45 protein-coding genes, 1 tRNA gene and 15 pseudogenes (2 of these 61 running past the window's edge) are annotated in these 57,671 nt (G+C 58.1%); 24 read left to right on the forward strand and 37 right to left on the reverse strand.

What is annotated here, in order from left to right:
- The 4 genes from SS05631_RS27030 to SS05631_RS27045 form a co-directional block, all read right to left on the reverse strand.
- A protein-coding gene (locus SS05631_RS27030) for a carbohydrate ABC transporter permease (RefSeq protein WP_037426067.1) crosses the window boundary here: on the reverse strand, positions 1–638 show its 5' portion. The gene continues 202 nt to the left of window position 1, outside the view; 638 of the gene's 840 nt are visible here — the first part of the coding sequence; it begins with the start codon at positions 636–638; the stop codon falls past the left edge of the window.
- Positions 638–1,570 (reverse strand): sugar ABC transporter permease, encoded by a 933-nt coding sequence (locus SS05631_RS27035; RefSeq protein WP_037426098.1) that lies wholly within the window; start codon positions 1,568–1,570, stop codon positions 638–640. The genes SS05631_RS27030 and SS05631_RS27035 overlap by 1 nt, the downstream gene beginning before the upstream one ends.
- 95 nt (positions 1,571–1,665) lie before the next feature.
- Positions 1,666–2,916, reverse strand: a complete 1,251-nt coding sequence (locus SS05631_RS27040) for an ABC transporter substrate-binding protein (RefSeq protein ID WP_037426070.1) — start codon at positions 2,914–2,916, stop codon at positions 1,666–1,668.
- A 96-nt stretch (positions 2,917–3,012) separates the two neighbouring features.
- On the reverse strand, positions 3,013–3,870 hold the full coding sequence (locus tag SS05631_RS27045; RefSeq protein WP_037426073.1) for a DeoR/GlpR family DNA-binding transcription regulator: 858 nt from the start codon (positions 3,868–3,870) through the stop codon (positions 3,013–3,015).
- A 3-nt stretch (positions 3,871–3,873) separates the two neighbouring features.
- Between SS05631_RS27045 and SS05631_RS27050 the strand changes: the two genes are divergently transcribed.
- From SS05631_RS27050 to SS05631_RS27070, 5 genes are all read left to right on the forward strand, one after another.
- Positions 3,874–4,890 (forward strand): sugar phosphate isomerase/epimerase, encoded by a 1,017-nt coding sequence (locus tag SS05631_RS27050; RefSeq protein ID WP_244412382.1) that lies wholly within the window; start codon positions 3,874–3,876, stop codon positions 4,888–4,890.
- A complete protein-coding gene (locus tag SS05631_RS27055; protein ID WP_037426079.1) occupies positions 4,890–5,693 on the forward strand; it encodes a PIG-L family deacetylase in 804 nt (267 codons plus the stop codon). Before SS05631_RS27050 ends, SS05631_RS27055 begins: the two co-directional genes overlap by 1 nt.
- Before the next feature lie 11 nt (positions 5,694–5,704).
- Entirely contained in the window at positions 5,705–6,817 is a 1,113-nt protein-coding gene (locus SS05631_RS27060) for a Gfo/Idh/MocA family oxidoreductase (protein ID WP_037426100.1), read from the forward strand.
- A gap of 11 nt (positions 6,818–6,828) precedes the next feature.
- Positions 6,829–7,704 (forward strand): alpha/beta hydrolase, encoded by an 876-nt coding sequence (locus SS05631_RS27065; protein WP_240533504.1) that lies wholly within the window; start codon positions 6,829–6,831, stop codon positions 7,702–7,704.
- Between the two features lie 157 nt (positions 7,705–7,861).
- The gene (locus SS05631_RS27070) at positions 7,862–8,683 is read left to right on the forward strand and encodes a BtpA/SgcQ family protein (RefSeq protein ID WP_037426082.1); all 822 of its coding nucleotides are present in this window, start codon (positions 7,862–7,864) and stop codon (positions 8,681–8,683) included.
- A gap of 179 nt (positions 8,684–8,862) precedes the next feature.
- Here SS05631_RS27070 and SS05631_RS27075 read toward each other — a convergent pair.
- The 6 genes from SS05631_RS27075 to SS05631_RS27100 form a co-directional block, all read right to left on the reverse strand.
- A protein-coding gene (locus SS05631_RS27075) for an IS3 family transposase (RefSeq protein ID WP_095678167.1) occupies positions 8,863–9,950 on the reverse strand; the annotation gives its coding sequence in 2 pieces (ribosomal slippage) (positions 8,863–9,689 and positions 9,689–9,950; 1,089 coding nt in all).
- Positions 9,951–10,193: 243 nt separating this feature from the next.
- Positions 10,194–10,937, reverse strand: a complete 744-nt coding sequence (locus SS05631_RS27080) for a DeoR/GlpR family DNA-binding transcription regulator (RefSeq protein WP_240533547.1) — start codon at positions 10,935–10,937, stop codon at positions 10,194–10,196.
- A gap of 291 nt (positions 10,938–11,228) precedes the next feature.
- Positions 11,229–11,915 carry an HAD-IA family hydrolase gene (locus SS05631_RS27085; protein WP_078070510.1) on the reverse strand — a complete coding sequence of 229 codons (687 nt, stop codon included), beginning with the start codon at positions 11,913–11,915 and terminating at the stop codon, positions 11,229–11,231.
- 106 nt (positions 11,916–12,021) lie between these two features.
- Positions 12,022–13,131, reverse strand: a complete 1,110-nt coding sequence (locus tag SS05631_RS27090; RefSeq protein WP_037427532.1) for a DegT/DnrJ/EryC1/StrS family aminotransferase — start codon at positions 13,129–13,131, stop codon at positions 12,022–12,024.
- 4 nt (positions 13,132–13,135) lie between these two features.
- Positions 13,136–13,615: a cupin domain-containing protein gene (locus tag SS05631_RS27095; protein ID WP_240533546.1), complete on the reverse strand. Its 480-nt coding sequence runs from the start codon at positions 13,613–13,615 to the stop codon at positions 13,136–13,138.
- Positions 13,616–13,634: 19 nt separating this feature from the next.
- The gene (locus tag SS05631_RS27100) at positions 13,635–14,705 is read right to left on the reverse strand and encodes a tagatose-6-phosphate kinase (protein ID WP_240533545.1); all 1,071 of its coding nucleotides are present in this window, start codon (positions 14,703–14,705) and stop codon (positions 13,635–13,637) included.
- On the opposite strand from SS05631_RS27100, the gene SS05631_RS31505 reads away from it, so the two are divergent.
- From SS05631_RS31505 to SS05631_RS27115, 4 genes and pseudogenes are all read left to right on the forward strand, one after another.
- Positions 14,692–15,066: a hypothetical protein gene (locus tag SS05631_RS31505; protein ID WP_162109203.1), complete on the forward strand. Its 375-nt coding sequence runs from the start codon at positions 14,692–14,694 to the stop codon at positions 15,064–15,066. The genes SS05631_RS27100 and SS05631_RS31505 overlap by 14 nt on opposite strands.
- A gap of 3 nt (positions 15,067–15,069) precedes the next feature.
- Positions 15,070–16,160: pseudogene (locus SS05631_RS27105) on the forward strand (IS5 family transposase).
- Complete coding sequence (locus tag SS05631_RS27110) at positions 16,157–16,501, forward strand: hypothetical protein (protein ID WP_037427534.1); 345 nt, start codon at positions 16,157–16,159, stop codon at positions 16,499–16,501. Before SS05631_RS27105 ends, SS05631_RS27110 begins: the two are co-directional and overlap by 4 nt.
- 198 nt (positions 16,502–16,699) lie before the next feature.
- The gene (locus SS05631_RS27115) at positions 16,700–17,416 is read left to right on the forward strand and encodes an IS6 family transposase (RefSeq protein WP_109023434.1); all 717 of its coding nucleotides are present in this window, start codon (positions 16,700–16,702) and stop codon (positions 17,414–17,416) included.
- Positions 17,417–17,735: 319 nt separating this feature from the next.
- On the opposite strand, the gene SS05631_RS27120 is transcribed toward SS05631_RS27115, so the two are convergent.
- Complete coding sequence (locus SS05631_RS27120; protein WP_095677963.1) at positions 17,736–18,770, reverse strand: IS110 family transposase; 1,035 nt, start codon at positions 18,768–18,770, stop codon at positions 17,736–17,738.
- Between the two features lie 185 nt (positions 18,771–18,955).
- Between SS05631_RS27120 and SS05631_RS27125 the strand changes: the two genes are divergently transcribed.
- Entirely contained in the window at positions 18,956–20,470 is a 1,515-nt protein-coding gene (locus SS05631_RS27125) for an ISNCY family transposase (protein ID WP_095678114.1), read from the forward strand.
- 248 nt (positions 20,471–20,718) lie between these two features.
- A pseudogene (locus SS05631_RS27130) lies at positions 20,719–21,066 on the forward strand (ISNCY family transposase); the annotation flags it as partial.
- 170 nt (positions 21,067–21,236) lie between these two features.
- Here the strand turns inward: SS05631_RS27130 and SS05631_RS27135 are convergent.
- A pseudogene (locus tag SS05631_RS27135) lies at positions 21,237–21,698 on the reverse strand (IS6 family transposase); the annotation flags it as partial.
- 349 nt (positions 21,699–22,047) lie between these two features.
- On the opposite strand from SS05631_RS27135, the gene SS05631_RS27140 reads away from it, so the two are divergent.
- Positions 22,048–23,793 (forward strand): NEL-type E3 ubiquitin ligase domain-containing protein, encoded by a 1,746-nt coding sequence (locus tag SS05631_RS27140; protein WP_014330979.1) that lies wholly within the window; start codon positions 22,048–22,050, stop codon positions 23,791–23,793.
- Positions 23,794–24,077: 284 nt separating this feature from the next.
- Here SS05631_RS27140 and SS05631_RS27145 read toward each other — a convergent pair whose 3' ends face one another.
- Positions 24,078–24,794, reverse strand: coding sequence for an IS6 family transposase (locus SS05631_RS27145; RefSeq protein WP_109023434.1), 717 nt, complete (start codon positions 24,792–24,794; stop codon positions 24,078–24,080).
- A 58-nt stretch (positions 24,795–24,852) separates the two neighbouring features.
- A pseudogene (locus SS05631_RS27150) lies at positions 24,853–25,449 on the reverse strand (IS6 family transposase); the annotation flags it as partial.
- Between the two features lie 50 nt (positions 25,450–25,499).
- On the opposite strand from SS05631_RS27150, the pseudogene SS05631_RS27155 reads away from it, so the two are divergent.
- Positions 25,500–25,661, forward strand: a pseudogene (locus SS05631_RS27155) (Tn3 family transposase); the annotation flags it as partial.
- 247 nt (positions 25,662–25,908) lie between these two features.
- Here SS05631_RS27155 and SS05631_RS27160 read toward each other — a convergent pair.
- Positions 25,909–26,766, reverse strand: a complete 858-nt coding sequence (locus SS05631_RS27160) for a hypothetical protein (RefSeq protein WP_034859666.1) — start codon at positions 26,764–26,766, stop codon at positions 25,909–25,911.
- A 171-nt stretch (positions 26,767–26,937) separates the two neighbouring features.
- Here SS05631_RS27160 and SS05631_RS27165 point away from each other — a divergent pair, with 171 nt between their 5' ends.
- Positions 26,938–27,654 (forward strand): IS6 family transposase, encoded by a 717-nt coding sequence (locus SS05631_RS27165; protein ID WP_109023434.1) that lies wholly within the window; start codon positions 26,938–26,940, stop codon positions 27,652–27,654.
- A gap of 356 nt (positions 27,655–28,010) precedes the next feature.
- Here SS05631_RS27165 and noeI read toward each other — a convergent pair whose 3' ends face one another.
- The 9 genes and pseudogenes from noeI to SS05631_RS31510 all read right to left on the reverse strand — a co-directional run bounded on the left by noeI (position 28,011) and on the right by SS05631_RS31510 (position 36,810).
- Positions 28,011–28,736 carry a 2-O-methyltransferase NoeI gene (gene noeI / locus SS05631_RS27170; RefSeq protein ID WP_080579360.1) on the reverse strand — a complete coding sequence of 242 codons (726 nt, stop codon included), beginning with the start codon at positions 28,734–28,736 and terminating at the stop codon, positions 28,011–28,013.
- 166 nt (positions 28,737–28,902) lie between these two features.
- Positions 28,903–30,961, reverse strand: a pseudogene (gene nolO, locus SS05631_RS27175) (nodulation protein NolO).
- A 99-nt stretch (positions 30,962–31,060) separates the two neighbouring features.
- Positions 31,061–31,849, reverse strand: a complete 789-nt coding sequence (gene nodJ, locus SS05631_RS27185; protein ID WP_015633485.1) for a nodulation protein NodJ — start codon at positions 31,847–31,849, stop codon at positions 31,061–31,063.
- 3 nt (positions 31,850–31,852) lie between these two features.
- The gene (gene nodI / locus SS05631_RS27190) at positions 31,853–32,884 is read right to left on the reverse strand and encodes a nodulation factor ABC transporter ATP-binding protein NodI (RefSeq protein WP_078070629.1); all 1,032 of its coding nucleotides are present in this window, start codon (positions 32,882–32,884) and stop codon (positions 31,853–31,855) included.
- A gap of 151 nt (positions 32,885–33,035) precedes the next feature.
- A complete protein-coding gene (gene nodC, locus SS05631_RS27195) occupies positions 33,036–34,277 on the reverse strand; it encodes a chitooligosaccharide synthase NodC (RefSeq protein ID WP_010875357.1) in 1,242 nt (413 codons plus the stop codon).
- Positions 34,278–34,291: 14 nt separating this feature from the next.
- The gene (gene nodB, locus SS05631_RS27200) at positions 34,292–34,939 is read right to left on the reverse strand and encodes a chitooligosaccharide deacetylase NodB (RefSeq protein WP_010875356.1); all 648 of its coding nucleotides are present in this window, start codon (positions 34,937–34,939) and stop codon (positions 34,292–34,294) included.
- The gene (gene nodA, locus SS05631_RS27205; protein ID WP_015633488.1) at positions 34,936–35,526 is read right to left on the reverse strand and encodes a nodulation N-acyltransferase NodA; all 591 of its coding nucleotides are present in this window, start codon (positions 35,524–35,526) and stop codon (positions 34,936–34,938) included. Before nodA ends, nodB begins: the two co-directional genes overlap by 4 nt.
- A gap of 479 nt (positions 35,527–36,005) precedes the next feature.
- A pseudogene (locus SS05631_RS27210) lies at positions 36,006–36,584 on the reverse strand (radical SAM protein); the annotation flags it as partial.
- 79 nt (positions 36,585–36,663) lie between these two features.
- Positions 36,664–36,810 carry a hypothetical protein gene (locus SS05631_RS31510; RefSeq protein WP_014858052.1) on the reverse strand — a complete coding sequence of 49 codons (147 nt, stop codon included), beginning with the start codon at positions 36,808–36,810 and terminating at the stop codon, positions 36,664–36,666.
- A gap of 787 nt (positions 36,811–37,597) precedes the next feature.
- Between SS05631_RS31510 and SS05631_RS27215 the strand changes: the two genes are divergently transcribed.
- Entirely contained in the window at positions 37,598–38,341 is a 744-nt protein-coding gene (locus SS05631_RS27215; RefSeq protein ID WP_037427415.1) for a sulfite exporter TauE/SafE family protein, read from the forward strand.
- Between the two features lie 207 nt (positions 38,342–38,548).
- On the opposite strand, the gene SS05631_RS32570 is transcribed toward SS05631_RS27215, so the two are convergent.
- Positions 38,549–38,680 carry a hypothetical protein gene (locus SS05631_RS32570; RefSeq protein ID WP_280106988.1) on the reverse strand — a complete coding sequence of 44 codons (132 nt, stop codon included), beginning with the start codon at positions 38,678–38,680 and terminating at the stop codon, positions 38,549–38,551.
- 1,247 nt (positions 38,681–39,927) lie between these two features.
- Between SS05631_RS32570 and SS05631_RS27230 the strand changes: the two genes are divergently transcribed.
- The 3 genes from SS05631_RS27230 (at position 39,928) to SS05631_RS32195 (ending at position 42,435) form a co-directional block, all read left to right on the forward strand.
- Positions 39,928–40,425 carry a Gfo/Idh/MocA family oxidoreductase gene (locus tag SS05631_RS27230; protein WP_244412461.1) on the forward strand — a complete coding sequence of 166 codons (498 nt, stop codon included), beginning with the start codon at positions 39,928–39,930 and terminating at the stop codon, positions 40,423–40,425.
- A gap of 56 nt (positions 40,426–40,481) precedes the next feature.
- Complete coding sequence (locus SS05631_RS27235; RefSeq protein WP_037427413.1) at positions 40,482–41,777, forward strand: IS701 family transposase; 1,296 nt, start codon at positions 40,482–40,484, stop codon at positions 41,775–41,777.
- Between the two features lie 301 nt (positions 41,778–42,078).
- Positions 42,079–42,435 carry a Gfo/Idh/MocA family oxidoreductase gene (locus SS05631_RS32195; protein WP_245369185.1) on the forward strand — a complete coding sequence of 119 codons (357 nt, stop codon included), beginning with the start codon at positions 42,079–42,081 and terminating at the stop codon, positions 42,433–42,435.
- 363 nt (positions 42,436–42,798) lie between these two features.
- Here SS05631_RS32195 and SS05631_RS27245 read toward each other — a convergent pair.
- From SS05631_RS27245 to SS05631_RS27265, 5 genes and pseudogenes are all read right to left on the reverse strand, one after another.
- Positions 42,799–43,023 (reverse strand): annotated as a pseudogene (locus SS05631_RS27245) (transposase); the annotation flags it as partial.
- 83 nt (positions 43,024–43,106) lie between these two features.
- Entirely contained in the window at positions 43,107–44,930 is a 1,824-nt protein-coding gene (ltrA, locus tag SS05631_RS27250; protein WP_080579355.1) for a group II intron reverse transcriptase/maturase, read from the reverse strand.
- 104 nt (positions 44,931–45,034) lie between these two features.
- Positions 45,035–46,634, reverse strand: a pseudogene (locus SS05631_RS27255) (IS66 family transposase).
- A 52-nt stretch (positions 46,635–46,686) separates the two neighbouring features.
- Positions 46,687–47,040, reverse strand: a complete 354-nt coding sequence (tnpB, locus tag SS05631_RS27260) for an IS66 family insertion sequence element accessory protein TnpB (protein WP_037427633.1) — start codon at positions 47,038–47,040, stop codon at positions 46,687–46,689.
- The gene (locus SS05631_RS27265; protein ID WP_080579353.1) at positions 47,021–47,470 is read right to left on the reverse strand and encodes a transposase; all 450 of its coding nucleotides are present in this window, start codon (positions 47,468–47,470) and stop codon (positions 47,021–47,023) included. The genes tnpB and SS05631_RS27265 overlap by 20 nt, the downstream gene beginning before the upstream one ends.
- 110 nt (positions 47,471–47,580) lie before the next feature.
- Between SS05631_RS27265 and ltrA (SS05631_RS27270) the strand changes: the two are divergent.
- A pseudogene (gene ltrA, locus SS05631_RS27270) lies at positions 47,581–49,403 on the forward strand (group II intron reverse transcriptase/maturase).
- Positions 49,404–49,462: 59 nt separating this feature from the next.
- Here the strand turns inward: ltrA (SS05631_RS27270) and SS05631_RS27275 are convergent.
- Positions 49,463–50,119, reverse strand: a pseudogene (locus SS05631_RS27275) (IS630 family transposase); the annotation flags it as partial.
- Positions 50,120–50,422: 303 nt separating this feature from the next.
- Between SS05631_RS27275 and SS05631_RS27280 the strand changes: the two are divergent.
- Positions 50,423–50,866, forward strand: a pseudogene (locus SS05631_RS27280) (IS110 family transposase); the annotation flags it as partial.
- 187 nt (positions 50,867–51,053) lie between these two features.
- On the opposite strand, the gene SS05631_RS27285 reads toward SS05631_RS27280, so the two are convergent.
- Together SS05631_RS27285 and SS05631_RS31515 are read right to left on the reverse strand one after the other, a co-directional pair.
- Complete coding sequence (locus tag SS05631_RS27285; protein ID WP_244412479.1) at positions 51,054–51,623, reverse strand: hypothetical protein; 570 nt, start codon at positions 51,621–51,623, stop codon at positions 51,054–51,056.
- 134 nt (positions 51,624–51,757) lie between these two features.
- Positions 51,758–52,138: a hypothetical protein gene (locus SS05631_RS31515; RefSeq protein ID WP_014858081.1), complete on the reverse strand. Its 381-nt coding sequence runs from the start codon at positions 52,136–52,138 to the stop codon at positions 51,758–51,760.
- 127 nt (positions 52,139–52,265) lie between these two features.
- On the opposite strand from SS05631_RS31515, the pseudogene SS05631_RS32200 reads away from it, so the two are divergent.
- Positions 52,266–52,397 (forward strand): annotated as a pseudogene (locus tag SS05631_RS32200) (IS110 family transposase); the annotation flags it as partial.
- Here the strand turns inward: SS05631_RS32200 and SS05631_RS27300 are convergent.
- Together SS05631_RS27300 and istA are read right to left on the reverse strand one after the other, a co-directional pair.
- A complete protein-coding gene (locus tag SS05631_RS27300; RefSeq protein ID WP_080579349.1) occupies positions 52,347–52,532 on the reverse strand; it encodes a hypothetical protein in 186 nt (61 codons plus the stop codon). The pseudogene SS05631_RS32200 and the gene SS05631_RS27300 sit on opposite strands and share 51 nt — an antisense overlap.
- Positions 52,533–52,695: 163 nt before the next feature.
- A pseudogene (istA, locus tag SS05631_RS27310) lies at positions 52,696–53,760 on the reverse strand (IS21 family transposase); the annotation flags it as partial.
- Between the two features lie 280 nt (positions 53,761–54,040).
- Here istA and SS05631_RS27315 point away from each other — a divergent pair.
- Positions 54,041–55,078 (forward strand): IS110 family transposase, encoded by a 1,038-nt coding sequence (locus SS05631_RS27315; RefSeq protein WP_095678116.1) that lies wholly within the window; start codon positions 54,041–54,043, stop codon positions 55,076–55,078.
- 375 nt (positions 55,079–55,453) lie between these two features.
- Positions 55,454–55,529, forward strand: a tRNA-Ile gene (locus SS05631_RS27320).
- Between the two features lie 162 nt (positions 55,530–55,691).
- Here the strand turns inward: SS05631_RS27320 and SS05631_RS27325 are convergent.
- Positions 55,692–55,949 (reverse strand): hypothetical protein, encoded by a 258-nt coding sequence (locus SS05631_RS27325; RefSeq protein ID WP_014857619.1) that lies wholly within the window; start codon positions 55,947–55,949, stop codon positions 55,692–55,694.
- 427 nt (positions 55,950–56,376) lie between these two features.
- On the opposite strand from SS05631_RS27325, the pseudogene SS05631_RS32205 reads away from it, so the two are divergent.
- A pseudogene (locus SS05631_RS32205) lies at positions 56,377–56,551 on the forward strand (plasmid stability protein stbC); the annotation flags it as partial.
- A 117-nt stretch (positions 56,552–56,668) separates the two neighbouring features.
- Here the strand turns inward: SS05631_RS32205 and SS05631_RS27335 are convergent.
- Positions 56,669–57,671 carry the 3' portion of an E2 ligase fold family C protein gene (locus tag SS05631_RS27335; protein ID WP_037427469.1) on the reverse strand. 557 nt of this gene lie beyond the right edge of the window, so only the last 1,003 of its 1,560 coding nucleotides appear in the window; its start codon lies off the right edge, out of view; the stop codon is at positions 56,669–56,671.

The raw sequence follows: 57,671 nt of genomic DNA on the forward strand, positions 1-57,671 counted from the left end.
TCATTCCAGATCGGTATCATCGTGAACACCGCGACCGTCGCGATCGCTGGCCGCACCAGGGGCAGGACGAGCGTGAAGAAGATCTTGTACTCCGACAGGCCGTCGATCCGCCCGGCGTCCTTCAGATCCGCAGAGATCTGTCGCATGAACTCGGTGAGGATAAAGACCGACAGCGGCAATCCCTGTGCCGTGTACACGAGGATCAGCGCGAGGAGATTGTTGACGAGCCCCCCATTCACCATCATCTGCAGAATAGCCACGGTTCCGAGTCGGATCGGAATCATGATCCCGAGCGCGACGTAAAGAGCGATAAGCGCATTGCCGCGGAACCGGTATTCGGAAAGAGCGAAAGCCGCCATCGCGCCGAACAACAGGATCAATGCGAGCGAAACCCCGGTGACAGTTGCCGAATTGACGAAGTAGGAAAGAAAATCTCCACGCGATGAGATCGTCTCGAAGCCAATCAGAGAAAAACTCTTTGCCGTCGGCGGCATGAGCGGCTCACTGAAAATCGCAGCCCGGCTCTTGAAAGCGTTGATGACGATGACCGCCACCGGAAAGAGCGCAATGGCGGTATAGCCGGCGAGCGCGATATGAGCGCCGATCCCACGGATGAGGCTTGATGGGGGTCGCGACATCAGAACTGGTACCTTTGCAGACGGCGCTGCACGAAGAAGAGATAGGTGCAGACACCGAACAGGATGAGCAGGAACATCATCGATGCGATCGTCGCCCCCATGTAGGTGTCTCCGAGTTGGAGCTGGAAACCGAAGAAGGTGCGATAGAGGAACGTTCCGAGAAGATCGGTGGAATAGTTCGGGCCCGCCTGCGCGCCCTGGCTTACATAGACCAGGTCGAATGCGTTGAAGTTGCCGACGAAGGTCAGGATGGAGGCGATACCGATGGTTGGCAGGATCAAGGGCAGCTTGATCTTGAAGAACTGGCTCCACCCAACAATGCCGTCGCACTCCGCGGCCTCCAGCACCTCGTCGGGGATCGACAGCAGAGCGGCATAGATGAGAATCATCGGCATGCCCACGAACTGCCAAACCGAGATGAGCGACAATGCGATAAGCGCGCTGTCTTCCCGTCCAAGCCACGGGGCAAAGAGCCAGCCAAGGCCGATGGCCTTCAACATCGAGGGCGCGACGCCCCACAGGGGAGATAGAATAAGCTTCCAGACAAAACCGACGATGACAAAGGACAGAATAGTCGGCACGAAGATTGCGGTGCGATAGAAGCGGGCCAGCCTGAGCTTCGGATTGGCCAGCAACGCCGCCAAGGCGATGCCGATCGGGTTCTGCAGCGCCATGTGGATGACGAAGAATACGAGATTGTTCGACAGTGCATTCCAGAAACCGGTGGCCCAGATCGGGTCAAACAGAAGCTTGCTGAAATTGCTGAACCCGACAAAGGTGAGCGTGTCGTCTACCCGGTTGTAGAGGGACTGCTTGAGCGTCGACGCCAATGGGATAACCATCAGGGCGGTGTAGATTAAAAGCGCTGGCGTGAGAAATACCAGGATGTGCCATCTGGTCGATGGCGGACGATTGAACTTTGCAGAGGACATTATGCGCACAAGCTCCGTTTTGGTGAGCATCACACGGATGGGCCGAAGCGCCGCGCGTCTTCATGCGCAGCGCCCAGTCTCTTGCGGCGAACCATTTACTTGGCGGGCTTGTACCAGCTGTCGAGACCATCCTGCAGGCGCTTGGCTGCCGCTTCCGGGGTCTCCACGCCATTCATGACGTTGGCGGACGCGTTCCAGGTTTCATTTTCGAGGTTCGGCGTGCCGCGCGAGAGGATTGCGTAGGTCGAGCGAATGGTCGAATGGCAGGCAGCCCGCCATGAGAGGAATGTCTTGGCAAGCGCGTTATCGAGTTTGACCGGATGGTTGGAGAGCGCGAAGAAGCCCGGCAGTGCATTGGAATAGAGGGTCGCGAACTCCTCTGACGCTACCCAGCTCAGGAAGGTTCGCGCGGCTTCGGCGTTTTTCGAGGCGGCGTTCAGGCCAAGACCAATGTCTGGATGATCGGAAATGTAGCAGGTGTCGCCGGCGGACGCGACCGGCGGCGGGAAGGCGCCGAGCTTGAACTGCGCCTGTTGCGAGAACAGGCCGATTTCCCAGGACCCAGCCGGAAAGATTGCCGCACGACCAAGTGTGAACAGGTTTTGGCTGTCCGGGTAAGTCTGCGCCTTGTAGCCATCACCAAGATAGTCGTTCCAGCGCTTAAGAACACGATACGGCTCGGCCCAACCCTCGTCGGTCAGTTTCTGCTTGCCGCCGACAAGCGCGAGCCGGCCCTCTTCGCCCTTCCAGTATGTCGGGCCGATGTTCTGGTAGCCCATCGTCGCGGCCTCCCTTTGATCGACGGTGCCCAGCGCCATCGGCACAAATCGGCCATCATCCTTGATGGCCTCGAGAAGCTTGAAGAACTCATCGTTCGTCTTGGGCGCTCTCAGGCCGAGCTCGGAGAAGATGTCCGCGTTGTAGATGAACCCGTGAATAACGGAAGCCATCGGGACGCAGAATGTGGTCTTGCCGTCGTCGGTGGTCCAGGCGGCCTTCGCGACAGGCGAAAAGTCGCCAATTCCGGGAAGATCGTTTAGGGACACAAGCCGTTGCTTGTCGTAGAGCGCAAGTGAAGCATCGAACGGACGGCAGGTTATGAGGTCGCCTGCGGAGCCCGCATCCAGCTTTGCATTCAGTGCCGCATTGTATTCTGTCGGTGCGGTCGGCGAAAAGCGGACCGTGATCCCGGGATGCGCCTTCTCGAACGCCGGAATGATTTTGTCCTGCCAGATCGCAATATCGTCCGTGCGCCAGCTTTCGATGGTCAGCGTCGTGATTTCCGCGCGCGCCATGCTGGAGCAAAAGGCCGTTGCAGCAAGGCATGCCAAGAACAGGTTTCTCATTGTCGTTCCCTCTTTTGTGATTGCTTTTCGAAAGTTGTCGCGTTCCGGAGCTGCCGATCTTCGGGCCCGTCTGCGCTATGCGCCTCTCAGCGCCGTTCAGTCCCCAGCAATGACCAGTTCGACCTTTGCGTCCTTCAGAGCGCGAGCCAGAGCCGGCGGCGGAGCCGCGTCGGTGACCAGGACGTCAAGCATGTCGAGACCGCCGAGGCGGACCGTCGACGTCTTGGCGAACTTGCTGCTGTCGATGAGCGCGATCACCTGGTTGGATTGGGCGACGAAGGCCTGCTTGACTTCGGTATCCTCGATCGAAAAGTCATAGAGGCCGGTCTCATCGATTGCCGACAGGCCCAGAAACGTTTTGTCGAAGCGGTAATTGGCAAGCTCCCGGACCGCTCGCACCCCCGTGATCGACATCTCGAGCGGGCGGACCTGGCCGGTCGGCACGAACACCGGGACAAGGCTGTCGGCGAGTGTCATGGCGACACGCAGGCTGTTGGTCGCCGCACGAAGGTTCGGGAAGCCGACAATTTCCTTTGCCAGCATCAGCGTGGTGGTGCCGACATCCAGTCCGATCGTTTCATGCTGGCGGATCAGGCGAGCCGCGGCCGAGACGATTTTTCGCTTTTCGTCGAGGTTTCTGACCTGGCGATCCCGAAACGGCTGCTCGGCGCCAAGCGGTGCGGCCTCCGGAAGAACCGCCCCGCCGTGGGCGCGCTCCAGGCTGCCATCCTTTTCAAGCGCCTTGAGGTCGCGCCGGATCGTCATCTCGGAGACGCCGAAGCGCGCCGCCATCTCGGCAACGGTGATAAACTCGCGCGACTTCACCATCGCAAGCAATGCCCTCTGGCGCGCCGTCTGAAGATGCCGGCCCGAGGAGTTCTGAGATGTACCCTGGTCCTGCGCTTCGGTCTCAGCTATGTTTTCACCGTGTTCGTTGATGTTCGGTATTGTCATAATATGTTCGACTGTGTTAGTCCTTGTCAAGTGGTCATTCGGCCACATCAGAAGCCGCTGAGCCTCGTAGAGCCTGACAAGCCCTCAGGCGAGGCTCGCCACACGAAACATCGGAAACTGTCGCCCGATATCTGTTCCTCGAACCTCGGGCGGGTTTCCCGAAATCGGATCTCAAAATTGTTAGAGCTGGGAATCTTCGCCAAGACATTCGATCGCAAGACAAGCGCCAAGCTCGCCGATGCCATTGCGCTGGCCGGCTATGATTGCACGCAGTTCAATATGGCGAGCATCGGGCTCGAGACTCTGCCCGAAGAGCTGGACCACGCGCGTCTGGACGCCGTTAAGCGCGACTTCGAGGCAAGTCGCGTGGGGGTTCCGGTGGTTTCCGGCACCTACAACATGATTGCCCCCGACCCTGATGTCGTCGAGCAGGGCCGGCGCGGCTTTCGCGTGCTCGCCGAAGCCAGCAAGGCGCTTGGCTATTCAACCATCACGCTGTGTACCGGCACCCGGCATGCTGCCGACAAGTGGAAATCCCATCCCGACAACGCCGGCAAGGGCGCCTGGCGCGACTTCCGCGCCGAGCTCGACCGGTTGCTCGAAATTGCCGAAGCTCACGATGTCCTACTCGGCGTTGAGCCAGAGCCGTCGAATGTCATTTCATCAGCGCAGGCCGCACGAAGATTGCTGGACGAAGTCCGCAGCGATCGGGTGAAAATCGTCTTCGATCCCTTCAATCTGGTCGATTGGAGCACGCGCGAACATGCTTCGGACACCCTGCTGCGCGCATACGATCTTCTGGCCGACTCAACGTCGATCGTCCATGCGCAGGACATGCGCAATGACGGCAATCCCTGTGCCCCGGGCAACGGTTTTATCAATTTCGAGCGGCTGCTCAATCTCTTCCTCCGCGGAGGCTTCTCAGGCCCGATCATCGCGCACGGGTTCGACGAGAGCGAGGCGGCCTCGACCGCTAAGTTCCTTCGCGAACTTCTTCCGTCCAAAGGATCGGTCCGCTGATGGCAAGCGCGGGCTCACGTCACCTGTTCCTTTCACCCCATCTCGACGATGTGCCGTTCAGCTGCGCAGGGCTGATCAAGAAACTGACGAGTGCTAGTGATGATGTCGTCATTTCAACCTTCATCACCGGCGATGCGGCCGGAGCCCTCACGCCGCTCGGCCGGCGGTTTCACGGCGTTTGGAACCGCGGCGATCGACCCTACGCGATCCGGCGCGAGGAGGATCAGCGCGTCGCGGCATTCCTCGGGGCGCGTTGCCGGCACGAAGGATTCCTCGACGCCATCTACCGTAAGAATGAGGACGGAGAGCCCATCTACGGGGACATTCCGGAATTGTTCGCGGGATTGAAACTTGAGGATAAACCCAATGTCGACGCGATTGCCCGCAAGCTCGACGAGATCATCGGCGAGGAGCGACCCGCCATAATCTACGCGCCGGTCGGCATCGGCCGGCATGTGGATCACCTCAGTCTGGTAAAGGCTGTCCAAGAGGTCTGCCTCGGCAAAATGCCGCTGCGTCTCTACGAAGAATTTCCGTATCTCCTGGGCGAATTCCCGGCCGAGCACCCGATATCGGTCGAACGCGGTCTGGAGCTTTCAGGCTGGCAAGAGCCAACACCAGAATTCGTCGATGTCGATTTGACGGCGCGTATCGACGCAGCCCGCCTTTATCCGAGCCAGGTCCCGGAGATCTTTGGCGGTGACCCCGCACTGGTCGAGGTGATGCGGCGGCATGCCAAACGATACGAAGCCTGTTCCGGGAGGGAGAGAATATGGACACCAACGACGCCGGCCACACACTGAAAAACGCCCCGATGAAGCACGACCGCAGCAAGCGGTCGGCTTCGCTGCGAGTGCTGGCGGTCGGGATGGGGCATATGGGAATATCGCATGCCCAGGCCATTACCCGCATCGACGGTTTCGAGCTCGTGGGGATCTGCAGCCGCTCCGTGCTCACCACGGACCTGCCCTCCGAGTTGGCTTCCGCAGCCCGCTTCAACGACTTCGATGAAGCTCTGACCGCGCTCAAGCCAGAGGCTGTAATCATCAGCACCTATCCCGACACCCATGCCGAATTCGCGATCAAGGCGATGCGAGCCGGCGCCCATGTCTTCGTCGAAAAGCCGATGGCCCGGAGTGTCGAAGAAGCGCAGCACATGGTTCAGGTCGCGAGAGAGACGCAGCGCACCCTCTACATCGGCTATATTCTCAGGGTACACCCGTCCTGGCGCGAACTCATCCGCCGCGGGAAAGAACTCGGCAAGCCGCTCGTCATGCGGATGAACATCAATCAGCAGTCGATCGGCGATTCCTGGACCTGGCACAAGAACCTGATGAAGTCCCTGCCTCCAGTCGTCGACTGCGGGGTCCATTATATCGACGTGATGTGCGAGCTCACGGGAGCAAAGCCGGTCCGTGTCCATGGCATCGGAGCGCGGCTCTCGGATGAGATCGCCGAGGACCAGTACAATTATGGCCAGCTTCAGGTGACCTTCGATGACGGTTCAATCGGATGGTATGAGGTCGGCTGGGGTCCGATGATGAGCGAGGTTGCCTACTTCGTCAAAGACGTCGTCGGCCCCAAGGGCGCGGTCAGCATTACGATGAGTGAACAGGGTGACGCCGCCGGGGAAGGCGCATGGACGACTGCATCCTCGGACATTCTCAACCACGTCAAGACCAGTGCGCTGCGGGTCCATCATTCCGAACTCAACCCGGACAACTCGCTGAAGCACGCCGATGAGATCATCAGGATGGCTAATGAGCCTGACCACGATGCACTCTGTGAACTGGAGCAGCGAGCTTTCCTCGACGCTATCCGCTCCGGCGCCGTCGATAGGCCCGATCTTGACGCGGCCGTGGACAGTCTTCGCGTTGTGCTCGCCGCGGATCAGAGCATCCGCACGCGGCGCCACATCGATCTCTAGGTGGCTGAAAGGTGCCAAAGTTGAAAAGCAGCAGTCTTATCCAATCTGCGAGCGGCACGCGCCTCAATGTCATCGAGCGCGGCAATGGTGGCCTGCCCGTGCTGTTCCAGCACGGGCTCGGGGGAGATGCCTCACAGGTGGCCCGCATCTTTCCGCAGGACGAAAGGTTTGATCTCACGACGATCGAGTGCGCCGAGCATGGCGCGTCAAGCTGCCCGGAGCCAGCGGCGTTTTCGCTCGAGACGTTCTACAAGGACATCGACGCATATTCGGTCGAACGATTTCCTCACGGTTTCGTGGCCGGCGGCATCTCGATGGGGGCGGCCTTGGCGCTCGCGCTGGCCATCCGGAACCCGTTGCGTGTCCGCGGCCTCATCCTGGTTCGACCGGCATGGTTTCTGAGCAAGTCTCCTGCCAATCTTGAGTCGATACGCTTCGTCGGTGACCTTCTGCAGCGGTACCCCCCAAGGCAAGCAATCGAGGCCTTTCTGGCAAGTGATCTCGCCACTGAGATCAGGCAATCGAGCCCCGACAACTACGACACCCTGATCGACTATCTTGGAGGTCACCAGCCGCGATGGCTCGGCAAAATGCTGACGGATATCGCCAGCGACGGGTTTGAGTTTTCGCCCGCGCAACTGGCGAGCATCAAGGTCCCGACGCTCGTCGTCGGCGTGGAAGCCGATGATATCCACCCTGTCGCACTCGCCGAACGGTTTCATCGCGCGATCCCTGGTTCGCGGTTCGAGAAGGCGCCCCGCAAGGACGACACGCTCGCCATTCCCAACTACTACGACCGGACGGCTGAGCTCATTGCAGGTTTTCTTTCCGGGATGGACAGCAAGGCGGCAAGCGGCCCTCAAGACATGGCACCGACCGGTGGTTGACCGCGGCGCTTGCACGCGGCGAACGGTCCGGTCGTTCACGACCCAGCCTCGCCCGGGCGAATACGGTGGCTTGCGATCAAACAAGTCGTGCCACGTCGGATGGCACCGTCACGCCAAAGATCAATCATCAGCCTGACAGCACGAAAGGGATAGACCGATGCAATGGCTCAAAGAAACCTTCAACGTTGACAAACCCATCATTGCGATGTGCCACTTCCAGGCGCTCCCTGGCGACCCGGCCTTTGACACAGCCGGCGGCATGAAGAAGGTCATCGACAAGGCATTCGCCGATCTAACGCACCTGCAGGACGGCGGTGTCGATGCCGTCATGTTCTCCAATGAGTTCAGCCTTCCGTACCTGACGAAGGTGCGTCCGGAGACGACGGCCGCCATGGCCCGGGTGATTGGCGAACTGATGCCATCGGTCAAGGTGCCGTTCGGGGTGAACGTGCTCTGGGATCCGATCGCCTCCATCGATCTCGCGGCCGCGACGGGCGCCGTGTTCATTCGCGAAATCATCAGCGGCGTCTATGCGAGCGACTTCGGCTTGTGGAACACAAATGTCGGTGAGACAGTCCGCCACAAGATGCGCCTCGCTCCCAATTTGAGACTCCTCTACAACATCGTTCCCGAAGCCGCCTCATATCTCGGCGATCGCAATATCGTCGATATCGCCCGCTCCACCGTCTTCAATAATCGTCCTGACGCACTTTGCGTTTCCGGTCTCACCGCCGGCGCCGAGACCGACACGCAGATCCTGTCCAGCGTGAAAAGCGCAGTTCCAAACACCGTGGTATTCTGCAACACGGGTTGCCGCCTCGAGAACGTCGAGCGGCAGCTTTCCGTGTCGGATGGCGCGGTAGTGGGCTCCACCTTCAAAGTCGACGGCGAGTTCGAAAACGCGGTCGATCCTGCGCGGGTGAAGGCGTTCATGGATAAGGTAAAGTCGATCCGACATGGGGTCACCGAGGCCGCATAGCCTTATCCTGCCGTTTAGCCCGATCATGTTGCGGCTCTTGCCAAGGCATGATCGGCGCTGCGCCGATCCGCCTCACCGCCATCGCCTACAACATGAAGCGAAGTTTGAAGATCGTTGCCGCCGCCGGATAGACGACGAAAGGTAATCCTCCCCGTTTTAACGGGGTTTGACTGTAGAATTCACGCGGCCATTTTCAGTTTCTGGGCGGGTGTGACGCCGCCAATGCCCATGTTGGGGCGTTCATGATTGTAAGTCCAAAGCCACTCTGTGGCGATCTCCTGCACCTCCGTTATGCTGTCAAAAATATAGAGATCAAGCCATTCATGCCGAACGGTTCGATTGTAGCGTTCGACATAGGCGTTCTGTTGCGGCTTGCCTGGCTGAATGTAATTCAGGGCTATTCCCCGTGTTTCGGCCCATTCCATGAGCGTGCCGCTGACGTATTCCGGGCCGTTATCAACCCTGATCGCCAGCGGCTTGCCCCGCCATTCGATGATCTGGTTGAGACTGCGCACAACCCGTTCGGCGGGTAGCGAGAAGTCGACCTCAATGCCCAAGCCCTCGCGGTTGAAGTCGTCCAACACGTTCAGCAGCCTGAATTGCCGACCGTCTGCGAGACGGTCGGCCATGAAATCCATCGACCAGACCATGTTCGGCGCATCCGGCACCGCCAGTTCATCCGGCTTCTCGCGCTTCAGCCGCCGACGAGGCTTGATCCGCAGATTCAGCTCAAGCTCCCGGTAGATGCGGTAGACCCGCTTGTGGTTCCAGCGATGCCCCTGAACATTGCGCAGGTGGAGGAAGCAGAGGCCAAAACCCCACGTCTTCTTTACCTTCACAAGCCCAAGCAACAGGTCGGCGATCTGCTCGTTGTCGGCATTGCGTTGCGGGCTATACCGGTAACAGCTTTCGCTGACGCCAAACGTCCGGCATGCCAGCGCGACACTCACACCGCGTTGCGCCACTGCTTTCTCGGCCAGCTCCCGGCGCTGAGATGGCCGCGTCATTTTTTTCCAAGAGCCTCCTTTAGCAGATCGGCTTGCATGCTCAAATCGGCATACATCCGTTTCAGGCGGCGGTTCTCTTCTTCCAGCGCCTTCATCTGGCTCATCATGGAAGCGTCCATCCCGCCATACTTCGCACGCCACTTGTAAAACGAGGCGGTGCTGATGCCATGTTCGCGGCACAGGTCGGGAACAGGCATCCCGCCCTCCGCCTGGCGCAATACCGCCATGATCTGGGCTTCGCTAAATCGGCTCTTCTTCATCAAAATCTCCTCGAGCATCTTGCCGAGAAAATTCTACTTTTGAAGCCCCTTATTCGCGGGGAGGATTACCGAAACAACATGCCATCCCATCGGCCGCCGTCTCAAGGCGGACGTCCCGCAACCGCATATTTTCCTCAATCCGGAGAAAAATACAGCAAATTGAGTTAGAAGACCTACCCGCGCACAGGTCTCATTAGTGGCAAATGGCGCGGGAGGGTGGTGAGTTCGGTCCAAGTCGAAGAGTCACCGGCAGTTGACCTCAACGATCTTCAGCTTCTGACCGAATGCCTTCCGCTGTTCAGGCGCCACGCGCCCGTCGGTCACAATTGCCGTGAATTCATCGATCCCGCAGACTCTGGCGAACGACCTCTTCCCCAATTTCGAACTGTCGGCAACGAGAACGGCACAGTCGGCCGCCCTTATCATTGCCTGCTTGACGGGAACCTCAATAACATTGACGTTGCTAACACCGAGCTCCGCATCCACTGCTTCGGCTCCTATGAACGCGATGTCGACATGAATTCTGTTGATGTAGTCGACAGTGTTTGGAGCAACGAGCGTGAATACGCTGTCGACCTGGACGCCGCCTGTTACGTGCAGATTGATGTTACTGGACTCCGAGAGAAGCAGGGCGATTTGCAGATCATTGGTGATAACAGTTAGGTTCCGTTTGGATTTGAGGCTGTTTGCCACATGCCATGTCGTTGAGCCGCTGTCGATTAGAACAGTCTGCCCATCCTTTACCAAGCCAGCGGCGTATTCGCCAAGATGACTCTTAGTTGTTGATCGAAATTGTCGTCTGGGCTCATAAGGGTAGTCGAAGCTTTCCTTGCTCTCCGCCGGGAGAAAACCTCCTTGCGTGCGAATAACAAGCCCGTCAGCTTCCAGGCGAGCGAGGTCACGTCGTACGGTCGAGCTATCAACACCGAACTCATCCTCAATCATTTTTGAGGGAACGTAGCCGGTCTTGTGCGCGCGTTCGACCATCAAGCGCCGCCTCTCGGATGCGTTAGTCATCTGCCTTCTTAAATCCTAAGTTGCACGATTACGTGTAATGAGAACAGCTTTTGTTGGCAAGGGATTGCCCTGACAACTGCTGCTCTTCCCCGCAACTTGCGCGGGGGGTTAGACCCTAGAGCGTGAAAAGTCGATTTCGTGCCCTCCGACCGCGCCAATCCCTGTGATCCGCGCACGCTCAAATCTCTAGCGGAAATGCCGCCCCGATCACGGAGTTTGGCTTGGTGTGAGAAAAGCATGGCGATTGAAGGCCGGGAGTTATTAATTTGGAGCCCGTTGCCAGTGGCCCGGCAACCGTAACTGTAGTTCTATTGCGGACTCTGTGTTGACAGCCGTGACCTTATCAAGGCCCAATACCGAATGATCGCAATCCAGGGATTCATTGGCTACTGTTCCCGCCACACCAACAACTTGCATTCCGGCATCTCGCGCCGCTTGAACTCCCGCAGGCGCGTCTTCAAACACAATGCAGTTGGCAGGGCTTACTCCGATTTGGCGCGCGGCGGAAAGATACCCTTCAGGATGCGGTTTGCCGACAGTAATATCATCTGCCGAAACTAATACCAGAGGTGTGGTGATGCCTGCTGCCCTCAGACGCGCTTCGGCGACAGCGCGGCACCCGGATGTAACGACCGCCCACGTACTCGGTCGCAACGAATTGACGAGTTCTACAGCTCCACTCTTTGCGCAGATTTTATAGGCTTCAGAGATTTCATGTTCTTGAATAAGGCGTACTTCCCTTTCTACATCAAGAAAAGGCGCTGCAAGCTGCACAACGTCCTGATCGCAACGGCCGTGTGCGAGCTCTACTACGTGATCAGCGTCCAAGTTGTGTTTTGACGCCCAGCGGCGTAACGACCGCTCAATGTGCGCGATGGAATCCACGAGAACCCCGTCCATGTCGAACAGAACTGCTTCGCAGTTCAGCAGTATACATTTGTTTCCCATTGAAGCTTCCTCAATATTCAGATTTGTTAAGCCAGGGAAGGAGAGCGGTCGGCAGGGCGGTTGTGCCAGTAGCCTCGTCAAACTTGAAGAAATACCTGCGCGCAATTTAGCCAGAAAAGAATGAATGCATACTGTCGCAAACGAGGTCTATCTGAGTTGGTGTCATCGCCGGGTGGAGTGGCAGGCAAAGCATTTGTTTTGCCAAGCCCTCAGCAATCGGTAGATCGCCAGATCGATACCCGAGATCAACAAAAGCCGGTTGCAGGTGGATTGGAGTCGGGTACCGAACAACAGCATCGACACCACACTTGCGCAAATGCGAGAGCAGATCGTCGCGAAAGTCGGTCTTGACCTGGAATAAATGGTAGACGTGCTCTCCAGGTTCTGCGCCGCTTTGAAATGCGAGCGGCAAATCGGCCAGCCGTTCCTTGTATATCGATGCGATTCTCGCGCGCTCCGCGCCCCACATATCTACACGCGCAAGCTTGTTTCTAAGAACTACGGCTTGGATCGAATCCAATCGGGAATTGTAGCCGGCAAAAAGATGTTCATTTTGTGCAGCTTGACCAAAATGTCGCATTTGTCGTAGTCGATCTGCGACTTCCGGATTGTTCAAAGTGATCGCACCGGCGTCACCGGCCGCTGATAGGTTCTTCGATGGTGCGAAGCTCCAGCAACCCGCGTCGCTGGTTGACCCAACTTTCTTTCCTCCTGACAGTGCACCCACGGCCTGCGCACAGTCCTCAACAACCAGCAATCCGCAGTCCCTAGCAAGCTCATGGACGGTGGACATGCCTACGGATTGGCCGAACAGATGCACAACAATAACGGCCTTTGTCCGCGTGGAAATTTTCCTTTCAACCTGTTCCAAATCGATCAAGAACGTATCTGGATCACAGTCAACCAGAACCGGGATGGCGCCCACTCTAACAATAGCCAGCGCTGTGGCATGAAAAGAATTAGTAACCGTAATTACCTCGTCGCCTGGGCCCACTCCCAACGCATGCAATGCAAGAATCAACGCGTCAGTGCCAGAATTAACTCCAATCGCATGTGTTGTCCCGATGTATGCCGCAAAGTCTCTTTCGTATTCGCAAACTGCGTTTCCAAGGATATACGCACCGCTATTTAGGACGTCCCTAATCTCGTGTAAAACTTTCGCCTCAATGCCAGCGAATTGCGATGGATAGTCGTAGCGCTTTACAGTAAAGTGCATTTTATCAACCTTGGTTCGAGTGTTCGGATTCGATACGCCCGCTGCCGCGGTGCCAATCATCCTCAAGGCGAATTACATCATCCAATTCCGGAGTTGAGACCTCTACAAGTGTGATGTCATCTGTGGCCTGAATACGATGTATCATACCTGGCAAGATGTGGACGATGTCGCCGGCGTCAATATCGATCTTTTGCAACGATTCATTCGGTTGTTTATTGGCATAGAAAAATACACCACTCCCACTAAGAACGAGGTTCGCTTCTTCCTTTCGTTCATGGTATTGGAGGCTGGTTTTCTGACCGGCCTGAATATGAATGATTTTGAAACCGAAAGGAGCGCCTTCAGCTACGAGCCAGCGCTCCTCACCCCATCCCTTGGTGACCTTCTTGGCGGTCGTCACATGCCCAATTCTGAGGTCACTTGAATTGTCGCTGGCCGACCTATTCACCGCTGAGAAAATGCCGTGCAAGTAGTCTTGTCTCACGTTCGACTCCGTTACAACTTCATGCGGAAAAGGCTTCCACATATCGCTCGATTGATCGTTCAACCGCAGCCTGCAAAATTTTATCTAGGTTCTTTCCATTTTTGGAGCATGCGGATTCTGCGACGCTTTTAATGGCTCGATACCTCTCAGTTCCGAACACATAGTGACCTGCAATAATCGCGCGATCTGTGTCGGATGCTTGGGAGTTCGGTTTCATCCACTTCTTCCACGCAAATGACTCGAAGGCCAGCTCCAGGAATCTTTCCAGTTGAACACTCAAGTTCAGTTCTTTGAGAACAAATATAAGTGCTCGCGTTTCGGCGACGCCAAACTCCGGCGCGATGTTAATTGCTGATATGCCGGAGCGTTTTAGTATGGAAATTTCCTCTGCCGGCAGGTAGTCGGCGTTATGAGCCTTTAATGCGACACCCGTTTCGCGACAGATGCTTGCAAGCTGTTCGATCGAGTGCCGTACCGCAAGGGGAGCCGACATGATCGCTCCGACATTTTGAGTTTCAAGGACCTTTGTACCCGTTTGAGCCACTACAAAAGTCGGCAAGGGAAGCTTGAGGTCAATTAGTCTCGCAAGAACACTATGGAGCTTGTCCTTGAAGTCAGAAGGGTAGTCAGTATCGACACTCTGATCCTCGAAACCGATCTCAAACCGTATGGATCTACCAATGTCTTTCGCAAAATTATGGCACTCCGCGTACAGCTTCACTAACCTCGTTATCGCGCTGTCCATCGGGGCGATACCGGCTCGCTCCGAGCTGGTGTCAATGTGGAGTAGATTGAATCCTGCCCGAATGTCCTCTTTGAACGATTCGAGGCTAGAGTTCATTGCTCTCTCCTCGCTGTATTCACGTTCACTGGGGTGCTGCCACGGCCCCCCATGATCACGACAAATTGGCAGAGAATTCGGCGGGAACTTTCTTCGTACATATTCGGACAACTCTCGAGTAGTCCAATTCTCCACGTAACCGCCGCCTAAGTCGTCCTTGTCGATTTGGCGCCTGCTAGCGATCAGCATCAAAGGAATTCCATGACGTCTCGCAACATTACCGCAAGCTTCCACGGTGTTCTTTGACATCGGTCCAATTCCGAAGGAAGCGTTACCCAGCGATTCCAATGAATGTATATACGAACTACTCATCGTCGTTTCGGCCCTGCATGTGCGTGGTCGCGATATCGGCACAAAGAACTCCGTTCCCGACACCGCTACAGGTCACTTAGCAAGAGCCGTGCCGACCAAAAAACCTTGGAAATCCCGCACGTGGTCGCAATGCGGCTTGTTCTATTTGTTTGCAACGATACAGGTGTGTCGGAATTGTGAGAATGGACAAGCGGTAGGCGGTGCTGCGTCGCAGCAAGGCATTATGCAGGTTGTTGAAAAAGAAGCTGGCCTGGAGGCTTTAGCCGTGATTCACTCGCTTCGTCGAGTCTTGGAGTGATGGATGCGCGGCGGCGATGTGAGGACGGGTGAACTCTTCAGCTATGTCGATCTGGAGGATCGGGTTCGTCGTGATCATCCGCTGCGGGCAATCCGGCAGATCGTGAACGACGCGCTGGTTTTGCTGGAACGGGAGTTTGCCGCGCTCTATTCGCCGATCGGGCGGCCGTCGATCGCGCCTGAGAAGCTTCTGCGCGCCATGCTTTTGCAAGCCTTCTATTCGTTCGCTCTGAGCGGCTTTTGATGGAGCGGCTCGAATACGACCTGCTGTTCCGCTGGTTCGTTGGCATTGGTATTGACGATCCAGCTTGGGACCATTCGGTGTTTTCGAAGAACCGCGATCGGTTGCTGGAGGGCGACATCGCCGCGAAGTTCCTCGGTGCAATCCTGGCGCAGCCCAAGGTAAAGCGGCTGCTGTCAACGGACCACTTCTCTGTCGATGGTACGCTGATCGAAGCCTGGGCGTCGATCAAGAGCTTCAAGCCGAAGGACGGTTCGGGCGAACCACCGTCGGATGCCGGCGGTCGGAATGTGGAAGCAGACTTTCATGGCGAAAGGCGTTCCAACGAGACGCATGCTTCAACGACCGACCCAGACGCAAGACTTTACAAAAAGGGCAAAGGCAAGGAGGCCAAGCTGTGCTTCATGGGGCATGGGCTGATGGAAAACCGCCATGGCCTGCTGGTCGATGCCTATCTGACAGAGGCCAGCGGATATGCCGAACGGGTCGCGGCGCTGCACATGATCGAACCCTTCGCCGACCGGCCCCGAGCGATCACGCTGGGTGCCGACAAGGCCTACGACACAAAAGACTTCATCCAAGATTTGCGGTCGATGAAGGTGACGCCCCATGTCGCGCAGAACATCAATGGTCGGCGCTCGGCCATCGACGGGCGCACGACGCGCCATTCCGGCTATGGGGTCAGCTTGCGCATCCGCAAGCGCATCGAGGAGGCGTTCGGCTGGATCAAGACCGTCGCGGGGCAGGACAAGACGAAGTTCCGTGGCCGCGACCGCGTCGGATGGGCCTTCACCTTCGCTGCCGCCGCCTATGATCTGGTGCGGTTACCGAAACTGATAGCGGTGCTGTCATGAGTGCGGCGTTGAATTGCCGCCTGTTTGGCCGCTGGCGGATCGTCGAGGCCGACCTGTGGAATCGGGATTATCTCGACCTGGTCGAGCCCGCCACAATCACCATCGGGGCCAACGGTCATGGCGAGATCGCCTTCGGTGCGATGCAAGCGGGCCTCGATCTCGGCTACAGCACGTCCATGGTCTCCTTCACATGGGAAGGATGCGACGAAATGGACGAAGTCTCGGGTGACGGACATGCCGAATTGCTCGACGATGGCACGATCGAGATCACGTTCGCATACCACAACGGCGACGAGGCCATACTCAAGGCCAAACCGGAGACTTCTTCAACAGCCTGTTAGTACTACTGTGTCACAAACTTTGTTAATGATTGATTGCGAGAATGGCGATTCAAGCTTCAGATGGAGGGAGCGATGGATCTCCAGGACGGAATCGAAACGAGTGAATCGCGTTTTGCGGCCTATGTCGAGGCGCTCGCATCGGCACTGGGGGCACCGTAAAGTTAACCGACGGCTGAGGAAGATGTGCGTACATGGGCCATGTCAGAAGTTGCTCGTGATCCGCTTTATCGTCGCCACCGCTATCCCGCTGAGATCATTGCGCACGCGGTATGGCTCTACTTTCGCTTTCCGCTCAGCCTGCGCATGGTTGAGGACATGCTGGCGTCCCGCGGCATCATCGTCACGCATCAGACCATTCGAAGCTGGGCGGAGAAATTCGGACGGCATTTCGCCCGGGAGATCAAGCGACGGTCAGCCGGCTGCCTGGGCGACAAATGGCATCTCGACGAATGTGTGGTGGCCATCAATGGCAAGAAGCAGTGGCTCTGGCGTGCCGTCGATCAGGACGGCTTCGTCCTCGAAGTGCTGGTGCAAAGCCGCCGAAATGCCAAGGCGGCAAAGCGCCTGATGCGCAAGTTGCTGAAGGCTCAAGGGCGGACACCACGGGTCATGATCACCGACAAGCTCCGGTCCTATGATGCCGCCAGGCGCGACCTCATGCCCGGTGTCGAACACCGGTCGCACAAAGGCCTAAATAATCGAGCGGAAAATTCGCACCAGCCGACCCGACGACGCGAAAGGACCATGAAACGCTTCAAGTCGGCACGCCAGCTTCAGCGGTTCGTTTCCATCCATGATCCGATTGCCAACCTGTTCCACTTTCCCCGCAATACGCTGTCATCGGCTCAACATCAAGACCTGCGTAACGCCGCCATGCAAATCTGGAGCAAAATCGCGTGTGTCGCCGCAGCCTGACAGCCGTCCCCGCCAGCTATCGCTGCATCACTGCAGCGCGACATATGTGGAACGACCCGCTTGGCAAGGGCATTTTTCAGCGATTCATCCCGCGGGAACGGTGCGGTCATATGTCCGGCCTATCAGCGCGGTTCTGTGGACCGCTGGCCTCGATGAAGTCCGCGAAACGAGTGACTGATCAACCAAACGCGCTCGAAGCGCAATGTCGCGCTGGCCTCTCTCGCCTCGGGATTTCGTCCCGTTGTGGAATCATCGCTTGTTTGTGCACCTTGCCACTGGCGGCTACCGTGCCGCGCAGTTCGTGATGTTCGTTGTCAGCTTATGAGCTGGCCGCACTGCTCTCGAGACCGCGATATGTTCCGCCCTTGGTCAGGAGCGCCCAGATGATCCGCGCCATTTTGTTGGCGAGCGCGATCGCAACGACCTTGAAAGGCCGTCGCGCTAACAGTGCGACTAGCCACCGTGGGGCTTTGTGGTTGCCTCTTGCATGTCGCAGGACCGAGGTTGCACCGGCGACGAGCAGAGTGCGAAGCTCGGGATTGCCCATCTTCGATATTTTGCCCAATCGCTCCTTGCCTCCGCTCGAATGGGATCTCGGCGTTAATCCCAGCCATGCGGCGAAATGGCGCCCGGATTTGAACCCACCCGGGTCTGGGACAAGCGCCTTGATGGAGGCCGACGTAATGGCTCCGACGCCAGGGATTGTGGCCAGCCGCCGCATGTCTTCGTCATGCTTCACTTCGGCGACAAGCTCTCGCTCGAGTTTGTTGATCTGCAGCGCCAGCGCGTCGATTTGATCCGCAATTGCCGTCAAAGCGAAGCGGGCCGCGTTCGGGAGACGCGCATCGGTTTCATCACGCACGATCGCGATCAGGCTTGCAATTTTCGCCGTGCCGATGCCGGCAATGATTCCCAGTTCGGACAGGTGAGCACGTAGCGCGTTGATCGTCTGAGTTTGCTGACGAACCAGAAGGGCGCGTGTCTTCAAGACCATCGCCGCCGCCTGCTGTTCGGGGGATTTCACCGGAACGAAGCGCATCGTCTTGCGCGTCACTGCCTCACTAATCGCCTCAGCGTCGGCTGCATCCGTCTTCCCCCGTTTGACGAACGGTTTGACATAGGCCGGCGGAATCAAACGTACCTCGTGGCCGAGTGCGCCGATCTCCCGCGCCCAGTAGTGCGAACCGCTGCAGGCTTCGATACCAACCAAACATGGGGGCTGCTTCTCAAAGAAACGCAGCACCTCGGCGCGGCGCAGCCTTCGGGTGAAGAGTGGAGAGCCCTCAGCGTCGGCGCCATGAGCCTGAAAAATCTGCTTGGCCAAATCCAACCCGATAGTGATAACTTGCTTCACGGAACGGCTCCTACTTTGTGGCGTTCAAAACAACGACCACGTTAGCACGTTGATGCTGTGGTAGCGGGTCGTTCCACCTCATCAACCAAGATGAGACGCGCATTGCCTCGTCGAAACTGTTCCTGAATATTCAACCGTTGCCTCACATAATTTGCTCCCTACCGAGGGGATGAACAGGGGCGACTATGGGGCAGTTGAGCATGGCGACAAGGAAAGAACTGACGGCGGCGGTTTCGGAGCGTTATCGTGCTTCGACGCGAACGGAGAAGGCGAGAATTCTGGATGAGTTCGTCGTCATCACGGGCTTTCACCGCAAGCACGCGATGCGGCTGCTGCGGCGCCACGGGAGAGAGTCTACAGGTCGGCGAGCGCGGCCGCGGGTTTATGATGAAGCGGAACGCAATGCGCTCATATTGCTGTGGGAGGCGTCTGATCGGGTCTGTGGGAAGCGGCTGAAGGCGTTGCTGCCCGTCCTTGTCGAGGCGATGGAACGGCACGGTCATTTTAACCTCGCGCCTGAGATCCGCGGCAAATTGCTGGCGATGAGCGCGGCCACGATCGACAGGACGCTGGGACCGATCCGAGAGGGTTTGGGACGTCCTCGACGGCGGCCCGCGGCGCACGCCCTGCGACGGAGCATTCCCATTAGAACGTCGGCGGATTGGGACAATCCGGCGCCAGGCTTCGTTGAGGCGGATCTCGTCGCCCATTGCGGCCCTTCGGCTCGCGGCAGCTTCATCCAAACCCTTGTTCTCACCGACATCGCGACTGGCTGGACGGAATGTGCGCCGCTGCTGGTTCGCGAACAGACACTGTTGAGCAGTGTGCTCACAGAATTGCGCAAGCAACTGCCCTTCGCGCTTCTCGGCCTGGATACGGACAACGACACCGTCTTCATGAACGAGACGCTGAAGGCCTATTGTGACGCCGCCAACATCGTCTTTACGCGCTGCCGCCCCTACCGCAAGAACGACCAGGCCTTTGTCGAGCAGAAGAATGGCGCCGTCGTGCGCAGGATGGTCGGATATCGTCGGTTCGAGGGACTGGAGGCCGCCACGCTGCTAGCGAAGCTCTACCGATCAGCGCGGCTGTTCGTAAACTTCTTTCAGCCATCATTCAAATTGATCGCGAAGCAGGGCGACGGCGCTCGTGTGCGCAAGACGTATAGTCCGCCAGCCACGCCGCATCAGCGTCTGATTGCCGACGCTCGCACGTCAGATGTAGCCCGCTCCCGTCTGCAGGAAATCTACGCCGGACTCGATCCTGTCCTGCTATTGCGCGATATTCGCGCCCTGCAGGAGCGACTCGCTGCGCTTGCCGACACGCCGCCGGCCATGCGCACTGACGGGGTAGCTCAGCCGATCGACCTTTTCCTGGCGAGTTTGCGGACTGCCTGGCAGGACGGAGCTACCCGGCCGACGGATCGCCCGATTGTAAAAGCCAAAAGAGGACGGCGGCGTCCTGACCCTCTCGTCAAAGCGACTGCCGACTTGCGAAATTGGTTCGAAGCCGAACCATGGCGAACCGGCAGTGAACTTCTGTCACGCCTGCAGGCCGAGTATCCCGGCGATTACCCCGACAAACTGCTTAGAACACTTCAGCGCCGGCTGAAGGTCTGGCGCAGTGAACAGGCGGACGTGTTGCTGTTTGGCACCTTGAACACGGAGCCGCCGATCCAACAGATTGCAAGGCCACACTGAGGCGCCGTGCCGCTGGCGAAGGAGGCCAAGCGCTGCGAAACCCCTGCCATCTCCGCGCCCGGCCTCCTTCGCCCCAACCCGGGAGCAAAATGGATGAGGCAATGTTCAAGCCTCCGGGAGCATGGTTACGTGCGGCAATACGTGATCTCAGCCAGATTGTCGCTCTACAGCATCAATCCGCTGATAACTTTACAGTGCCACTCGCTGCGCTTGCCGACACGCCGCCGGCCATGCGCACTGACGGGGTAGCTCAGCCGATCGACCTTTTCCTGGCGAGTTTGCGGACTGCCTGGCAGGACGGAGCTACCCGGCCGACGGATCGCCCGATTGTAAAAGCCAAAAGAGGACGGCGGCGTCCTGACCCTCTCGTCAAAGCGACTGCCGACTTGCGAAATTGGTTCGAAGCCGAACCATGGCGAACCGGCAGCGAACTTCTGTCACGCCTGCAGGCCGAGTATCCCGGCGATTACCCCGACAAACTGCTTAGAACACTTCAGCGCCGGCTGAAGGTCTGGCGCAGTGAACAGGCGGACGTGTTGCTGTTTGGCACCTTGAACACGGAGCCGCCGATCCAACAGATTGCAAGGCCACACTGAGGCGCCGTGCCGCTGGCGAAGGAGGCCAAGCGCTGCGAAACCCCTGCCATCTCCGCGCCCGGCCTCCTTCGCCCCAACCCGGGAGCAAAATGGATGAGGCAATGTTCAAGCCTCCGGGAGCATGGTTACGTGCGGCAATACGTGATCTCAGCCAGGATTGTCGCTCTACACATGAGGTCGCGCCTGGCGGCATCATAGGACCGGAGCTTGTCGGTGATCATGACCCGTGGTGTCCGCCCTTGAGCCTTCAGCAACTTGCGCATCAGGCGCTTTGCCGCCTTGGCATTTCGGCGGCTTTGCACCAGCACTTCGAGGACGAAGCCGTCCTGATCGACGGCACGCCAGAGCCACTGCTTCTTGCCATTGATGGCCACCACACATTCGTCGAGATGCCATTTGTCGCCCAGGCAGCCGGCTGACCGTCGCTTGATCTCCCGGGCGAAATGCCGTCCGAATTTCTCCGCCCAGCTTCGAATGGTCTGATGCGTGACGATGATGCCGCGGGACGCCAGCATGTCCTCAACCATGCGCAGGCTGAGCGGAAAGCGAAAGTAGAGCCATACCGCGTGCGCAATGATCTCAGCGGGATAGCGGTGGCGACGATAAAGCGGATCACGAGCAACTTCTGACATGGCCCATGTACGCACATCTTCCTCAGCCGTCGGTTAACTTTACGGTGCCACCCGGGGTTCTGCAGCGACACTCGTCAGCTGATCGACAGGAAGGCCTGCTAAGGGCAGCACGCTGCCACGTTGACGGGTCCTCCAGGCTTATCTGGCCAACGAAATGGCAGGACTCCTCGCAGCAGTATCGCTTTATTTGCTGCGGCGGGAGTCGTGTGAACCTGTCCCGGCTCGGGGCAGGAGCCGCAGCGCACTTGCACTTGCTCTCGAATGATCAATTGCGCTGCGCAACCACCTGCCTCGCGGCCTTGAGAAGCGGCGGGCGTGCTATTTGTTCTAACGACGAAGAAAGATATCGATGAACATAGGAGACGCACAGCAGAGTGCAGGTTCTTCCCCGGCCACTTCTGAAGAGGGGGAGCAGGAAAGTTACCTCAGCGGCTTCGCCCGAGCCGTGGCGGATTTGGTCGAAGCCATGACAGGATATCGGACCCCGGCCTCCGCGCGCGCGCAGATCCTGGACAACTGGGTTGCCGAAGAGGGGCAGGGCGAAGCCGAGAATCGGCGACAGGGGCGCACACGAATTAGGGGTTCGGACAACACGGGCTCGCACTCGCTGGATTTGTCCTCCCTCTCCCTGACCGCTTTGCCCGCCGCCCTGCCGCCAAGATTGCTGGAACTGCGCGCCAGGCACAACGAACTAAGCAGCCTGCCCGCTAGCTTCCCCCCCGGTCTTCAGCATCTTCTCATTAGCCATAACCGGTTGACCAGTTTGCCGGACGCTCTTCCGGCGACCCTCTCTCGGCTGGAGGTGGCCGATAACAGCTTGACCAGTCTGCCGGCCAACCTTCCGGCTGGGCTCGAGATCCTGAACGCAAGCGACAACCGACTAACTAGCCTGCCGGACGCTCTCCCGAGCAGGCTCACCTCGCTCGCGGTTAGTGGCAATCAGCTGACCGACCTCCCCGACTCCCTCCCATCGGGGCTTATTGAACTCGATGTCAGCAGCAATCAATTGGCCAACCTCCCCGACCCCCTTCCGAGCACGCTCCAATCGCTCAATCTCAGCGGTAACCGGCTGACCGGCCTGCCTGAGGATCTTCTTGAGGGTCGTGTACCGAATCTTAGTCTCAGCTACCCGCATTTGGAGAACCTCGAGTTCGGGGATAACCCGCTGCCGGACGACGTCCTCGCTAATCTGGCGGCGGCTGAAGCGCCACCGCAGCTTGCGCAGCAATCTCTATATGAGGCTGCCGCGCACTGGCTCGCAGACGACCCGGCGACGCTGGCCGAATGGCAGCACTTTGCGGATGAGCCAGGCGCCCAGGACTACGCGCAGTTCCTGGAGAGGCTACGAGGGACCGTGAATTATGGCAATGACGAGTTTCGGCAGAGAGTGGCTGATGATTTGCGGCAGACGGCGGCCAATCCGAGATTGCGCGAGCAGTTTTTTGCACAGGCTTCCGACGCCAACGCGAGCTGCGAGGATCGAGTTACCTTGCACTGGAACGGTATGCAGACCGCGCGCCTCAACGCTGATGTCGAGGGCGGCGTCTATGACGATCGTCTTGGCGAACTGATCCAGCGCGGCCGTGTTGCGTTCCGCTTAGAGGCGCTCGACGAGATCGCGCGCGACAGGGTCAACTCGCTCCTCAGCCTCGACCCGAACATAGACGACGTCGAAGTCTACTTGGCCTATCAACATCGGCTGCGCGAGCCGCTGGAGCTCAGTCACGTCGCCCCTGACATGCGCTTCCTGGCGGTCTCTCACGTAAGCGAGGATGATGCGACGGAGGCGCTGGACCTGATCCGGGAGCGGGAAGCGAACCAATTCACCGACTACATGGCAACCCGCTGGCAACCTTGGGAGACGGTGCTGAGGCGCATCGCACCGGACGAACATGCAGCGATGCAGGACCGGCTCGTCGAAGCCATGGGCGAAGAGTTTCAGAGCCGTCTGGATCAGCGACTGGCCGAACATGGTCTGGTAGGCGATGTCGATGCCGAGCGGGTGCTCGGAGCCCAAGTCCGAAACCAAATCGCAGGCGAGATCAAAGGCGAGGTCATGAACCGGCTGCTCTCAGAGCGTGGCCTAGAACAATGAGACTTCCCAAGAGTGTCAATCGGCGTTGGCAACGCCGATTGACAGTTTCGAGCATTGACGAGCATGGCATCATGGGGTCGAAACAAGAACTGCGCGAAATCGTACGCTAATATAAGGCCGAACAGAGTGTAAGCATCACGCGGCGCGCAGGATTCGTGCGGGAAGTCGCAAAGGTCTGAAGCCCTCCGGTATTTTCTGTTCATCCTCCCAGGAATAGATGCCGGTGAGATGGCACTGTAAAGTTATCAGCGGATTGATGCAGCGATAGCTGGCGGGGACGGCTGTCAGGCTGCGGCGACACACGCGATTTTGCTCCAGATTTGCATGGCGGCGTTACGCAGGTCTTGATGTTGAGCCGATGACAGCGTATTGCGGGGAAAGTGGAACAGGTTGGCAATCGGATCATGGATGGAAACGAACCGCTGAAGCTGGCGTGCCGACTTGAAGCGTTTCATGGTCCTTTCGCGTCGTCGGGTCGGCTGGTGCGAATTTTCCGCTCGATTATTTAGGCCTTTGTGCGACCGGTGTTCGACACCGGGCATGAGGTCGCGCCTGGCGGCATCATAGGACCGGAGCTTGTCGGTGATCATGACCCGTGGTGTCCGCCCTTGAGCCTTCAGCAACTTGCGCATCAGGCGCTTTGCCGCCTTGGCATTTCGGCGGCTTTGCACCAGCACTTCGAGGACGAAGCCGTCCTGATCGACGGCACGCCAGAGCCACTGCTTCTTGCCATTGATGGCCACCACACATTCGTCGAGATGCCATTTGTCGCCCAGGCAGCCGGCTGACCGTCGCTTGATCTCCCGGGCGAAATGCCGTCCGAATTTCTCCGCCCAGCTTCGAATGGTCTGATGCGTGACGATGATGCCGCGGGACGCCAGCATGTCCTCAACCATGCGCAGGCTGAGCGGAAAGCGAAAGTAGAGCCATACCGCGTGCGCAATGATCTCAGCGGGATAGCGGTGGCGACGATAAAGCGGATCACGAGCAACTTCTGACATGGCCCATGTACGCACATCTTCCTCAGCCGTCGGTTAACTTTACGGTGCCAATCGGATCATGGATGGAAACGAACCGCTGAAGCTGGCGTGCCGACTTGAAGCGTTTCATGGTCCTTTCGCGTCGTCGGGTCGGCTGGTGCGAATTTTCCGCTCGATTATTTAGGCCTTTGTGCGACCGGTGTTCGACACCGGGCATGAGGTCGCGCCTGGCGGCATCATAGGACCGGAGCTTGTCGGTGATCATGACCCGTGGTGTCCGCCCTTGAGCCTTCAGCAACTTGCGCATCAGGCGCTTTGCCGCCTTGGCATTTCGGCGGCTTTGCACCAGCACTTCGAGGACGAAGCCGTCCTGATCGACGGCACGCCAGAGCCACTGCTTCTTGCCATTGATGGCCACCACACATTCGTCGAGATGCCATTTGTCGCCCAGGCAGCCGGCTGACCGTCGCTTGATCTCCCGGGCGAAATGCCGTCCGAATTTCTCCGCCCAGCTTCGAATGGTCTGATGCGTGACGATGATGCCGCGGGACGCCAGCATGTCCTCAACCATGCGCAGGCTGAGCGGAAAGCGAAAGTAGAGCCATACCGCGTGCGCAATGATCTCAGCGGGATAGCGGTGGCGACGATAAAGCGGATCACGAGCAACTTCTGACATGGCCCATGTACGCACATCTTCCTCAGCCGTCGGTTAACTTTACGGTGCCGGCCAGAGCACTGCGCGGACTCGGCCGCATCGAGCGAACGCTGTTCATGATCGAATGGTATTCCAGTCCGGCGCTGCGCCGGCGTTGTCAGGCCGGTCTCAACAAGGGCGAAGCTGCACATAAGCTCAAGCGCGCCGTGTTCTTCCACGAACGCGGTGAAATCGAAGCCATACGGCTCTCGGCGCCAGACGACCGCCCCTATAGGTCACCGCCAGCCGGGCGCGACGCCCCGGACGGATTTATGCACCAACGTTCACTTATCTCGAACATCGAAACAGTCATCGAAGCGATTGCTTTCGCAATATGCGGAAAGGCGCACCGAGGAGCGCGCTCCCGTTTCGCTATCTCTTCCCTCCCGGCACGCGGGACACGAGACATGATAGTCTTCATGCCGCTCCCTATTGAACCTCTTAGTCGGCCGGTCCTCCGCGGAAATTCAACGCCCGCTCCAAATACCAAGAAGGGTCATCGCTGGACGAATCTGTCTCGACATACCCTTCGTTTTCGTCGCTCCTTCCTTCAACGGGATCCTCGCTCTCGGCTTGGAGATACTGTCGAGGCTTGTCTGCCCGCTGCCATTCACGGTCGCCGTTCAGCGTCCACTTATCGCCATGCCGTTTAGGATCAAGCACGAACTCGTTTCCACCCACGTCAACAAAGCCCATCTGCTCCAGACGGGGCCTCGGGTCATCGTTAGCAGGACGCGACATGATTAAGGGCTTCTTGCCGTCGAGCCGAAGTTGATGTTCGAGCAGAACATCGCCCGCGTTCTCAACGAGCGGATGGGTCACTCGCATAGCCACAACCGATGAGATGTTTTTTCGCTCCGGAAAGTGCTCTTTCTGCCAGTCTTTCCCTTTGATGCGGAATCCTGGATCCACTCTTAGCAGCCCGACGCTCTTGTCGCCCAACTGGTAACTGAAGTACTGCGCACCAGGCTTGTCAGCTACGCTCGCACCAACTCTAGCGACCATTGCGGTGCGCTCGGCTTTCTTGGACACGAAATCCGAGTATTCTAATGGATTATCGGCAATGTGCTTGACATCATCACTATAGAAATTCTTCAGTTCTTTTTCGAACGTCTTTCTGTCCAACTCGTAGATAGGAGGTTCGGAGGTGAGGGAATACAGCCGCGACGCCGACGACGAACCAGACGCCGCCTCTGCGAGCGTTTCCGTAAACGTCTGGTCATCTGCTGCCTGCCCCGATTCATCGGCTTGGCTCGCGCTTGTAGATTGGCTGGCTGATCCAGTGATACTGCTATACATGCGGTTCGCTCCCCAATTGAAATGGTTGCACCGTTGTAATATCGTTCTACTCAAGACCTGTTAGCAGCCTAAGCCAGGGAGCTGACGACGAGCTGACGTACGGAAGAGTGCATGGCAGCAACGGCACCGTAAAGTTAACCGACGGCTGAGGAAGATGTGCGTACATGGGCCATGTCAGAAGTTGCTCGTGATCCGCTTTATCGTCGCCACCGCTATCCCGCTGAGATCATTGCGCACGCGGTATGGCTCTACTTTCGCTTTCCGCTCAGCCTGCGCATGGTTGAGGACATGCTGGCGTCCCGCGGCATCATCGTCACGCATCAGACCATTCGAAGCTGGGCGGAGAAATTCGGACGGCATTTCGCCCGGGAGATCAAGCGACGGTCAGCCGGCTGCCTGGGCGACAAATGGCATCTCGACGAATGTGTGGTGGCCATCAATGGCAAGAAGCAGTGGCTCTGGCGTGCCGTCGATCAGGACGGCTTCGTCCTCGAAGTGCTGGTGCAAAGCCGCCGAAATGCCAAGGCGGCAAAGCGCCTGATGCGCAAGTTGCTGAAGGCTCAAGGGCGGACACCACGGGTCATGATCACCGACAAGCTCCGGTCCTATGATGCCGCCAGGCGCGACCTCATGCCCGGTGTCGAACACCGGTCGCACAAAGGCCTAAATAATCGAGCGGAAAATTCGCACCAGCCGACCCGACGACGCGAAAGGACCATGAAACGCTTCAAGTCGGCACGCCAGCTTCAGCGGTTCGTTTCCATCCATGATCCGATTGCCAACCTGTTCCACTTTCCCCGCAATACGCTGTCATCGGCTCAACATCAAGACCTGCGTAACGCCGCCATGCAAATCTGGAGCAAAATCGCGTGTGTCGCCGCAGCCTGACAGCCGTCCCCGCCAGCTATCGCTGCATCAATCCGCTGATAACTTTACAGTGCCAGTCCATCAACTCCTCATGCCATTCCACCATGACGCGCTCCTCCTCATCGGAGCGCGCAGCATCAAGCCATCTTGGATAACAAATCGTTAACGTGCCAAAGTAGTGCTAGCTCGCCCAGCGGTGAGGACGGATGTGGCATCATGAATATCTCCCGCTTCTTCTTCCCCATCCCGCTTCCACGACACCCCCAGCAACTGAAGTAGCATTTCTCCGGGCAGTCGTTCCCAAGCAGCAAGGGCGGCAAATGTGATGCGCACCAGTGGGACAGCCCGCAATATGGAAGAGAACAAGCCGACTGGTGCTAAAGCCTCGTGTTTCTGAGCAAAACGTCACCCTCCACTCCGCGTGGAAACTGAGCCACCAATTCGAACGAAGGCAGTAGGTCAAGAATTGCGCGCAGGGGCAGTTGACCTTCATACAGCTCCTGGTCACTATATTCAGTGTAGATGAAGCGCGTATTGTTTAGAGTCTCTTTGCCGCCAGCGATGACGTCGGACTCGGCCCCCTGCACATCCATCCAGATCAGGTCGATACTCTCCAAGCCAGCCTCACTGCACCAATCGTCCAGTCTCCGAGTCTCAACTGAGATGGGTCCGTCAAACCGGACCCACTGATATTCGGAAAGGTGATTCTTGGGCTGGCGTATTGAGCCTGACAGATCCCATTCCTTTGCATCTCCATTACTGGGGTGGAAATCGATTCTGCCGTTTCGATCACTGATCGCGACTTCAAATAGCCTCATCCTGTCCAAAGGCCCCATGTTTTCCCTACAGCGAGCAGCGGCTCGGGGGTCTGGCTCAAAGCAGAAAAGCTGGGCCTTCGGACGAAGCTGGAGAAAGCGTCGCGCATCGCTTCCATCATTGCAACCGATGTCCAGAATCACGGGGTCAGGCTTTTCAAGGAGCGAAACGATCTGTGGATGGACCTTCAAGGAAGACGTTGGCTTTCCTATGCCCTCCGCAAATTCGCGAAGGCGTTGCTGAAGAGAGATTAGCAGGCCTTTTTTAAGATACCGTCCTACTTCCATGAAATTACACCTCAATATTGATTGCAGATGCGGGTGCTGACCGCTGGTGAGACATTGAGTGCTCGTGCCACGCTTCGCTGGAGCCTCAACGAATGCCGCCCCTCACTCATGAGCGTCTCGGCCCCACCAGCATGGGTGAAGGAGAGGGACGGAACTACCGCGATTGTCATAGGCGGGCACCGCTTGACAGATTGATTGAACTTGATAGTGGTTCCGCTGCAGAGCCGGCGCGCATTGGATGCAGTCGCACGCTACGCTGCTCCCAAAGCCCACGCAGTTCATTTAGGAGCGCTTCAAGCTGGTTCTGATTGGGCGCGATGAGGTCCAAGATATCGCCGAGCGGAGCTTCTCCATCAATCCGCATTAGCAGTTCGAACAACTCGGATGAAATCCGCACGGCTTCTCGGCTGGAGGGACCCGTGCGGATCTCGCATACCGTCTCTTGGCGGTCTAACGCCGTAAATGCACGCACTTGATGGAGGCTTGAATAAGGCGGCAACGAAAGCGCAAGTCTACTCCAGTCCTCCGGTGACGCAGTCCGCTTCTTGATGAGATACGACCCAACCACGAGTCCATCCAAGTCGGTGGTCAAAAATGTGGTCACCGCATCCGCAACCGAATCCACTATCGGCTCAACATTATTGTTGAAGGACGTGTTGAGCAGAATCGGGACACCTGTTCGTTTCCTGAAGGCGTTGATGACCTCCCAATACGCTTGATTGATGTTGCGCGATACTGTTTGCAAGCGCGCCGTACCATCGACGTGCGTGACGGCACCGAGCAGATTGCGCTTGGATTCGCGCACAGGCACTACGAAATTCATAAAGGGAAATTCCTGCCTGCTATCTGGCAATTCAAAGAACTCGTTGGCGTCCTCCTCCAACACGGATGGCGCAAAGGGGCGATAGCCTTCGCGCTTCTTGACAATCGCGTTGATCCGATCCTTGTTTGTGGCCGGCCTAGGGTCGGCAAGAATGCTACGGTTGCCAAGCGCACGCGGTCCGAATTCCGATCGTCCCTGCATCCAGCCGATAACGGCGCCATGGCGATCCACTCGGCTGCTCTGCTGGCCACATCATCGCAGCGTTCGATTTCAATGTGGCCGCCCCATGCAATTAATTCCTGCTCCACGGCGCGGTCGCTCCCGAGATCAGGACCCCAATAGACCTCCTGCAAACGCTCTCGAGGTGCGGACTGCCCTAGTTCATTAGACATCATCAATGCAGCTCCTAATGCGCAGCCAGCGTCGTGTGCCGCGGGTTGCACGAAGATGTCTTGGAAGATTCCCGAGCGCAACAGCTTACCGTTCAAAGTGCAGTTGTGAGCTACTCCTCCGGCCAAGCTTAAGCGCTTGATGCCGGTGATCTCGCTGTGATGCCGTAGAACGTGAAACACAATCCGTTCGAGTGCTTCTTGCAACGAAGCACTCAAATCTTTATGCTGCTGAGTGAACGGCATCCCTTTTCGGCGTACCTCAATGCTGCGAAGCAGCGTGGGACCAATCCGGTCCAGATAGATCCGGTAGCCACCGTTGTCTAATAGCTCGTAGAACTGTTCGAAGAGGTCGCGATGGGGAGCGGGGTCGCCGTACGGTGCAAGCCCCATGACCTTGTATTCATCAAACATGCCGTAACCGAGATATTTTATGGTCTCAAGGTACAGAAGCCCTAAAGAATCGCTCTCCGGAAATGTCGCAAGCGGTGTGACTTCCGTGCCAGATCCTACCGCCAAAAGACCCGAGGCGAAGTCTCCACCGCCATCAATTGTCAAGATGAGACTTTGTTCGAAACCCGACATAGAAAACGCGCTCCAGGCGTGCGACAGGTGATGGCTTACGAATGAGATTCGCGACGGATCGACCTCAGTACCAAATTCCTGCGCGAGCAACCCACACAACAACAGCTTGGCATTCAACGGTATTGACATGTGCGGCTGAGAAACGAGCAAGCGCTCGAGCATAGCATTGCAAAATGCCTCGGTTGCATAATACGCGAGCAGTCGATGTCGCTGAGCTGAACCCCGGCGTATTCAAGGCAGTATTGAATCGAACGGCGCGGCAGCTTGTTGGAATGTTTGATTCTATTAAGCCGCTCCTCTTCGACAGCAGCTATCACTCGGCCGTCTCGGACGAGAACCGCTGCACCGTCGTGCATAAATGTATTCGGCAGATCGAGCGAGTTTTCGTAAATCCTGCTTAGACCGCCACTCAGTCCTAGACACAGCATGTTACTCTCCAATCTCTCGTCACTTGTAAAAGGTAGGCCCTGTGCTCCGACTGAATTTAGTCGTTTGCTAAGCTCAAGCAGTGCTCTTGCTGCCGTAGGTCAGGACATTAAACGCCGCCGAAGCAGTCCCACAGATAAGAAGAATGGCATCACTGCAAATATACAAAGCGCGCTGATGTGCAGGGCGACGCCTCCGCCTGGGCGATCTAGCATCGCTGGACGAATGAGCTCGATTGAATGTGACAGCGGCAGCAGATGCGATAGCTTCTGAAAAATGTCGGGCAGTTGGCTGACTGGGAAGACCGCTCCTGACAAAAACAGCATGGGTGTAAGGAAGAGCGTCTGGTAAAATATGAAATAGTCGTAACTGGGCGCAAGTGCTGTGACGATCATCGCCAGGCTTGCAAAGGCGAACCCCGTGAGTGCGATCACTGGCAAGGCAAAGAGAACGGACGGCCACGATGCAAAGCCCATTGTGGCTGCAACGAGCATCATTGCTGTCCCGGCCAATAACGCCTTGCTGGCTGCCCACGCCAGTTCACCGAGGACGATGTCCCCGAGCGTGAGTTGGGTGCACAGGGCTGATTCCCAAGTTCGTTTTGCGTGCATGCGAGCGAAGGTCGCGTGAATAGTCTCGAACGTCGCGGAGATCATTGCGCTTGTTGCAACCATGCCAGCCGCCAAGAACGCGACATATGGAATGCCGTCGACGCGACCCACCATCGCACCCAGGCCGAAGCCGAGACCAAACAGCGAAGTCACGGGCTCGGCGAGGTTACCGAGAATTGAAGCGATCGCGGCTTTCTTCCATGCCATATAATTACGGCGCCACACTGCAATCCAATTCCAAGGATTGGCGGGTAGGACCGCCGCGTAACGTTTCCACATCGCTCAGTCCTTCATTTCGCGCCCGGTCAACCGCAAGAACACATCTTCAAGATTCGGTGGACGCTGCAATAGGCGTAGACCGGTTCGCCCGCGCAATTGCAAGCGCACCTGTTCTGGATCGGACGAATAGCAAAACAGCGTCTCACCGCTCACTTCGACACGCTGAGCATATGGTCCGACAACTGAAGTCAGCTCCCGCGGATTGCCGCCGTAGATCTCAATCACGTCGCACCCGATCTGCTCGTCGATCAGCGCGTGAGGGCGGCCTTCCACGATCTTCCGTCCGTGCTCTATAACACACAAGCGGTCACATAATCGGTCCGCCTCTTCCATGAAGTGGGTAGTCAGTAGAATCGTCTTGCCAAGCGCCAACAAGGACCGCAGCCGTTCCCATATTAGGTGGCGAGCATGCGGATCGAGGCCGGTAGTCGGCTCATCCAGTATCAGGAGCTGTGGGTCGTTGATCAGCGCACAAGCCAGCGTCAGCCGTCTCTGCATACCGCCGGATAATTGCGCCACGGGTACATCCGCCTTGCTCTCGAGCCGAGCGAAATCGAGCAGTGGTGGAATGGCTTCCTCGAGCTCGCGAGTGCGCAGGCCGAAGTAACGTCCGAACACCAGTAGGTTCTCGCGCGCCGTGAACTCGCGATCAAGTGTGTCGAATTGCGGAACCACCCCTATGCGGCTGCGCGCCAAACGCGCGCGGGCTGGCACCGGCTCTCCGAGCACTGTGATCGTGCCTTCATCAGGCGGTGCCAGGCCGAGAACCAGACGCGATACCGTGCTTTTGCCCGCACCGTTCGGTCCCAGCAAGCCGAAACATTCTCCTGAGGTGATGGTGAATGACAGTTGGTCGACAACGACTTTGTCGCCATAAGACTTACTGACGTTGGTAAGCTCGATTGCCACATCTGATTTGGAGCGAGATAGCGAATTATCCGCATTGCTATGCCCGTGGCACTTCTGCTTGCGTGCATTGCTCTCAGGCCGCCGCGACGGTGAGCTTGAGACATTTGCTCGAGTCAATAGCTGCAATTTCTCGTCCTATCTTAAATTCGCTTGCCTGTTTGGCAAAGCCGGCTACCGCCACCGCAGTGACTGACTGATGTCAGCAGCCTCGCAAGCTGCGCAAGGCTGAGCCAGCGACGCGGGTGCCGCAGTTTCAGACGGCTCCGCAGCGCTTGTTTTAGCAATGGGGTTCAGGAGAATCCTTTACGCCGTTGGGTGCGGCAGCCGGGGAACCACGCGACAGCCAGTCGCTGTTGCTCAACGTGCACAACGCATATGCTTTGAGGGGGAGCAGGAGAGCGACGTTGAGGAGGGTGTGCAGCGAAAACCCAAGGAATCGCAGCTCTCGCGCTCGAAACGCCGCCACGCCGCAGCGGACCATTGTCATAGATGCAATCATCAGGATCGTCGACCAAGGCACTGTGGCCGTCAGAGCGAGCTGTGCTAGCCCCGTCAGGACCGAGAGGGCTAGGAGCAGCGGACCAAGATTCTGTCCGATCACGTCCAGCGTAAGATAGCGATCAAGGCCCGGCAGTAGGCGGAGCGCGAGCAATGTGTCGCGAAACGTGCTGCGTGCCCAGCGCAGTTGTTGGCGCAGATAGGCCCCCATCGAGTTTGGAACGACCGTCGCCGCGATGGCTTCCGGAACGTACTCGGTTCGAAAGCCTGCATTCAGCATGAGGATTGTGAGGTGGCGGTCTTCCCCGAAGTCGCTTGGCCTGCCTCGAAACAGTTGCGTCTCGTATTTATCGAGCAGCAATAGAAGTGCGGACCGCCGGTACATGGCACACGGGCCGCAGCAACACATAACGGCTCCAAAGCGAGCCTGTGCTGCGCGTTCCTCGTTGCAGGCGAGCCAGTACTCCATGTCGATCAACCGCGTCAGCCATGTGTCGCTGCGGTTGCTGGCCGTCAACTGACCCATCGCCGCGCCGACCGCGGGACTGTACATCTTCAGGGCAAGTTTCGTGACTACGTCCGGCGCAATGGTCGTGTCCGAGTCAACGTTGAGCACCAAATCTCCCGATGATTCCCGTATTGCGACAATCTGCGCCTTGCGCTTTCCGACGTTCTTTGGCATCAGGATAAAGCGGAACCTCGGGTCGCACGCATAATGATCGTGTACAGGTATGATGGCGTTGCGATTGCCAGAACCGTCGTCAACCACGTAGACCCGCAACTCTCCAGCGTAGTCTTGCTTTGCAATGGAAGCTAGGCACGCCGAGAGCGCGCGCGGATCCTCATTGTAGCAGGGGACGATAACATCCACGCTCGGCGGTGCACCGGAGCCGGTCACGGGCGTTGACGCAGCTGTGGTGTTTGTTGGCAAAGCGTATATAGCTTGCATGCCTTTGTAAGCCGTCGAGAGTGCTGCATACAAGGAGATGGCTACGGCGCCGGTCGTGCCAAGCAGATCCATGAAAAACCGTCCGTTTAATGATTCTGAGGAAGCGAGCGGATTATAAATCCGCGGTCGTGCAAGGCAGGGATGAGACGAGACAACGCCGCCACCGTCTGGTCGCGAAAACTGGCGTCAGTGTTCGCCAACTCGTCGGGAGGGCACCCATCGTGCAGGAGAATGATTGAACCGGGCCGGACCGAGGCGAGTACCGCATCGACGATTGCGTCGATACCGGGGCGGGACCAGTCCCGCGGGTCCACAGACCAGTGCACAGCCGCCAGTCCAGCGTTTGCCGATGTTGTCAGCACGTCATCGCTCCAAATTCCGTAAGGCGCACGTATGTGCCGCACCGAAGCCTCGGGGCAGGCCATCCTGATGGCCCTGTTCGCCTCGAGTACTTGGCGTTCCACGTCCCGACGTCCGCAGGCAGACAGGTCCGGATGGGTCATTGTATGGTTGGCGACCTCGTGCCCTTGCGCAACCATGCGTCGGATGAGTTGCGGCCGGTCCTTAGCATAAGCCCCGATGACGAAGAAAGTCGCCGGGACACGGTGTTCGGCCAGCACATCGAGGACCTCAGGGGTAAAAACCGGGTTAGGACCGTCGTCGAAGGTCAGGTAGACGCTCGGGGCCCCAGTGCCGCTTCTGGGCACTGTCCGGAGATAGTCAAGCTGTTTCATAGTTCCGGACCGTTTCGTTCGATCAGTGTGCCGGATGGCCATTCGCTCATTGGACGTCCAATCGGAAAGACCACAACGAGTACGTCTTCAGTGCGCGTTGGCGGCAGGTTGAGATAGACATCTGAAAGGGTGGACCGCACGCGAACGCCAGCCACAATTGTCCCGAGACCGTTTCGGCAGAGTCTGCCCACAAGCTTGTACAGCGCGTGTCGAACGGCGCCAAATGCGAACGGAACGCCAAGCTGCTGCAGCACCGGATACATGACGCGGATGGAGTGGTTGAGCCCGAGTCCTTCGAGGTCCGGGCGAACCCCCCACAAACCCAGTTCCGCCACCAACAGATCGGCATCGCCCACCCTGATAAAGCGGCGCAACAGCCCCATGTGAGCAGCCACTCCGTGAGCGTCGTAGCCGATTACACGGAACTCCGGCCTTGCTCCGGCCCAACTGTGCCCACCTTCAAATGGTCTTGCGTTGAACGTCCCGGTCGGTCCATAGGTCTTCCGGAAGAACTCAGCGAGTTCAGTGTGGTCGGAGAGCTCCAGCTCATTTTCCCAGCACAGTTTCCACCGCATCTGAGGACGCATATCCAAAGAACTCCACATCTTGCTGCTTCTTGAAACGTACATCAAACGTCCGAAGTGGCCGGGGTCGATGGACGCCCGACACTGTCGTCGAACCCGCATTGCGGACCAAGTTGGTTGTTATAACCTGCACAGTGAGTGGGGGACATTTCCCGACCTTCCCGTATCACTCGCAAATCTCTACCAGCGACACACTTGATTTCTTCAAACGTGAGCATCTTCTAATAGTGATTGGACGGATCCGTAAAATTGATTGTTTGGATTATATCCATTCATACTGTGGATACACCCGGCCCAAGTCTCCCTGCTAGCAACGGTTGATGAACGAACCCGACACCGCGGCGGGAGCATCAGCTTCGGCCAGCCAATCACGGGCGTGCTGCCACGCTCTCGAAAACAAGGAAGTTGGATCAAAGAACAGGCTGAGACTTGGCCGCCAACGGCAAAGAAGCTAATACCGCTACTGCTCCCGCGCCGTTCGGCAGATACGTTTCGGCCACAGCCACGGCTTGTTCGGCTCGGGCAGCTATATCAGGCAGTGCCGTCTCGTCGATCATGATGCGCTGATTTTTCCTGTAGGATGGAACGTGGGCGTAGCCAAATACGGCAAGCCGGTCGCGGCGCATTGCGACCGCTGCCGTCGCGCTCTGAACGCAGGACTGCACGGTCTGGTGCGGGAGGCCGTACATGAGGTCGAAGTTGATGTGACTTATCCCAATCCGGCGCAGGTTTTCAATAGCCGCGGTCGTCTGCGCCTTTCTCTGGACCCGGTTGGTTGCTTTTTGAACAATGGGATCAAAGCTTTGCACGCCGAGACTCACGTGGCTTACCTCGGCCGCTCCTAAGGCTTCGGCCATCTCGGCCGTGAAGGTGCGCGGCTCGATCTCGACAGGGCTTGATGATGGTTGGTGTTCCACCGCCGAAGTGCACGTCGCTCACGGGCAGCGCCTGCGGCGCTTGGGCTGCTACCAAACTTATCTCCTCACTAGCGCCGTCAGATAGTCGAGGATCGATGCGTCTCGACGAGTTATGCTGTTGGGAAATCCGCAATACCAGCACATCGACCGACAGATCGGAATGTGGAGATACAACGACACCGGATCTGACGCCGGCAAGTTCCTCAGCCACCCCTTACTAGCTTCAGCGCCGACGGCTGCGGAGAAATCCGGTATAGTCGATCGTCACCATGGTAGGTGCGCCTCGCAGTACTTTCGCAAGAGTGGAGGTCAGCGGCGCGACACTTTTGATTAAACGCGTTGCCGCGCCTGTCTTTTCGCCGTCAGCCATTATGGTCTCCCGCTCAAGCCACTCAGCAGGCCCCGCTGCCGTTCGACGAGGATCTCAAAATCCATACCAGTTGGGTCGAGAACATTGCCGGTCAGATTAGCCGGTACTTTTCAATTCATTAGTCGAGACCGAAACATCAAGGGACATAAAAAATGATCTCTGTCGCGGATTCGACAAACGGGACAGAGTTGTACGCAATCGATTTACATTTCAATTGCCAAAAGCCGACGGCATATTCCCGCAGAGGTTGAGGTACCTGCGTGAGCTTGCTGCCGGGGACGTGCCTTGGCGAAGGTGGAGAATGGTCTGTTCAGAAGTAGCTCAGTTGAATATCCAACAAACGCCAGTGGCCTTGCTGTTTCGCGGAGAAGGAGGCTAGGCGGAGCCGTTAGTCCCGGCGCCCGCCGGGTTGCACCCCGCCGTTGCATTTCTGCCACTGAGGAGCAGACAGTCGGGTTGAGGTCCTTCCGTGGTCAAGTTGTGGACCAGACAGCAGAACGCTGAGACGGTGAGCAGATGAATGCGGCGTCGGCAGCCCACAAGAGGAGACGCATCCGAGCGTTGAGAGGGGATGGATGGTTGCCGGCCAAGCGGTAACACGCAATAGCAAGCGACGGTGGGGAAGAATTCCGACATGGTCCATTTATTGCAATTGATAGCATTGTGAAAGCAGCCTTGGCCATTCTGTAACTTGAACTAATCGTCGGATCCCCGCTTTCCGCGACTACAAAATTGCCGCACCTTCACGCGCTGGCATGCTCGGATTCTCATAGAGGCTAAAACAGCAATGGACACGGAAGCAGTCGGGCTCGCAATAGCTTTTTTCGTCATTGCACTGGCGTATGCAGCAGTCGGACAAGCTGGCGCATCAGGCTACATTGCCGCCATGGCGCTTTCTGGCTATTCGCCGTTGGCCATTAAGCCGACAGCTCTCGCTTTGAACCTGATGGTCTCAGCGATCGGCACGGCCCAATTCCTGAAGGTGGGGCAGGTGTCCTGGCGTAACGTGTATCCTTTCGCAATTCTGGGCTTTCCGGCTTCGGCTCTCGGTGGCTCAGTGCACCTTCCCGAGAGAATCTATCACCCGGTTCTCGGGCTGATCCTGGTAGTTTCCGCCATTCAAATGGCGCGATCCGCGCTTCGCAAGAGCGCCTTGGTCATAACCATTCCGAAAACGCCGCCACTTCACGCTGCATTGATCACGGGAGCTGTTATCGGTTTCGTCTCGGGCACGACCGGGAGCGGAGGCGGCGTATTCCTCGCACCAGTGATCCTTTCCAAGAATTGGGGAACAGCACATCAGACTGCTGCAACCACGGCCGTTTATAATTTAATGAACTCAACCGCTGCCTTGATTGGAGCGTGCGCTTCCTGGAATGCACTTCCAAACTTTCTCTCGTGGTGGTTGATTGCGGTAGCGGCAGGTGGATCGATAGGCGCTTTAATCGGGAGCCGATATCTTTCCGCTTCCTCGCTTCGCGTCATTCTTTCCGTGCTTCTGATGGTATCAGGCCTCAAGCTGCTTTGGTGATGGAGTGCCCATTTGCTTGCACGGAAAACCTTTGCCCAGCATCACGCAGGAGCACGCGCGAAGGCGCACCATTCTCATCCGCGGCTAAGACCACCGAGAGGGCCAATTGTCGCTGAATGTAATCTCCGATGACCGAACTCCTCACCAGCACGGTACCTGGAACGTGGCTGCAACGCTTGTGGCGCGCTTGCGCCGGAGGTCGAGAATTCAGCACATCATGACGCCGACAGCCACTCTGTCGTGTACGATGCCCGATATGACAAGCGTCCCGAAAACCACCTTGCCGCCGTCGTCAAGCTCGTCGGCACGAATCTGAATGGCGCGATCTCTAAAGAACATCGCAAATTCGAGAGCGGTCGCCGCTCATAAGATAAGGCTCGGCGTCACGGGTCATCGGACAGCTCTCTGCCATACGGCAGGCTGTCGGCGCCATATCCAAAGTGCGGATAATCGTGATGCAAAATATTTATTTTACTGGCCTTAGCAATGCTGCAAAAACGACCACGCTTGATTTGCATCGATATTAGAACAGTTCCAGAGTGCTGGCGTTGAAACCGCTTTGCGGCTCAAAGAAAGGATTACCCGTGGAAAGCATCATCGGTTCGGCATGTACAAGAATCCGATTGTCCATAAGGTGGTGGACAGGTTTGGGCAGATGTAGCCGTCCTGTACGTTACACTTGACCTAATCATTGCGTGAATGAGTTTTGCCGGCAGTTGGGGCAACCAGGGCCCCCGTTTATGCGGCGCCCATCTAGAAGGCTGCGGGGAGCAGTCGCGCTTTCTGCCCGGCAGGGCTCGGCATGTGACTATTTCGGAGTTTCTACATTGCCTTCAAATATGAGCTTAACGGCGGATCTCATTGCAGATTTGCTCAGCGCGGCAAACGAGGTCGACAAACTCAACCCCTATGAAGTAAGCGGCCTCCTAGACCGCTCGATTGACACCATCCGCGATGTGCGCGAACAGACTGGTGTCGCAAGTTCATATATGCAGGGCGTTGTGGTTTGTCTTCGAATATCCTCAGAGCGCGTTGGCCACCTCTCTGAGGAGGATGTCAGGCGGTCCCTCGTCACTGCCGCGGAAGTCCTGAGTGCATTGGTGTCAAACCGTGTCGATTGAGCTGTTCGCGCCGCCGGAGTCCGGATCACTCCAGCTATCATCGATCCCGCAAACCGATGCGGCGAATTCGGCTGCAATCTCGACAGGTTTTGCCGAAGATCGCTTCAGTCGACGCTGCTTATTGGAACCGGCGTATCCGATTCGCGACGATGTCGAATACACGACATAGGCGTGTCGAGAGGCAGCTTCTTGTTTGGAAACGATTTCTCGTTGGCATGATACATGCAGGCTAACCCGCAAATGCCCGAGTTGATGACTTGTGAGGAGGATGCAGGACTAACCCGCAAGAGTGCAGTTCGGGGTGCGTCAGCCTTCCCCGGGCAACGAGGATCCGAACAGCAAGGGGGCGGCAAATAGGAAAGCAACGGCCGCGAGGGCATTTAACAGTGGGTGCTGTGCGAGGATCAGTCCCTTGCAATGGCTAGCCGCCGATAACGTTGTAGAAAAATAGACAAGGAGTGCTCAATGGTCTTCACTGGAAAATGTGATCTGCGGAGTCCGCTGCTCGGACGACGCCTGCGCTTAGGATTCATCGGCGGCGGAAAGGGGGGGCTTGTTGGACGATGGCATTTCGCTGGGGCCCGGCTGTCGAACCACTGGGAAATTGTTGCGGGAGCTCTTTCTTCGGACCCGGAAAACGCGCACGCTTCGGCTGCAGAGTGGATGATAGCGCCGGACCGGTCGTACAGCGACTGGAACGCTATGGCAACAGCAGAAGCCGCAAGGGACGATGGTATAGAGGCAGTCTCGATCGTGACGCCAAACTGGACACACCATCGGATCGCGACGGCATTTCTGAAGGCCGGCATTGATGCAATACTAGACAAGCCCATGACCACAACAGTTTCCGACGCCCGAGAACTCGTGGAGTTACAAAGAGCGACGGATCGCCTGGTCATCATGACTTACCCGTATGCACATCACGCGATGGTTCGCCAAGCTAACACTACTTTGGCACGTTAACGATTTGTTATCCAAGACGGCTTGATGCTGCGCGCTCCAATGAAGAGGAGCGCGTCATGGTGGGGTGGCATGAGGAGTTGATGGACTGGCTTCAGCCGTTTTTGGCGCCGCTGGGGCACAAGCGGCGGCGCCGGATGTGCCCGGCCTATGTAGCGGGGCTGATCGGCCCTGGCGATCGCAAGAGCGTTCAGCCGATGGCGGCCCGAGATAGCGGCGTCAGCTATGACCAGCTCCATCATTTCATCGGCAGCGGCGTCTGGGATGCATCTGCGCTCGAAACGGCCCTGCTCATTGAAGCCGACAAGTTGGTTGGCGGCGACAATGCCTGGTTGATCATCGACGACACGGCGTTGCCGAAGAAGGGGTGTCACTCGGTCGGCGTTGCGCCGCAATACGCCTCCGCGCTTGGGAAGACTGCCAATTGTCAGTCTCTGGTCTCGGTGACGCTGGCATCGCGCGAGGTTCCGGTGATGGTGGGGCTGCGGTTGTTTCTGCCCGAGACCTGGACGGACGATCAAGAGCGCATGGCGCGGGCCGGCGTGCCGACGGAGCGACAGATCGCTCGGACAAAGCCGGAGATCGCGCTTGAAGAGATCGACCGTGTCATCGGCTCCGGCGTCCGGTTCGGCTGCGTGCTGGCCGATTCCGGATACGGATCAAGCGGGCCGTTCCGTCAGGCTTTGAGCGAGCGCGGTCTGCTCTGGGCCGTTGGCCTGTCGCGACGCCAGAACGTCTATCCGGCCGACGTTGCCCTGGTCTTCCCCGTCGCCAGCACCGGCAAGCGCCGCAAATACCACATTGCCGACCGGCCCCCGGTTTCTGCCGAGGCGATGTTGGCGGGCGAGAAATGGCAAAAGGTTAGCTGGCGCCGGGGCACGAAAGGCCGGCTGACATGTCTCTTCGCAGCCCGCCGCGTCCGGGTTGCGGATGGCCATAAGCACCGGATGCTCGATAATCGTGTGCAATGCATGCCTGGCGACGAAGTCTGGCTCGTCGGCGAGCGGAGGTCGACCGGAGAGCAAAAATACTACGTGTCAAATCTGCCGGCCAATACCCCACTGAAGACGCTCGCCGCCACGATCAAAGCGAGATGGGTCTGTGAGCAGGCACACCAGCAAGTCAAGGAGGAGCTTGGGCTCGACCACTTCGAAGGCAGGTCCTGGACGGGGTTACATCGACATGCCTTGATGACGATGATCGCCTATGCCTTTCTCCAATCCCGCCGCCTCAAGGCCGCGGGACGGAAAAAAAAGACTCACAGGTCCGCCGCCACAACCGAGCATGCCGGCCGTCAGGAAAGCGATCCTCGATATCTTCGCACGGCCACCGCCGCTACGATGCCCCCACTGTGAGTGGCTCCTCACAGAACGCCCCAAGCCAAAAGTGCCAAAGTAGTGCTAAGCACATGATCCGAAATGGGGCCGTCGGCACGGTCCGGCAGGCCCATGTGGAGTATGTTCAGGAGTGGGCGACAGCGCCCTTCTCGTCCGACGCGAAGGGGGCAATGTGGCGGCAAGATCCCGAGAAGGTGGGCCGCGCGTCGGCCACCGGAGATATCGGCACGCACGCGCTTATCATCTCCTGCACACAATGACCGGACAGGACATTGCCAGGCTCAGGGCTGAGTTTCACACCTGTGGCGCTGTGAAGGCGATGGAAGACACCGCCTACGTCACTTTCCGTCTCGAGAATGGTGCACCTGGGATCCTTTGGGTAACGCAAGCTGCTCCTGGCCAATATTGCGGTCTTCGAATTCGCGTGTGGGGCGACAGAGGCGGGCTTGAGTGGGATCAGGAAAAACCTGAAGTGCTGCGCTATGTGCCTTTAGGGGAGCAGGAGCAGATTTTTGTGCGAGGCCACGGTAGTGGAATAGTACCCGAAGCAGAACGCCTGATACATCTACCGCGGGGACATGGCGAAGCTTTAGTGGATGCATGGGCAAATCTCTATGCCGGAGGCTGGCGTGGCGGTAGCCGCACGCCGCGCAGGGTATGCTCTCCCGAAAGATAGCGTTGAGCTTTCCGGGGTTGAGGACGGGCTCAAAGGTATGTTGTTCATCGATGCTTGTGCCGACAGCCACGAATCTGGCGGATCTTGGGTTTCGATAAGCGGTGAATCCATTCCCAACTTTTGCTGAGCTGAGCGGCCAAAGTTCGGGCGCCCGCTGTTTGGCTGAAGCGTCTTTGAGCGCTGCGAGGCTTTCGCCCGATCCACGATGTTTTCGGCTCCGATTGTCCGGAAGGCGCGCCAGATAAGGGCACTATGTCTCCATAGACCTCTTCGCTGTTTCGCCGGGGAAACGGGATCGGGCGAGCGGATCCTGCTCCTGCGCCGGTGATTGGCAACCTCGGCTGTGTTTAGAGCGGGATGATTTTAGATCCGTTCATATCCGCTCTTTGAATAGTTCTGGCATTCTTTAGGTGAAACGGTTTGGAGGATGGTTGCGAGCGCGTCATGGATGGCGTTGCGGCTTCTGGCCTGCGCCTCGCGTAGCCGGTGCTTGATCTTGGCGAAGAGCTTTTCGATCGGATTGAGATCGGGGGAGTATTGCGGCAGGAAGAACAGCCGCGCGCCGGCCTTGCGGATGGCGGTGCGGATCGCCCCGGCCTTGGGCGAGCCGAGAAGTCCCGGTAGGGACGATGGTTACCCATCGCCCCCCGGTCAGATCCGTACGTGCGGCACTACCGCATACGGCTCCTATCGGATGTTGTGACGGTAAGCCGAGCATCTGGATGCGGATGCATCAGGCGGCACGGTGGCAGGTATTTGCGAAGCAGCCTTTGGAAACGATCCCAAGGCATGCGGTGTCGCTGGCTTCGACGCATCAATGCGTGTCGCCATGCTCGACCGACCTCCCATCGGAAACCTCCCAACCGTCTTAGATTGTCAGGCACCGCATGGTAGTTCAAATACCCCTGTAACACTTGCCGTAGCCACCGACCTACCTTTGCCACCGGTTCATGGCGTCGTCGCATCAATGTTTCCCGAATGACCGCCAGCGTCGCGCGCATACGCTTCTTGATCGTCAATCGGACGATTTTGAAGCCCCCATCATTGCGCCGCCTGCCGCAGCAATGTGTGAAGCCCAGAAAGTCGAAGGTCTCTGGCTTGCGGATACCACGTTCCCGGCATTGTTGCGCAGCATACCGCCCAAAGCGTATCAGCCGCGTCTTCTCCGGGTGCAGTTGCAAGCCAAAATGGGCGAGGCGCTCCCGCAGTGCTTGCAGGAAGTGCTGCGCCTCTCCTTCGTACTGGAACCCCATCACGCTGTCGTCGGCATAACGGACAATGATCACGTCGCCTTTAGCATGTCGAGTACGCCATTGCTGGACCCATAAATCCAATGTGTAATGCAGGTAGATATTGGATAGCACGGGGCTGATTACAGAGCCTTGAGGAGTTCCTCGCGTTGATGCTACGCGTCGACCATCCTCAATCGTGCCCGCTTTCAGCCACTTGTGGATCAGACGTATCAGCCGGCGGTCACCTACTCGATGTGACAGGAAACGGAGCATCCACTCGTGATCGATTTCATCGAAAAACGAGCGAATATCCGCGTCCAGTATCCAGTTGATCTTCCGCTTGTCGATCCCAACCCACAAGGCGTCCAGCGCGTCATGCTGGCCCCTTCCTTGCCGGAACCCGTATGAGAAGCCGAGGAAGTCTTGCTCATAGATCGCGCTCAGAACCGTGGACACGGCCATCTGCACGACTTTTTCTTCCAACGCTGCAATGCCGAGTGGACGGAGCCTTCCGTCATTCTTCGGAATGTAGACCCGTCGGGACGGTTGTGCGCGATACGCACCGGACTGAATTTCCCGATGCAATTCGTGCACCCGCCCTTCGAGTATCTTCTCATAGTCGTACCACGTCACGCCGTCCACACCGCTCGCCGCCTGCTTGCGAAGCGCATGGAAGCTCTCCACCAATAGCGTCGGAGTGATGTGGTGCATCAGCGCCGTGAAACGCAACTTCGGGTCCCGTCTGGCGGCTTCCCGTACACCTTCGACACCCATCGAAGCGTGTTTGACCCGGCTCTGTGTCCGGCACGCTGGGGTTTCGAAGACGTTCCCTCCGATTACACCCCTTCCCTCCATTGCCTCCGCAGGATCATCTCCTTTGTTCGGCAACTTCTCCGGTACTATGGGTGTATCCGACTTCTCATCAGCGTAGATGACTGGCTTGTGGTCAACGACCTTCCCAGTCCCGTCCAGTCCATTTGCACTGGACACTGATGAGATCTCGCTGCTTCCGTATGAAAGACTTCCCGGCATGCACAGGGTCTCCGACCGCGCGGGATCGGGACATGGCTTGCGATTGACGCCATGCACCGTGTTGCCTTCCGCTTCGCTTAACAGCGTCGGCATCCCGAGTTGATCATTTCGCGGCTCAATGGCCGGCCTGCCGGTTTCCCCTGTCAACGCTTCGACGCGCACCTCGCGATGTGCGCCGCATGACTCGGGGTCAGAGTGATTCGCCACTTCTTCTCCGTATTGAACTTTCATCAACTATCTTTCATCGGCTTTGCAGCCGCACTAAGCGCGATTTTCCCCGCACATTGACGCCGGCCATTTCGACGGATCGTCTTGGCGTTGGGAACGGCATCTGGTCAGGCGGTGGCAGTCTGTGCGAAGTTGAAGGGTAGCAGGTCGTCGATATCGGCGTCGACAGCGCGTTGGGGCAGTTCGGTTAGGGCGTGGCGCAACCACGTTAACGGTTCGACGCCGCAGGCGCGGCAGGTCAGCATGAGGCTGTAGATGACGGCGCTGGCCTTGGCTCCATCGGTGGTATCGCTAAACAGCCAACTCTTTCTGCCGGTCGCAAAAACTCTGATGTCGCGCTCCAGGAGGTTGTTGTCGATCGGCATCCTGCCATCGTCCGTGTAGCGCGTCAGATAATCCCACTGGTTCAGAGTGTAGGACACGGCATCGCCCAGCTTGGTGTCCGGCAAGACCTTCGGCGCGATTTCATCGAGCCATACCTTGAGAGCGGTGAGGACGGGTATGCTGTGTTGCTGTCGGAATCGGCGAACGCTGTCGGCCTTCGTCTCGCCGGTATCAGGCTTCTTGCTTCTTGTCTCGCGCTTGCCTTTCAATCCGATAGAGTTGTTCGAAGAACCGGAGAGCCTGCTCGGGTGGACCGCCACCTTTCTTTCTGGCCTTGAGGGCATCGACGAAGCGCCGCCTCGAATGGGCTATGCATCCGATATGGATCGCGCCATTCAGCGTGCGCCAGGCGGTGTAGCCATCGCTCATCAAGGTGCCGCGGTAATCGCCGAGGAAGGTCTGGGGGTGAACCTGGCCGCGGCCCGGCTGATAATCGAGAAGCACGATCGGCTCGTCACTGTCGTCGCCGCTCCGATAGGCCCACATATACGATGTGCTGGTGGCCTCTTTGTCCTTTTCTTTCAGGACCTGAACGGTCGTCTCGTCGCCATGGATGAGGGGTTGCAACCTGAGCCTCAGTTTCAGCGCGTCATAGATGCGATGCAGATGCTTCTCGCTCGAACCGATCACCCAGTGACCGAGAGCACCACGGCTGACAGGAACACCGGCCCGTTCGAAGGTCTGCGCCACTCGGTAGAGCGGTGTGCCGTCGACGTATTTGTGAACGAGTGCGAAGGCCAGCGTCGAGGCCGTGGCAATGCTGCCCGGCAGGGGCTGCGTTGGCATCGGTGCGATCACGACAGGCGTGTTGATCCCGGTGCGGTCGCAAAGGCGGCAAGCATACTTGAACCGCACATTCTGCAAGACCTTTGCCTTGACCTCGATATGAAGCTGCTCGGTAACGGCCTCACCCATGCGATGCATCTGGTGACGGCAGCAAGGACAAGCCTTCTGATCGTCGGCAAGGTCATACTCGACGCGCTCGCGCGGCAGGTTCTGCGGAAGTGGTCTGCGGCCACGCTTCTGACCCGTGATGCTTTCGACAGGTGGCAGACCTGTGTCCGGAATGTCGATGAGCTCGCTCTCGTGGCTGTCCGCTCCATCCTCGTCCGCACCCTCTTCGGCTTCGTTGAAGATGCGATCAACGTGCTTTTCGCTGCGCGGCGCAAAGCGATGGAGCCGCGCAAGCGCCAGCTCTTCTTCCAACTTGACGACCCGCTGCGAGAGCGCTTCCTTCTCGGTTTTAAGCGCGGCGATTTCGGCAGCATTTGCCGCCAACTGCGCCATCAGCTCTGCAACATCAGGTTCGCCGGTTCGAGTCATCGTAGTTTTGAATCTGAACCGCCACCCCGCGTCAACCGCAGAGTTCGCCGCCTCAGCCCGCGACCTGGCATTGCCGCACCGGGTGGCGGACCATCGCATCGATATCGATGCCGTCGAGTATCCAATGCAGCTGCTCGGTTGAAAGCGTGACCACCGGCACCTCACGGCGGGGCCATCGGAACTTGTCCTCTGTCAACCGCTTCAGGATCAGCACAAAGCCCGATCGGTCGAAGAACAAGAGCTTCATCCGGTCACGACGGCGATTGCAGAAGGCAAAAACCGCTGGAGCAAACGGATCGAGCGCCATCGTCTCCTGGACCAGACCCGCAAGGCTGTTGATGCCAGCCCGAAAGTCGATCGGTTCGCGATGCAGGTAGACCTTGAGGTCAGCGCCCAGTCTGAACATGACCCAACGCTCCGATGATTGCCGTCAATGCAGCCACGTCACCGCATTCCAGCGTTAGCTTCACGCCGTTCGGCAGTGACGCGCTCACCTTCGCTGGAGAGGACAGCGGGCCGATCCTCTCTGCCTTCGGCGGCAGCTCTTCACCATCCGTGGCAGGCATCTCCAACGCGAACTCGCTGCTCGCCGCGGTGATCTGAACCGGAAGAAACGCCGATGTCGAAGACGGCGGGAATGGAGGGGCCTGGGTGTGTTTCCTTATCCATTTCCAAACGAGGTTCGCGTTGACCCCGTGTTCGAGCGCAAGTTTCGATACTGATGCGCCAGGTTCAAGGCAGGCCGCAATAAGACGGTCTTTCGATGCCCGATCGAACCGGCGTCGTCCATTCCGACCAACGAGCCGCACGACAAGTTTTTGACCTTCTTCCATCATTTGGTGTCCACCTCTTTTAGGTGGACACCTCATGCCAAAGCTCACTCAATCACAGAAGGTGCGGGGAAATTCGCGCTTAGTGCGGCTGCAAAGCCGATGAAAGATAGTTGATGAAAGTTCAATACGGAGAAGAAGTGGCGAATCACTCTGACCCCGAGTCATGCGGCGCACATCGCGAGGTGCGCGTCGAAGCGTTGACAGGGGAAACCGGCAGGCCGGCCATTGAGCCGCGAAATGATCAACTCGGGATGCCGACGCTGTTAAGCGAAGCGGAAGGCAACACGGTGCATGGCGTCAATCGCAAGCCATGTCCCGATCCCGCGCGGTCGGAGACCCTGTGCATGCCGGGAAGTCTTTCATACGGAAGCAGCGAGATCTCATCAGTGTCCAGTGCAAATGGACTGGACGGGACTGGGAAGGTCGTTGACCACAAGCCAGTCATCTACGCTGATGAGAAGTCGGATACACCCATAGTACCGGAGAAGTTGCCGAACAAAGGAGATGATCCTGCGGAGGCAATGGAGGGAAGGGGTGTAATCGGAGGGAACGTCTTCGAAACCCCAGCGTGCCGGACACAGAGCCGGGTCAAACACGCTTCGATGGGTGTCGAAGGTGTACGGGAAGCCGCCAGACGGGACCCGAAGTTGCGTTTCACGGCGCTGATGCACCACATCACTCCGACGCTATTGGTGGAGAGCTTCCATGCGCTTCGCAAGCAGGCGGCGAGCGGTGTGGACGGCGTGACGTGGTACGACTATGAGAAGATACTCGAAGGGCGGGTGCACGAATTGCATCGGGAAATTCAGTCCGGTGCGTATCGCGCACAACCGTCCCGACGGGTCTACATTCCGAAGAATGACGGAAGGCTCCGTCCACTCGGCATTGCAGCGTTGGAAGAAAAAGTCGTGCAGATGGCCGTGTCCACGGTTCTGAGCGCGATCTATGAGCAAGACTTCCTCGGCTTCTCATACGGGTTCCGGCAAGGAAGGGCCAGCATGACGCGCTGGACGCCTTGTGGGTTGGGATCGACAAGCGGAAGATCAACTGGATACTGGACGCGGATATTCGCTCGTTTTTCGATGAAATCGATCACGAGTGGATGCTCCGTTTCCTGTCACATCGAGTAGGTGACCGCCGGCTGATACGTCTGATCCACAAGTGGCTGAAAGCGGGCACGATTGAGGATGGTCGACGCGTAGCATCAACGCGAGGAACTCCTCAAGGCTCTGTAATCAGCCCCGTGCTATCCAATATCTACCTGCATTACACATTGGATTTATGGGTCCAGCAATGGCGTACTCGACATGCTAAAGGCGACGTGATCATTGTCCGTTATGCCGACGACAGCGTGATGGGGTTCCAGTACGAAGGAGAGGCGCAGCACTTCCTGCAAGCACTGCGGGAGCGCCTCGCCCATTTTGGCTTGCAACTGCACCCGGAGAAGACGCGGCTGATACGCTTTGGGCGGTATGCTGCGCAACAATGCCGGGAACGTGGTATCCGCAAGCCAGAGACCTTCGACTTTCTGGGCTTCACACATTGCTGCGGCAGGCGGCGCAATGATGGGGGCTTCAAAATCGTCCGATTGACGATCAAGAAGCGTATGCGCGCGACGCTGGCGGTCATTCGGGAAACATTGATGCGACGACGCCATGAACCGGTGGCAAAGGTAGGTCGGTGGCTACGGCAAGTGTTACAGGGGTATTTGAACTACCATGCGGTGCCTGACAATCTAAGACGGTTGGGAGGTTTCCGATGGGAGGTCGGTCGAGCATGGCGACACGCATTGATGCGTCGAAGCCAGCGACACCGCATGCCTTGGGATCGTTTCCAAAGGCTGCTTCGCAAATACCTGCCACCGTGCCGCCTGATGCATCCGCATCCAGATGCTCGGCTTACCGTCACAACATCCGATAGGAGCCGTATGCGGTAGTGCCGCACGTACGGATCTGACCGGGGGGCGATGGGTAACCATCGTCCCTACCGGGACCAGCCGAGATTGTCCATCACGACGATGTCGCCGGGCTTCAGCTCCGGCGCCAGCATTTTTCGACATAGACAAGGTGCGTTGATCGGCCCGTCGATGACCCATGGCGCGCTGACGCGATCGACACGCAGGGTGGCAATGAACGTCATGGGGTTCCACTGCGCGGCGCCCAGCCTCGCAGCGGTGCCATGTTCGTCTTCGTCCAGGTCTCGTCGATGAAGACGAGGCGGGCCGGATCGATGCGATGGCGATGCTTCAGCCAGCGGCTGCGTCGGGCGGCGACATCGGGGCGGTCGCGCTCGCTGGCGACCAACGTCTTTTTTTATAACTCAGCCCTTCCTCATGCACGAAGATCCAGACGGAGCGGTAGTCGACCTGCAGGCCCCGCTCCGCCAATTCCGCGACCAGCCCGCGCAAGGTGAACGCCTGCGCACGGCAGCGCTCGATCAGCCAGACCCGATGCTCACCGGCGATCGCCCGCGGCTTGTGCCCGCCCATCTGGCCGGGGGCGGCGCTGCCCGTCTCACGCCAGCGCCGTACCCAATCGATCGCCGTGCTGATGCCGATCCCGAAGCGCTTTGCCGCCGCCCGGCAGGACAGCGCATCGCGCGTAACTGCACCACAACACGGTCCCTAAGGTCATCCGAAAAAGGTTTCGCCATCCTGGCCGGCCTGAATGGTGAATCTGATTTGCTCACAAAGGATCCTATGGGGAGTGGATAGCAACCTGCACCATGGCAGAGTGGATTCGCTAAAATCTCTGGAGGCCAATCATGCATCTTTCGACTGCCGATAGACCCGAGGCACCTGCCGCTATCCGCATGGATATCGGCGCGATCTTCGTCTCGTTGGAACTGAGTAGATCGACCTGGCTGGTCACGTCGCTTTCACCTGGCAGCGAGAAGATGTCGCGCCACACCGTCGCCGGCGGCGATAGCCCCGGACTACTCGCCTGTCGCGCCGATCTGCGCCAGAAGGCGCAGGCGCGCATAGGCAGGTTTTATCCCTTGGTGGTGATCCAGGAAGCGGGGCTGGACGGATTCTGGATCGACCGGGTGCTGAACCGGGAAGACTGGATCGAAAGTCACATTGTCGATGCCGCCTCGGTTGCGGTGGCCCGCCGCCACCGACGCGCCAAGACCGATCGGCTCGATGGCGAGGTACTGGTCCGCGCCCTGATGGCCTGGAAGCGGGGAGAACCGCGTGTTTGTTCGATGGTCAGGGTGCCGACGCCGGAGGACGAGGATCGTCGCCGGATTGGCCGGGAGCGCAAGGCGCTGGTCGCCGAACGGGTTGTCCATGTCAACCGCATCAAAGGCCTCCTCGTCAGCCAGGGCATCCGGGACTACGAGCCGTTGCGCCGTGATCGGCGTGATCGCCTGGACGAACTTCGCACCGGCGATGGCCGTGCTACCTGCATGAAGGCCCAGATCGGAGCGGCGACCGGATGTGAGGTTGATCCGGCTCGGTGATCGGGCCGGGATACGTGATCGGGCTCAGACTTGGATACCGAACGGCAAAGGCGGAACATTCACTTGACCACAAAATCCCCACGTAAGGGAATCCCAATGCCGATTCCGCCTAAATCATCCCGCTCTAAGAGTTCAAGCCGTCGCCGTGAGCGCGATATACATCATGCCTTCCGTCCATAAGCATGGGCGGACGTTGCTCGATTCGAACTTTCAAGTCTGACAAAGCGCCGGGAAGGATGAGACCCTTCGGAGTAGCATCATCTGCCGTGACAAAAACTGGGTCAAGCACCGGACGACAGCATTTGAAATGAACGGCAGCGTCCTCGATTTTTATCGAGGGGGAAAAATGAGGTTCGCTTCCATCACCTCGGATAAGAACGATTCTCCCCCCAAGAGGCTGAGGGTAGGAGGCAAAAACAGTGAAGGCTGTTATCCCATCCCGCAGTCCTTCGTCATCTAAGAATAGTGCATGCGAGTCGTCAAAGCGGATCATCTGCACCAGTCGGCAACCGAGCAGACTAAAGATTGGCGCAAGTCCGGTGCCGTCGGCAACCTCGACGGTGCGAAAGAGTGTCGTCTCCGGGTCTAAGAGGTATGCGACATTCTTCATGTCCCAGCCTTTCTCCATTGTCATAAATGGCGTGACCCAACAAAAGGCATCCGTCACAGGATCAAACAGCGGCGTGAAGCGCACGTCGGGTGGTCTTTCGCTATGCAGCATTTGCCAAGATTGGGAAAATCGATTTTTTGTATGGGGCCTATCCACACCATGGAATGTGGGACGGATTGCGTTCAAGCACATCAGTGTATTGCGCTTTTGGTTTTAATTCACGAGTGACTGCGTGTGCCGGTCCAGTCGGACAATGATTCCGAAACGAAGCGGGCCACCCATTTCGATTTCATTCCGGTGATTCCGACGCGAAGCCGGACAGTATTGGTGAACCCTGGGTCGTTGCGATATGCGCAGTTGGTGTTGCGCAATGATTCGTCTGCTGACATCACCGAGCTCAACGCGGGAGGCATTGTGCACGTTCGGTCGAGGATGACATACCAGTGATCGGCACGCGACGGGTCCTCCACTGTAATAGGTTTCAGCCAAATGATGATGTCCCAGGGGGTGGTGTAGCAGTCGGCAGCAAGGCGTGCTTCCAGCAGGAGCCGGGCGGGGGCAGCTTGCCACAGCGGCCAGGCTGATTTGCGGATGATCATAGCTCATAGCGGCGATGGCTCAAGGGTCATGTAGATGGACCGCTGCACCGCCCATTTGATGGCATGGACCGCTCCCTTCCCCTCAGCGAAGATGGCGGGCGTCTTTTAGCCAAGGAGGAATGTTTCCATGCCTGTTGTTGCCGTTGGTCTTGATCTCGCAAAGACAGTCTTCCAAGCTCACGGCGTTGATGACGCCGGTCAAACCGTTCTACGCCGACGCCTTGGACGAAGCGAGTTGCTCGCGTTTTTCGCTAAGCTGATTGCCGACCGGCGGCGGCGGCGTGTCACGCAGCTGCGCCTGCAGGATGTAGCGCACGTCACTGCGCCTGACGCGGTGAATGAAATCCTTGCGCAGGAAGTCGGGAGCCCGATCGTCGTCAGCCTCAGCGTCCATGGATGGATGGCCGTTAGCCTTGAATTCGGGGCGCGGCAGGCCGCGATCGGGGCCGCGGTCGGCGTTGATCAGCCGGAAGCGGACGTAGCGGCTGACGCCAGTTTTGTCGATGAATTCGAAACAGACCCAGGTGTGATACCGCGAATCCGTGAACGAGCCGCGGAGTCATCAGATGCGTGCCGCCGATAAAGAGGTCAAGACGCTCGTCGTAAAGGCGCACGCGCAGCCGGTGCCCGATGAGCCGTGACGGCACGGTGTAAAAGACCTTGCGCAAGATGAAGCCGCCGCTGCGCGAGACCCGCACGACTACCTCCTCAAAATCGCTGGTGCGCGTTCCCGGCAACGGCTGCAGCGCCGCCCGCTCGGCATCGATGCGCTTGCCATAGCGGGCATTACGACGGCTGACGATCTCATCGATGAAGCCGCGATAGGCATCGAGATCGTCGAAGTCACGGGTGCCGCGCAGCAACAGGGCATCGCGGATCGCATTCTTGAGGTGCCCATGCGGGCTCTCAATCGCACCGTTCTCGTGGGCAATGCCTTTGTTGTTGCGGGTCGGCGTCATCCGGTAGTGCGCGCAAAGCTCTGCGTAGCGCCGCGTCTGGTCCTCCTTGGCATCGGCATCGAGATTGCGGAAGGCCGCCGACAGGCTGTCGCTGCGATGGTAAAGCGGCGCGCCGCCGAGGAACCAGAGAGCGTTCTGCAGCCCTTCGGCCAGCGCCACGAAGCTTTCGCCACCGAGGACGACGTGGGCGTGCTCGAAGCCGGAATAGGCGAGCCGGAAGTGATAAAGCAGGTGATCGAGCGGCTGGCCTGCGATCGTGATCCCCAGTTCGTTCATGTTGGTGAAGTCGGAAAGCCCCAGTCGGCCGGGCTCATGAACCTGGCGAAAGATGACTTCCTGCTCGTCGCCATTGATGGCCCGCCAGGCACGGATCCGCCGTTCCATTGTCCGGCGAACGCCTTCGCTGAGCTCAGGATGGCGGCGCAACATCTCATCGAAGACGGCGACCGGACGAATGCCAGGTGCCGCCTTCAGCAGCGGCACGACCTCGGCATCGAAGATGTCGGCGAGTGGATCGGGACGCCGACGGCCGCGCGGCTTCTTCACTTGTGATGGCAGTTGCGCGTTCTTCTCGATGCGATAGGCCGTTGCTCTGCTGAGCGACGCCTTCGCGGCGGCGACCTCAACTCTGTGCTCTTGTCGTAACTTCATGAAAAGCCTCATCTGATGATCGGTTATGTGACGACCTAGCACAAAGGTGGTTCCCCGTTCTTCGAAGAACCCAACGTACCGGTCGAACCGCAATCACCAGATGAATCGGCGCGCCAGCAGCGGTAGAACTCCGTTCGGGCTACGCCCTCTCTGCGTTCCACCGCTGCTGCCGAGTCTCATCTTGATTGACGCTTCGTCTCATCTTGGTTGATGAGGTGGAACGACCCGCTACCACAGCATCAACGTGCTAACGTGGTCGTTGTTTTGAACGCCACAAGGTAGGAGCCGTTCCGTGAAGCAAGTAGTTATCACTATCGGGTTGGATTTGGCCAAGCAGATTTTTCAGGCTCATGGCGCCGACGCTGAGGGCTCTCCACTCTTCACCCGAAGGCTGCGCCGCGCCGAGGTGCTGCGTTTCTTTGAGAAGCAGCCCCCATGTTTGGTTGGTATCGAAGCCTGCAGTGGTTCGCACTACTGGGCGCGGGAGATCGGCGCACTCGGCCACGAGGTACGTTTGATTCCGCCGGCCTATGTCAAACCGTTCGTCAAACGGGGGACGACGGATGCAGCCGACGCTGAGGCGATTAGTGAGGCAGTGACGCGCAAGACGATGCGCTTCGTTCCGGTGAAATCCCCCGAACAGCAGGCGGCGGCGATGGTCTTGAAGACACGCGCCCTTCTGGTTCGTCAGCAAACTCAGACGATCAACGCGCTACGTGCTCACCTGTCCGAACTGGGGATCATTGCCGGCATCGGCACGGCGAAAATTGCAAGCCTGATCGCGATCGTGCGTGATGAAACCGATGCGCGTCTCCCGAACGCGGCCCGCTTCGCTTTGACGGCAATTGCGGATCAAATCGACGCGCTGGCGCTGCAGATCAACAAACTCGAGCGAGAGCTTGTCGCCGAAGTGAAGCATGACGAAGACATGCGGCGGCTGGCCACAATCCCTGGCGTCGGAGCCATTACGTCGGCCTCCATCAAGGCGCTTGTCCCAGACCCGGGTGGGTTCAAATCCGGGCGCCATTTCGCCGCATGGCTGGGATTAACGCCGAGATCCCATTCGAGCGGAGGCAAGGAGCGATTGGGCAAAATATCGAAGATGGGCAATCCCGAGCTTCGCACTCTGCTCGTCGCCGGTGCAACCTCGGTCCTGCGACATGCAAGAGGCAACCACAAAGCCCCACGGTGGCTAGTCGCACTGTTAGCGCGACGGCCTTTCAAGGTCGTTGCGATCGCGCTCGCCAACAAAATGGCGCGGATCATCTGGGCGCTCCTGACCAAGGGCGGAACATATCGCGGTCTCGAGAGCAGTGCGGCCAGCTCATAAGCTGACAACGAACATCACGAACTGCGCGGCACGGTAGCCGCCAGTGGCAAGGTGCACAAACAAGCGATGATTCCACAACGGGACGAAATCCCGAGGCGAGAGAGGCCAGCGCGACATTGCGCTTCGAGCGCGTTTGGTTGATCAGTCACTCGTTTCGCGGACTTCATCGAGGCCAGCGGTCCACAGAACCGCGCTGATAGGCCGGACATATGACCGCACCGTTCCCGCGGGATGAATCGCTGAAAAATGCCCTTGCCAAGCGGGTCGTTCCACATATGTCGCGCTGCAGACCGCAGCGCCCAAGCGCAAACGTCGGTCGGGAGTAGATTGAAATATTGCAAATCTCTCACTGCTGCCGTAAGCCGTCTGGAGGAGGGGCCTGTAGCTCAATGGTTAGAGCCGTCGGCTCATAACCGATTGGTTGCAGGTTCGAGTCCTGCCGGGCCCACCAAATTTTTTTGTGTCGCCTCATACCGCGGCACTCGAGCATCTGCGTCGCCCCGCGATAGACGACCGGGGCTGCCTGGAAAGCAGCATATGCTCCGTCACACCGAAACCTCCCAGAGATAGCCACGGAGCCCGAGGTCTGCCGCCTGGCAAGTCCAAAGGGCAACTAAAATGCATCCCTGATCGGAAACATGTCTTCGCCGTAGTGGTGAAGTCGTGTGTGATGCCGCCGGCATAACCACCGTACCTTCAAAGGCTCGTCATATTGGTCGTGATGGGCATCGACTGCTTCGATCCCGCAGACTTCGCACGTTTGCTTCTCCAGTTCGCCTGCATTCACTGCGCGCTGCACAGCGAGATGAGCATCATACTTCCCTGGATTGGCACGGCGCCAATTCGCTTGGCGGGTATCGGTTTTCAGCATTGCTGCGCTGCCCTTCGTTGGCCTTTGCTCCGGCCTGACGAACACTTCTATCACAGTTTCGCTTCTTTTTGGGCGCGACAGCGGACTGTGCCTCGTTGACCTCAACGGCAAATTGGCTACCATCCGAGTCGGCCCATCAAGCCCGCCGCTCGCTCCGGAATGGTGAATGCACAAATTCATGGCTTGACCCTTGTGGGCGGCTCGTCAGAAACGCGAGCACTGACCTCCATTACGCCCCAGAAAGGGAAAGAACCATTAGTGTTTTCGCACGCTCGAAATTCATGGCCAAAGCCTTTCGCAAGGCTCTGGCCGAACAAAATGTCGAACTAACGGAAGCTACCCACTTGCCGAACCCGTCCAAAAGCAGGAAGTGGCGGAAGACGGTTCTTAGCACAGTTGGCGTCGAGCGCTTCGCGTGCGAGCAGCAATGCATGGCCGCAGCACCGAAGCCGAGATCCGCAGCATCCTCTAAAGTGATTGCCATCCCCCGGAGCGGGTCAAACGGGTCTTTATTGGCGCCTGCTGCCCTTGAAGCATGGGGCTTGACCGATGCCGAAGCGGAGTATTTCAACCAGCTCCGTGACAAGACTCCTGCTGGACCGAATTCGCGTGGAACGATCGGAGACAGAGAAAAAGGCCGAGCGTGTCATAGTGGCGCCGACATTGTCACGCGCACACCCTGCCGCCCCGTCCGCGGCAACGGCGACGTCCGCTTCTGCTTAGGTAGCGGATATGTTGCTCAGCGGTTCAACGCTGTTGCCGTATTTGCGCCTATAGGCCGAGATGAAATCTTCGTCGCTACAGATGCAGCGGCCGCTCGAGTCTTTGGCTTTCGGGTCATGTAAGTGAGATCCAAGGGGACGCAGAAGATTCACGCGAGTGCTTGTCGTTGCGCTCATGGGAAAACCCGCACTATGTTTGACCAGCTCCGCGGCAAGCATGATCCCGGCAAGCGCTGACTGAAAGGCCATCGGAACCACGGTTCGAACGAGACGACTTCCATCGCTAAGCTGGAATACCAGACCGCCGCAGATAGCCTGCTGGTAGAAGGAACGGAGAGGTTGGCCAACAAACGGGGCGAGCGGCTCAAAAGGCACGCCCATCGCCGTAGCCACTCGAACCACAAAGTCGTTGGGGACGCCGGCGTTGGTCTGCAATAGCGCTTTCACCTGCTCGTGTGCTTCCGGTGTCCCGAGTTCCTCGGCAATCAGCTGGTGCTCGTCCTTGGATTTTCCGGACGGCATGTACATGCAACAAAGGCATGCCTGGCCGTCATCGAAACCATGCCGCGAGATGCCGAGATCGTGTTCCTGCGTCCAGGCATTCGCGATCCATCGCGGCAGAGCACCTTGGACAGCGAGGCGGTCGGCCGCTGTGTCAAGCGCCACACCCACTCGATCGAAAATCCAGTCGCCCCGGCGCGCAACATGTTCTGCCCACTTCAGCGGGTGCGCCTCGACCTCTAAAGCGGTCGATCGAAGGGCGGTGGTTGCAAGAACCGCCTTGGACATGCCGATTTCCGCTTGGCCGGCCAATACGTAGCGCTGCAGGTTTGAGAGTTCGACCGCTTCGTGGTCGACGACATGCAGGCGACCCGAGAGGCCGGATTGTCTCGCCAGGGCCCAAAGCGCGCCATGGCCTATTGCGCCGAGCCCAAAGAGGTGCGTTTCGCCAAGGTCGACAGGAAGGTCAACCGGGCGAGCATCGCCAGCTTTGGTCTTG

Origin of the sequence: Sinorhizobium sp. CCBAU 05631, from assembly GCF_002288505.1 — a bacterium.
Classification (GTDB): Bacteria; Pseudomonadota; Alphaproteobacteria; order Rhizobiales; family Rhizobiaceae; genus Sinorhizobium; species Sinorhizobium fredii_C.

Bases quoted from the DNA above. Each gene is read 5' to 3' on its own strand.
- SS05631_RS27035 (WP_037426098.1), bottom strand. From the start codon at position 1,570: ATGTCCTCTGCAAAGTTCAATCGTCCGCCATCGACCAGATGGCACATC.
- SS05631_RS27040 (WP_037426070.1), bottom strand. From the start codon at position 2,916: ATGAGAAACCTGTTCTTGGCATGCCTTGCTGCAACGGCCTTTTGCTCC.
- SS05631_RS27045 (WP_037426073.1), bottom strand. From the start codon at position 3,870: ATGACAATACCGAACATCAACGAACACGGTGAAAACATAGCTGAGACC.
- SS05631_RS27050 (WP_244412382.1), top strand. From the start codon at position 3,874: ATGTTCGACTGTGTTAGTCCTTGTCAAGTGGTCATTCGGCCACATCAG.
- SS05631_RS27055 (WP_037426079.1), top strand. From the start codon at position 4,890: ATGGCAAGCGCGGGCTCACGTCACCTGTTCCTTTCACCCCATCTCGAC.
- SS05631_RS27060 (WP_037426100.1), top strand. From the start codon at position 5,705: ATGAAGCACGACCGCAGCAAGCGGTCGGCTTCGCTGCGAGTGCTGGCG.
- SS05631_RS27070 (WP_037426082.1), top strand. From the start codon at position 7,862: ATGCAATGGCTCAAAGAAACCTTCAACGTTGACAAACCCATCATTGCG.
- SS05631_RS27080 (WP_240533547.1), bottom strand. From the start codon at position 10,937: ATGGTCGAACGCGCGCACAAGACCGGCTACGTTCCCTCAAAAATGATT.
- SS05631_RS27085 (WP_078070510.1), bottom strand. From the start codon at position 11,915: ATGGGAAACAAATGTATACTGCTGAACTGCGAAGCAGTTCTGTTCGAC.
- SS05631_RS27090 (WP_037427532.1), bottom strand. From the start codon at position 13,131: ATGCACTTTACTGTAAAGCGCTACGACTATCCATCGCAATTCGCTGGC.
- SS05631_RS27100 (WP_240533545.1), bottom strand. From the start codon at position 14,705: ATGTCAAAGAACACCGTGGAAGCTTGCGGTAATGTTGCGAGACGTCAT.
- SS05631_RS27110 (WP_037427534.1), top strand. From the start codon at position 16,157: ATGAGTGCGGCGTTGAATTGCCGCCTGTTTGGCCGCTGGCGGATCGTC.
- SS05631_RS27115 (WP_109023434.1), top strand. From the start codon at position 16,700: ATGTCAGAAGTTGCTCGTGATCCGCTTTATCGTCGCCACCGCTATCCC.
- SS05631_RS27125 (WP_095678114.1), top strand. From the start codon at position 18,956: ATGGGGCAGTTGAGCATGGCGACAAGGAAAGAACTGACGGCGGCGGTT.
- SS05631_RS27140 (WP_014330979.1), top strand. From the start codon at position 22,048: ATGAACATAGGAGACGCACAGCAGAGTGCAGGTTCTTCCCCGGCCACT.
- SS05631_RS27145 (WP_109023434.1), bottom strand. From the start codon at position 24,794: ATGTCAGAAGTTGCTCGTGATCCGCTTTATCGTCGCCACCGCTATCCC.
- SS05631_RS27160 (WP_034859666.1), bottom strand. From the start codon at position 26,766: ATGTATAGCAGTATCACTGGATCAGCCAGCCAATCTACAAGCGCGAGC.
- SS05631_RS27165 (WP_109023434.1), top strand. From the start codon at position 26,938: ATGTCAGAAGTTGCTCGTGATCCGCTTTATCGTCGCCACCGCTATCCC.
- noeI (WP_080579360.1), bottom strand. From the start codon at position 28,736: ATGGAAGTAGGACGGTATCTTAAAAAAGGCCTGCTAATCTCTCTTCAG.
- nodJ (WP_015633485.1), bottom strand. From the start codon at position 31,849: ATGTGGAAACGTTACGCGGCGGTCCTACCCGCCAATCCTTGGAATTGG.
- nodC (WP_010875357.1), bottom strand. From the start codon at position 34,277: ATGGATCTGCTTGGCACGACCGGCGCCGTAGCCATCTCCTTGTATGCA.
- nodB (WP_010875356.1), bottom strand. From the start codon at position 34,939: ATGAAACAGCTTGACTATCTCCGGACAGTGCCCAGAAGCGGCACTGGG.
- nodA (WP_015633488.1), bottom strand. From the start codon at position 35,526: ATGCGTCCTCAGATGCGGTGGAAACTGTGCTGGGAAAATGAGCTGGAG.
- SS05631_RS31510 (WP_014858052.1), bottom strand. From the start codon at position 36,810: ATGGCTGACGGCGAAAAGACAGGCGCGGCAACGCGTTTAATCAAAAGT.
- SS05631_RS27215 (WP_037427415.1), top strand. From the start codon at position 37,598: ATGGACACGGAAGCAGTCGGGCTCGCAATAGCTTTTTTCGTCATTGCA.
- SS05631_RS32570 (WP_280106988.1), bottom strand. From the start codon at position 38,680: ATGTTCTTTAGAGATCGCGCCATTCAGATTCGTGCCGACGAGCTTGAC.
- SS05631_RS27230 (WP_244412461.1), top strand. From the start codon at position 39,928: ATGGTCTTCACTGGAAAATGTGATCTGCGGAGTCCGCTGCTCGGACGA.
- SS05631_RS27235 (WP_037427413.1), top strand. From the start codon at position 40,482: ATGGTGGGGTGGCATGAGGAGTTGATGGACTGGCTTCAGCCGTTTTTG.
- SS05631_RS32195 (WP_245369185.1), top strand. From the start codon at position 42,079: ATGGAAGACACCGCCTACGTCACTTTCCGTCTCGAGAATGGTGCACCT.
- ltrA (WP_080579355.1), bottom strand. From the start codon at position 44,930: ATGAAAGTTCAATACGGAGAAGAAGTGGCGAATCACTCTGACCCCGAG.
- tnpB (WP_037427633.1), bottom strand. From the start codon at position 47,040: ATGTTCAGACTGGGCGCTGACCTCAAGGTCTACCTGCATCGCGAACCG.
- SS05631_RS27265 (WP_080579353.1), bottom strand. From the start codon at position 47,470: ATGATGGAAGAAGGTCAAAAACTTGTCGTGCGGCTCGTTGGTCGGAAT.
- SS05631_RS31515 (WP_014858081.1), bottom strand. From the start codon at position 52,138: ATGATCATCCGCAAATCAGCCTGGCCGCTGTGGCAAGCTGCCCCCGCC.
- SS05631_RS27300 (WP_080579349.1), bottom strand. From the start codon at position 52,532: ATGGACGCTGAGGCTGACGACGATCGGGCTCCCGACTTCCTGCGCAAG.
- SS05631_RS27325 (WP_014857619.1), bottom strand. From the start codon at position 55,949: ATGCTGAAAACCGATACCCGCCAAGCGAATTGGCGCCGTGCCAATCCA.